This window comes from Pseudophaeobacter sp., assembly GCF_048267565.1.
GTDB lineage: Bacteria > Pseudomonadota > Alphaproteobacteria > Rhodobacterales > Rhodobacteraceae > Pseudophaeobacter > Pseudophaeobacter profundi.
The window spans coordinates 1-53,831 of the sequence record NZ_JBLWXG010000013.1; the positions used below are offsets into that span (position 1 = coordinate 1).

General features: G+C 57.4%; 65 protein-coding genes and 1 pseudogene (1 of these 66 running past the window's edge). 53 read left to right on the forward strand and 13 right to left on the reverse strand.

All coding sequences use genetic code 11. The features are described from left to right. The 6 genes and pseudogenes from ACN0VH_RS18730 to ACN0VH_RS18755 form a co-directional block, all read right to left on the reverse strand. Positions 1-192 (reverse strand): annotated as a pseudogene (locus ACN0VH_RS18730) (hypothetical protein); the annotation flags it as partial. A 55-nt stretch (positions 193-247) separates the two neighbouring features. Then, a complete protein-coding gene (locus ACN0VH_RS18735) occupies positions 248-1,021 on the reverse strand; it encodes a hypothetical protein (protein ID WP_417701891.1) in 774 nt (257 codons plus the stop codon). A 10-nt stretch (positions 1,022-1,031) separates the two neighbouring features. Beyond that, positions 1,032-1,172 carry a hypothetical protein gene (locus ACN0VH_RS18740; protein ID WP_417701893.1) on the reverse strand — a complete coding sequence of 47 codons (141 nt, stop codon included), beginning with the start codon at positions 1,170-1,172 and terminating at the stop codon, positions 1,032-1,034. Between the two features lie 294 nt (positions 1,173-1,466). After that, on the reverse strand, positions 1,467-1,805 hold the full coding sequence (locus tag ACN0VH_RS18745) for a hypothetical protein (RefSeq protein WP_417701895.1): 339 nt from the start codon (positions 1,803-1,805) through the stop codon (positions 1,467-1,469). Next, complete coding sequence (locus tag ACN0VH_RS18750; protein ID WP_417701896.1) at positions 1,802-2,368, reverse strand: hypothetical protein; 567 nt, start codon at positions 2,366-2,368, stop codon at positions 1,802-1,804. The genes ACN0VH_RS18745 and ACN0VH_RS18750 overlap by 4 nt, the downstream gene beginning before the upstream one ends. A gap of 601 nt (positions 2,369-2,969) precedes the next feature. Then, positions 2,970-3,239, reverse strand: a complete 270-nt coding sequence (locus ACN0VH_RS18755) for a helix-turn-helix domain-containing protein (protein WP_417701898.1) — start codon at positions 3,237-3,239, stop codon at positions 2,970-2,972. 393 nt (positions 3,240-3,632) lie between these two features. Here ACN0VH_RS18755 and ACN0VH_RS18760 point away from each other — a divergent pair, with 393 nt between their 5' ends. Beyond that, positions 3,633-4,070 (forward strand): hypothetical protein, encoded by a 438-nt coding sequence (locus ACN0VH_RS18760; protein ID WP_417701900.1) that lies wholly within the window; start codon positions 3,633-3,635, stop codon positions 4,068-4,070. 42 nt (positions 4,071-4,112) lie between these two features. Here the strand turns inward: ACN0VH_RS18760 and ACN0VH_RS18765 are convergent, their stop codons facing one another. Beyond that, positions 4,113-4,268, reverse strand: coding sequence for a hypothetical protein (locus ACN0VH_RS18765; protein WP_417701902.1), 156 nt, complete (start codon positions 4,266-4,268; stop codon positions 4,113-4,115). Positions 4,269-4,346: 78 nt separating this feature from the next. On the opposite strand from ACN0VH_RS18765, the gene ACN0VH_RS18770 reads away from it, so the two are divergent. The 39 genes from ACN0VH_RS18770 to ACN0VH_RS18960 all read left to right on the forward strand — a co-directional run bounded on the left by ACN0VH_RS18770 (position 4,347) and on the right by ACN0VH_RS18960 (position 31,492). Continuing rightward, positions 4,347-5,255: a helix-turn-helix domain-containing protein gene (locus ACN0VH_RS18770; RefSeq protein ID WP_417701904.1), complete on the forward strand. Its 909-nt coding sequence runs from the start codon at positions 4,347-4,349 to the stop codon at positions 5,253-5,255. After that, the gene (locus tag ACN0VH_RS18775) at positions 5,252-5,548 is read left to right on the forward strand and encodes a hypothetical protein (RefSeq protein ID WP_417701906.1); all 297 of its coding nucleotides are present in this window, start codon (positions 5,252-5,254) and stop codon (positions 5,546-5,548) included. The genes ACN0VH_RS18770 and ACN0VH_RS18775 overlap by 4 nt, the downstream gene beginning before the upstream one ends. Next, positions 5,545-6,027 (forward strand): single-stranded DNA-binding protein, encoded by a 483-nt coding sequence (ssb, locus tag ACN0VH_RS18780; RefSeq protein ID WP_417701908.1) that lies wholly within the window; start codon positions 5,545-5,547, stop codon positions 6,025-6,027. The genes ACN0VH_RS18775 and ssb overlap by 4 nt, the downstream gene beginning before the upstream one ends. Before the next feature lie 11 nt (positions 6,028-6,038). Beyond that, positions 6,039-6,239 (forward strand): helix-turn-helix domain-containing protein, encoded by a 201-nt coding sequence (locus ACN0VH_RS18785; protein WP_417701910.1) that lies wholly within the window; start codon positions 6,039-6,041, stop codon positions 6,237-6,239. Next, positions 6,229-6,813 carry a MazG-like family protein gene (locus tag ACN0VH_RS18790; protein WP_417701912.1) on the forward strand — a complete coding sequence of 195 codons (585 nt, stop codon included), beginning with the start codon at positions 6,229-6,231 and terminating at the stop codon, positions 6,811-6,813. Before ACN0VH_RS18785 ends, ACN0VH_RS18790 begins: the two co-directional genes overlap by 11 nt. Before the next feature lie 267 nt (positions 6,814-7,080). After that, a complete protein-coding gene (locus tag ACN0VH_RS18795) occupies positions 7,081-7,347 on the forward strand; it encodes a DUF2312 domain-containing protein (RefSeq protein WP_417701913.1) in 267 nt (88 codons plus the stop codon). Continuing rightward, complete coding sequence (locus ACN0VH_RS18800; protein WP_417701915.1) at positions 7,347-7,769, forward strand: DUF1064 domain-containing protein; 423 nt, start codon at positions 7,347-7,349, stop codon at positions 7,767-7,769. The genes ACN0VH_RS18795 and ACN0VH_RS18800 overlap by 1 nt, the downstream gene beginning before the upstream one ends. A gap of 10 nt (positions 7,770-7,779) precedes the next feature. Next, on the forward strand, positions 7,780-8,148 hold the full coding sequence (locus ACN0VH_RS18805; RefSeq protein WP_417701917.1) for a hypothetical protein: 369 nt from the start codon (positions 7,780-7,782) through the stop codon (positions 8,146-8,148). Then, complete coding sequence (locus tag ACN0VH_RS18810; protein ID WP_417701919.1) at positions 8,145-9,833, forward strand: SNF2-related protein; 1,689 nt, start codon at positions 8,145-8,147, stop codon at positions 9,831-9,833. Before ACN0VH_RS18805 ends, ACN0VH_RS18810 begins: the two co-directional genes overlap by 4 nt. Next, on the forward strand, positions 9,826-10,419 hold the full coding sequence (locus ACN0VH_RS18815; RefSeq protein ID WP_417701921.1) for a class I SAM-dependent methyltransferase: 594 nt from the start codon (positions 9,826-9,828) through the stop codon (positions 10,417-10,419). The genes ACN0VH_RS18810 and ACN0VH_RS18815 overlap by 8 nt, the downstream gene beginning before the upstream one ends. Before the next feature lie 259 nt (positions 10,420-10,678). Then, positions 10,679-11,254, forward strand: coding sequence for a transcription termination/antitermination NusG family protein (locus ACN0VH_RS18820; RefSeq protein WP_417701923.1), 576 nt, complete (start codon positions 10,679-10,681; stop codon positions 11,252-11,254). Between the two features lie 621 nt (positions 11,255-11,875). Continuing rightward, entirely contained in the window at positions 11,876-12,151 is a 276-nt protein-coding gene (locus ACN0VH_RS18825; RefSeq protein WP_417701925.1) for an HNH endonuclease, read from the forward strand. A gap of 143 nt (positions 12,152-12,294) precedes the next feature. Continuing rightward, positions 12,295-12,693 carry a hypothetical protein gene (locus ACN0VH_RS18830; RefSeq protein WP_417701927.1) on the forward strand — a complete coding sequence of 133 codons (399 nt, stop codon included), beginning with the start codon at positions 12,295-12,297 and terminating at the stop codon, positions 12,691-12,693. A 49-nt stretch (positions 12,694-12,742) separates the two neighbouring features. Continuing rightward, positions 12,743-14,452, forward strand: coding sequence for a terminase large subunit (locus ACN0VH_RS18835; RefSeq protein ID WP_417701929.1), 1,710 nt, complete (start codon positions 12,743-12,745; stop codon positions 14,450-14,452). 11 nt (positions 14,453-14,463) lie between these two features. Continuing rightward, entirely contained in the window at positions 14,464-15,720 is a 1,257-nt protein-coding gene (locus ACN0VH_RS18840) for a phage portal protein (protein WP_417701931.1), read from the forward strand. Then, positions 15,707-16,543: a head maturation protease, ClpP-related gene (locus ACN0VH_RS18845; protein ID WP_417701933.1), complete on the forward strand. Its 837-nt coding sequence runs from the start codon at positions 15,707-15,709 to the stop codon at positions 16,541-16,543. Before ACN0VH_RS18840 ends, ACN0VH_RS18845 begins: the two co-directional genes overlap by 14 nt. A 17-nt stretch (positions 16,544-16,560) precedes the next feature. Next, on the forward strand, positions 16,561-17,790 hold the full coding sequence (locus ACN0VH_RS18850) for a phage major capsid protein (RefSeq protein ID WP_417701935.1): 1,230 nt from the start codon (positions 16,561-16,563) through the stop codon (positions 17,788-17,790). Positions 17,791-17,859: 69 nt separating this feature from the next. Then, entirely contained in the window at positions 17,860-17,997 is a 138-nt protein-coding gene (locus ACN0VH_RS18855; RefSeq protein ID WP_417701937.1) for a hypothetical protein, read from the forward strand. Positions 17,998-18,002: 5 nt separating this feature from the next. Then, complete coding sequence (locus ACN0VH_RS18860) at positions 18,003-18,560, forward strand: head-tail connector protein (protein ID WP_417701939.1); 558 nt, start codon at positions 18,003-18,005, stop codon at positions 18,558-18,560. Then, positions 18,557-18,925, forward strand: a complete 369-nt coding sequence (locus ACN0VH_RS18865) for a phage head completion protein (RefSeq protein WP_417701941.1) — start codon at positions 18,557-18,559, stop codon at positions 18,923-18,925. Before ACN0VH_RS18860 ends, ACN0VH_RS18865 begins: the two co-directional genes overlap by 4 nt. Beyond that, positions 18,925-19,332: a DUF3168 domain-containing protein gene (locus ACN0VH_RS18870; RefSeq protein WP_417701943.1), complete on the forward strand. Its 408-nt coding sequence runs from the start codon at positions 18,925-18,927 to the stop codon at positions 19,330-19,332. The genes ACN0VH_RS18865 and ACN0VH_RS18870 overlap by 1 nt, the downstream gene beginning before the upstream one ends. Further along, positions 19,332-19,736 carry an HK97-gp10 family putative phage morphogenesis protein gene (locus tag ACN0VH_RS18875; protein WP_417701945.1) on the forward strand — a complete coding sequence of 135 codons (405 nt, stop codon included), beginning with the start codon at positions 19,332-19,334 and terminating at the stop codon, positions 19,734-19,736. The genes ACN0VH_RS18870 and ACN0VH_RS18875 overlap by 1 nt, the downstream gene beginning before the upstream one ends. 145 nt (positions 19,737-19,881) lie before the next feature. After that, positions 19,882-20,046 carry a hypothetical protein gene (locus ACN0VH_RS18880; protein WP_417701946.1) on the forward strand — a complete coding sequence of 55 codons (165 nt, stop codon included), beginning with the start codon at positions 19,882-19,884 and terminating at the stop codon, positions 20,044-20,046. Position 20,047: 1 nt separating this feature from the next. After that, on the forward strand, positions 20,048-20,494 hold the full coding sequence (locus tag ACN0VH_RS18885; protein ID WP_417701948.1) for a phage tail tube protein: 447 nt from the start codon (positions 20,048-20,050) through the stop codon (positions 20,492-20,494). Next, the gene (locus tag ACN0VH_RS18890) at positions 20,494-21,033 is read left to right on the forward strand and encodes a gene transfer agent family protein (RefSeq protein ID WP_417701950.1); all 540 of its coding nucleotides are present in this window, start codon (positions 20,494-20,496) and stop codon (positions 21,031-21,033) included. The genes ACN0VH_RS18885 and ACN0VH_RS18890 overlap by 1 nt, the downstream gene beginning before the upstream one ends. After that, positions 21,033-23,099: a phage tail tape measure protein gene (locus ACN0VH_RS18895; protein ID WP_417701952.1), complete on the forward strand. Its 2,067-nt coding sequence runs from the start codon at positions 21,033-21,035 to the stop codon at positions 23,097-23,099. The genes ACN0VH_RS18890 and ACN0VH_RS18895 overlap by 1 nt, the downstream gene beginning before the upstream one ends. Beyond that, a complete protein-coding gene (locus tag ACN0VH_RS18900) occupies positions 23,099-23,758 on the forward strand; it encodes a hypothetical protein (RefSeq protein ID WP_417701954.1) in 660 nt (219 codons plus the stop codon). The genes ACN0VH_RS18895 and ACN0VH_RS18900 overlap by 1 nt, the downstream gene beginning before the upstream one ends. Beyond that, positions 23,755-24,342: a hypothetical protein gene (locus ACN0VH_RS18905; protein ID WP_417701955.1), complete on the forward strand. Its 588-nt coding sequence runs from the start codon at positions 23,755-23,757 to the stop codon at positions 24,340-24,342. Before ACN0VH_RS18900 ends, ACN0VH_RS18905 begins: the two co-directional genes overlap by 4 nt. After that, positions 24,339-24,782: a DUF6950 family protein gene (locus ACN0VH_RS18910; RefSeq protein WP_417701957.1), complete on the forward strand. Its 444-nt coding sequence runs from the start codon at positions 24,339-24,341 to the stop codon at positions 24,780-24,782. The genes ACN0VH_RS18905 and ACN0VH_RS18910 overlap by 4 nt, the downstream gene beginning before the upstream one ends. Then, positions 24,772-26,586: a fibronectin type III domain-containing protein gene (locus ACN0VH_RS18915; RefSeq protein ID WP_417701959.1), complete on the forward strand. Its 1,815-nt coding sequence runs from the start codon at positions 24,772-24,774 to the stop codon at positions 26,584-26,586. The genes ACN0VH_RS18910 and ACN0VH_RS18915 overlap by 11 nt, the downstream gene beginning before the upstream one ends. A 14-nt stretch (positions 26,587-26,600) precedes the next feature. Further along, positions 26,601-28,010 (forward strand): hypothetical protein, encoded by a 1,410-nt coding sequence (locus tag ACN0VH_RS18920; protein WP_417701961.1) that lies wholly within the window; start codon positions 26,601-26,603, stop codon positions 28,008-28,010. Then, complete coding sequence (locus ACN0VH_RS18925) at positions 28,007-28,480, forward strand: hypothetical protein (RefSeq protein ID WP_417701963.1); 474 nt, start codon at positions 28,007-28,009, stop codon at positions 28,478-28,480. Before ACN0VH_RS18920 ends, ACN0VH_RS18925 begins: the two co-directional genes overlap by 4 nt. Before the next feature lie 2 nt (positions 28,481-28,482). Continuing rightward, the gene (locus tag ACN0VH_RS18930; RefSeq protein WP_417701965.1) at positions 28,483-28,701 is read left to right on the forward strand and encodes a phage holin family protein; all 219 of its coding nucleotides are present in this window, start codon (positions 28,483-28,485) and stop codon (positions 28,699-28,701) included. A gap of 66 nt (positions 28,702-28,767) precedes the next feature. After that, a complete protein-coding gene (locus ACN0VH_RS18935; RefSeq protein ID WP_417701967.1) occupies positions 28,768-29,493 on the forward strand; it encodes a lysozyme in 726 nt (241 codons plus the stop codon). Next, entirely contained in the window at positions 29,490-29,825 is a 336-nt protein-coding gene (locus ACN0VH_RS18940) for a hypothetical protein (RefSeq protein ID WP_417701969.1), read from the forward strand. Before ACN0VH_RS18935 ends, ACN0VH_RS18940 begins: the two co-directional genes overlap by 4 nt. Before the next feature lie 4 nt (positions 29,826-29,829). Continuing rightward, positions 29,830-30,009 (forward strand): hypothetical protein, encoded by a 180-nt coding sequence (locus ACN0VH_RS18945; protein WP_417701971.1) that lies wholly within the window; start codon positions 29,830-29,832, stop codon positions 30,007-30,009. Positions 30,010-30,048: 39 nt separating this feature from the next. Next, positions 30,049-30,312, forward strand: coding sequence for a spike base protein, RCAP_Rcc01079 family (locus ACN0VH_RS18950; protein ID WP_417701973.1), 264 nt, complete (start codon positions 30,049-30,051; stop codon positions 30,310-30,312). Next, a complete protein-coding gene (locus tag ACN0VH_RS18955; RefSeq protein ID WP_417701975.1) occupies positions 30,312-31,106 on the forward strand; it encodes a hypothetical protein in 795 nt (264 codons plus the stop codon). The genes ACN0VH_RS18950 and ACN0VH_RS18955 overlap by 1 nt, the downstream gene beginning before the upstream one ends. Beyond that, the gene (locus ACN0VH_RS18960) at positions 31,103-31,492 is read left to right on the forward strand and encodes a hypothetical protein (RefSeq protein WP_417701977.1); all 390 of its coding nucleotides are present in this window, start codon (positions 31,103-31,105) and stop codon (positions 31,490-31,492) included. The genes ACN0VH_RS18955 and ACN0VH_RS18960 overlap by 4 nt, the downstream gene beginning before the upstream one ends. 102 nt (positions 31,493-31,594) lie before the next feature. On the opposite strand, the gene ACN0VH_RS18965 is transcribed toward ACN0VH_RS18960, so the two are convergent. Both ACN0VH_RS18965 and ACN0VH_RS18970 read right to left on the reverse strand, forming a co-directional pair. Beyond that, positions 31,595-32,005 carry a type II toxin-antitoxin system HicB family antitoxin gene (locus tag ACN0VH_RS18965; protein ID WP_417701979.1) on the reverse strand — a complete coding sequence of 137 codons (411 nt, stop codon included), beginning with the start codon at positions 32,003-32,005 and terminating at the stop codon, positions 31,595-31,597. A gap of 29 nt (positions 32,006-32,034) precedes the next feature. After that, complete coding sequence (locus tag ACN0VH_RS18970) at positions 32,035-32,223, reverse strand: type II toxin-antitoxin system HicA family toxin (RefSeq protein WP_417701981.1); 189 nt, start codon at positions 32,221-32,223, stop codon at positions 32,035-32,037. A 285-nt stretch (positions 32,224-32,508) separates the two neighbouring features. Here ACN0VH_RS18970 and ACN0VH_RS18975 point away from each other — a divergent pair, with 285 nt between their 5' ends. From ACN0VH_RS18975 to ACN0VH_RS18995, 5 genes are all read left to right on the forward strand, one after another. Next, the gene (locus ACN0VH_RS18975; protein ID WP_417701983.1) at positions 32,509-34,533 is read left to right on the forward strand and encodes a tetratricopeptide repeat protein; all 2,025 of its coding nucleotides are present in this window, start codon (positions 32,509-32,511) and stop codon (positions 34,531-34,533) included. A 905-nt stretch (positions 34,534-35,438) separates the two neighbouring features. Continuing rightward, on the forward strand, positions 35,439-36,431 hold the full coding sequence (locus ACN0VH_RS18980) for a UDP-glucuronic acid decarboxylase family protein (protein ID WP_417702017.1): 993 nt from the start codon (positions 35,439-35,441) through the stop codon (positions 36,429-36,431). After that, on the forward strand, positions 36,428-37,423 hold the full coding sequence (gene galE, locus ACN0VH_RS18985) for a UDP-glucose 4-epimerase GalE (protein WP_417701985.1): 996 nt from the start codon (positions 36,428-36,430) through the stop codon (positions 37,421-37,423). Before ACN0VH_RS18980 ends, galE begins: the two co-directional genes overlap by 4 nt. Further along, positions 37,410-39,230, forward strand: coding sequence for a glycosyltransferase family 2 protein (locus ACN0VH_RS18990; protein WP_417701987.1), 1,821 nt, complete (start codon positions 37,410-37,412; stop codon positions 39,228-39,230). Before galE ends, ACN0VH_RS18990 begins: the two co-directional genes overlap by 14 nt. A 22-nt stretch (positions 39,231-39,252) precedes the next feature. Next, on the forward strand, positions 39,253-40,158 hold the full coding sequence (locus ACN0VH_RS18995) for a glycoside hydrolase family 26 protein (RefSeq protein ID WP_278921277.1): 906 nt from the start codon (positions 39,253-39,255) through the stop codon (positions 40,156-40,158). Between the two features lie 685 nt (positions 40,159-40,843). On the opposite strand, the gene ACN0VH_RS19000 is transcribed toward ACN0VH_RS18995, so the two are convergent. Next, positions 40,844-42,289: a tetratricopeptide repeat protein gene (locus tag ACN0VH_RS19000; protein ID WP_417701989.1), complete on the reverse strand. Its 1,446-nt coding sequence runs from the start codon at positions 42,287-42,289 to the stop codon at positions 40,844-40,846. Positions 42,290-42,574: 285 nt separating this feature from the next. Next, positions 42,575-43,405, reverse strand: coding sequence for a glycosyl hydrolase (locus ACN0VH_RS19005; protein WP_417701991.1), 831 nt, complete (start codon positions 43,403-43,405; stop codon positions 42,575-42,577). A 203-nt stretch (positions 43,406-43,608) separates the two neighbouring features. Between ACN0VH_RS19005 and ACN0VH_RS19010 the strand changes: the two genes are divergently transcribed. From ACN0VH_RS19010 to ACN0VH_RS19020, 3 genes are all read left to right on the forward strand, one after another. Next, positions 43,609-44,292, forward strand: coding sequence for a hypothetical protein (locus ACN0VH_RS19010; protein WP_417701993.1), 684 nt, complete (start codon positions 43,609-43,611; stop codon positions 44,290-44,292). 242 nt (positions 44,293-44,534) lie between these two features. Continuing rightward, positions 44,535-45,326 carry an HAD-IIB family hydrolase gene (locus tag ACN0VH_RS19015; RefSeq protein WP_417701995.1) on the forward strand — a complete coding sequence of 264 codons (792 nt, stop codon included), beginning with the start codon at positions 44,535-44,537 and terminating at the stop codon, positions 45,324-45,326. Between the two features lie 5 nt (positions 45,327-45,331). Then, positions 45,332-46,552: a glycosyltransferase family protein gene (locus ACN0VH_RS19020; protein WP_278921272.1), complete on the forward strand. Its 1,221-nt coding sequence runs from the start codon at positions 45,332-45,334 to the stop codon at positions 46,550-46,552. Between the two features lie 98 nt (positions 46,553-46,650). On the opposite strand, the gene ACN0VH_RS19025 is transcribed toward ACN0VH_RS19020, so the two are convergent. Both ACN0VH_RS19025 and ACN0VH_RS19030 read right to left on the reverse strand, forming a co-directional pair. Beyond that, positions 46,651-48,399, reverse strand: coding sequence for a sugar phosphorylase (locus tag ACN0VH_RS19025; RefSeq protein WP_417701997.1), 1,749 nt, complete (start codon positions 48,397-48,399; stop codon positions 46,651-46,653). A gap of 159 nt (positions 48,400-48,558) precedes the next feature. Further along, a complete protein-coding gene (locus ACN0VH_RS19030; RefSeq protein ID WP_278921270.1) occupies positions 48,559-49,422 on the reverse strand; it encodes a MurR/RpiR family transcriptional regulator in 864 nt (287 codons plus the stop codon). 250 nt (positions 49,423-49,672) lie between these two features. On the opposite strand from ACN0VH_RS19030, the gene dctP reads away from it, so the two are divergent. The 5 genes from dctP to ACN0VH_RS19055 all read left to right on the forward strand — a co-directional run. Next, positions 49,673-50,680 carry a TRAP transporter substrate-binding protein DctP gene (gene dctP / locus ACN0VH_RS19035; RefSeq protein WP_278921269.1) on the forward strand — a complete coding sequence of 336 codons (1,008 nt, stop codon included), beginning with the start codon at positions 49,673-49,675 and terminating at the stop codon, positions 50,678-50,680. Further along, complete coding sequence (locus ACN0VH_RS19040; RefSeq protein ID WP_278921268.1) at positions 50,680-51,165, forward strand: TRAP transporter small permease; 486 nt, start codon at positions 50,680-50,682, stop codon at positions 51,163-51,165. Before dctP ends, ACN0VH_RS19040 begins: the two co-directional genes overlap by 1 nt. Next, the gene (locus ACN0VH_RS19045) at positions 51,162-52,439 is read left to right on the forward strand and encodes a TRAP transporter large permease (protein WP_417702000.1); all 1,278 of its coding nucleotides are present in this window, start codon (positions 51,162-51,164) and stop codon (positions 52,437-52,439) included. Before ACN0VH_RS19040 ends, ACN0VH_RS19045 begins: the two co-directional genes overlap by 4 nt. Further along, positions 52,440-53,129, forward strand: a complete 690-nt coding sequence (locus tag ACN0VH_RS19050) for a M15 family metallopeptidase (protein ID WP_417702002.1) — start codon at positions 52,440-52,442, stop codon at positions 53,127-53,129. 267 nt (positions 53,130-53,396) lie between these two features. Continuing rightward, positions 53,397-53,831, forward strand: partial view of an ATP-binding protein gene (locus ACN0VH_RS19055; RefSeq protein WP_417702004.1) — the beginning only. Its footprint extends 1,497 nt past the window's final position; 435 of the gene's 1,932 nt are visible here — the first part of the coding sequence; its start codon is at positions 53,397-53,399; the stop codon falls past the right edge of the window.

Genomic DNA, 53,831 nt, shown 5'->3' on the forward strand with positions numbered 1-53,831 from the left:
GGTGCAAGGCGGGTGCATAACGGCCATTAGATCCCAATCCCCCTGCATCACGTCGAGAATGTCGCCCTGAATGTGGCGGTTGGTGGGCGTGTCAGATGGGAGCAGGTCGCAAGACCAGGCATCGTGCCCAAGGGCGAGAAATGCCTCTCTCACGACGCCGCTGGTCTCGCATCCGATTAGAACTTTGGCCATTTTGCTCTCCTGATCTCCATCACTGCCCCCGGAGTTCCAGGGGCAGGCAAAGAGATCAGTAGTCACCAACTGAGGTGCAGATTTCGTCCTCATCCACCTCAATCACGGTCTCAGATGCGTACATGGCCAGGAGGCGCTGGGCGAGGCCATAGGGGCGCTTCATGGTAAAGCCCGCCTTGCCACCCTTGCTGGTGACAACGCCGCTCCATTCTTGGATTTGGGAAATCGTGCCCGTGTTGATTTCGTGGTTTGCCTGGTTGCGATCATCCTTGACGCCGTGGTGGATCTCCAAGGCCACATTGCAGTTGTCCTTATCTTTCCATTCATAGTGGTCGGAGTCGTCGAGATAGACCTTCCACCGTGGCCCCCAGAAATTGCTATCTTCGTGGTCGATCCCCTCGATGATACAGGTCACAACTTCGCCATAGCCCCCATTTTCCTCATGGGGTTTGCGCATTTCCTCGACAATCTGGGAGAGCTTGATTGTCTTAGGGGCGACTTTCAGCATTTCGGCCACGTCGCTTTTCAGGCGACCTGCAATCAGTTCGGATGTAACGGCCTCTACTTGTTTTTGCACCATGGCGCAGACAATGGTGTTGTAGCTTGGCAGATCCAAATTGTTGATCGACAGAGCGTCTTCGATCTTCTTTTCGAGATCCTTCGCGAAGCGCGAATAGCTGCGCGTTGCATCGCGAATGGCGCTGGAAACCGTTTCTGAGACCTGCTTTTCAACAATCTCTTTGACACGCTCTGGTGCGGTTGCTGCCTGCAGCGCCTGGCTGGCCAAGAGGGCAATGTCGGTGGTCGGGGTTTCGGAGGAGTCTTTCATGGGTAAATCCTTAGGCAAGGGTGATCAGCAGGGTGACGCTGACAATCATCGAAGCGATGGCAACTAGTGAGCGGCAATGGGCAGGGCGCGTTGGGCGCATCAGGTCGCCATTGCGCAGGCCAGCAAAGCGGGGCAGGTCGGATCTACGCATGGCAGGCTCTTTCCGTTTCTGGTGAAACGATTGCGCGCGCCAATGGAGATAGCCGAGGTAATAAGGCCTGCGCGTCGGTGCGCTCCTGTGACTCTGCAATTTCGCTCTGCAGAACGACCCGGCAGGCGCGCGCAATCTGGCGGTCATCGCAATTTGATACCTGCGCAAGAACAGCGCGCGCCGCGGCTAAACCCCCTTCACCTTGGCCGTGAGTGGTGGAAAAATTCCCGGCAGCGCCTTGGCCGCCGGGGAAGGTGCCCGCATCGGTGCGGGTGGGGGGAGTTCCTGTAGTGTTCATGAGAAGGCCTGCCCAAGGCCAAGCTTCTCAGCATAGCCACGCAGAGCGGTGGTGAATTTGTCATTCAACTCCGCCAGAAGATCGCTATCGTCGGCGGCGTTGATCTGGAATTGCAGCTTGCCCAGCTTGCGTACAAGGGTAATTGGGAATTTGGCCTTCTCGGCATCCGCTACAATCGCATTCTGCTCGGAGGTTGGAACCGATATGGCGACGGGGTCAGCTGCCTCGGCATACTGGGTGACGAAGTTCAGCAGTTCGCGCTTGTTCCATACCCAGGCTTTGCGTTTGACCTCCAGATCTTCTGGAGTCTCGACAAGATTACTCGACACGCTCATGCTGCAAACTCCTGACGGATTGCCTGATGGCGCGTTGGGAGATCGGCCATGGCTGCCATGTGCCAGCTGTCGGTGGCCGCTGTCGGGCTTTCGCCGCGTCCCAAGATGCCGAACATCTCAATTTCAAAGAAATGAGAGGTCACGCGCTGGGCGGTGTAGGTTGGGTCCACCCATGAGCCCGCGCCAGCCTTGGCTGTGGCCAGGGTGATGGCGTGAAATCGGTCACGCGCGCCGCCATGGAAGGCCTGCAGGAAGGTGATCAGCGGATCTGTGCCGCCCAAGCTGTCCAGATTGCGAAGAACCTGGTTGCACCAGAGGCGCAGGGCCGCGCCAAGATCATCGCCGATTGCAGATACGCCACAGAGGTGGATGTGCGCCACACCACCGCCTTCGCTGATCGTCGCATCAAAGCTAGAGACTGCCAGATCGGCGGCTTGGTTGGGTGTGGTGAGTTCCAGCCATTCGAGAATGCCAGCGGCGGCACGGGCGGCCAGGGTGGCATCTGTTCCCCGTGTGGATAGGTCTGCAGCCGCGACCGGCATTGGCTTGGTAAAGGCATTCATGGCGGATCTCCCTCATTTTCCCCGCGATTGGCGACCATTTAGCGCGTCGGCTTTATGGTTCCTTGCCTCTTCGGCGGGGCGCCCGGTGTGGGCTGATGTGAATGAAAGTATGACAAGAAAATTGTCAAATCAAGCGATAAGTGACAAAAAAATTGTCATTTCCTTATCTGCGAAAACCGGAAGCACTAATTTTGGACCTGTCAGCGCGCCCCCGCGCGCAAAGAAAAACCCCGCCGAAGCGGGGTTGGGCGGGTGAAAGCTCGTTGGGCTACAGATCGGGCGATTCTTGGCCGATTTCACAACATGTAGCACCCGTGATGCGATGGCAGAGCGCTTTGCTCTCCAGGATCGCACTACATCTTGCGGCTTGATTTGTTCTCTTTTTGTTCCTATCAATAGACTGCAACGTGTAGATGAGCCTCGGCCCCCAGCCTTGTAGAGCTCCGCACACCCCATGCCGCCATAGGCGGATAGCCTGGCCACAGCGGATTGGTGGCGCTGCCAAATTTAAAACCATGGGGGAAAACTTGACTGATTTGGAACGTATTGAAATTTTAAGGGCGACAGCAAATGAGACTGGGATGACCATCGACTTTTTGGATCAGTTGTCTATCGGGTTATCCAGTAGCTCTTTCCGTAAAGTCATGTCCAATGCCTGTTCATCGCCTTCGTATATGAAATCCAACGAAAGCCCATACGTCTTTCGTAGCGCCCGAGCGCCAGCCAGGCCAACCTGATAATCGCCACTCTCCCAGTTGTTCAGCTGGGCTCGCTTGAGACCCGCCTTTTCGGCGTATTGGCTTTGAGTGAGCCCCATGCGTTCGCGGTGCCAGCGGAGGCGGGAGGCTATGTCGGCGTAAGGTTTTTCCATTGCTCTATATGGCACTGACAAGAAATTTGTCTCAACAAGATTGGTTTGTCTTGCGTCATGACAAATAATTTGTCATTTTGCGCGCATGCAAACAGTTAACGACATCATTTCTGAAACCGGCGCAGCCTACATCAAGAGATCTTGCCAGGTGTCTGAATACTCCATTCGGGCCGCTCGGCGAGACGGCGTGTTCCCCTCAAGTTGGTACGAGGCAATCAAGGGGGAATGCGACCGGCTGGGCGTCGATTGCCCTACCGATCTGTTTTCCTTCAAGCGCTCCTCAACTCTCACGGGGCCTGCTGACGCAGTTTAGCCCCCTTCCTATGCAAATTTCCTTCTCCATGCGGTCAACATGGGGGAGGGCCAGAAAAACACCAAGGAAATGGCCTTTCCATGCATGAGAGCTACGAAACACCCGCCTTGCGCCAAACCTTTGCCAGCCTCGTAAAGAAAGCAGGCGGCGGTGCCGCTGTGGTGATGGTCATCAAAGAGATGACTGGCCGCAATATGTCAGAAGGCACCCTGACCAAAATCAAGAGCGGCGATATGCGCTTTGATTGGGAGCTTAGCTTTATCCTTGAGGATGTGGTGGGGGAATATCCGATCCGCGCCCACCTGGACGCCCGGCGCCAGGATGCCTGCGCCAAGAATGATTTGCAGATAGTTGCAGAGGCGGCGCTGCGCGAGATCGGCGAAGTGCCGGCTGCGGTCCTTCACGGAGTCGCAACTGGCGATTTTGAACAGCTTCTCAAAGAAGGCCCAGAAGGTATGGCAGCGCTGCAAGATCTGCTGAGCCGTGTGAAGCTGGTGCAGGGCTCAGCAGATGCATGAGGCAGCCCCCAGAGTGCGGCCAGCCTTCATGCGCGGACAGTCTTACGTTTGGCTTTCGTCCTTCATTACCAGAACGGCGATAAGGCCAAAAATTCCAGTAATGGCGCCAATAATGAGCCAGCCAACAAAGCTGCGCCCCCGCGAACTTGCGGCAATTGCCGTCACAACGGCGAAGCCGATCCAAATCACCCAGAACATGAATGTAATCCTTTATGATTGTATTTTTCAATTCGCCTATCGAACTGGAGTTTTGCGCTTTGGTCAGGGGGGCCGAGTATGAGCCATAAAGCTGTTAGCTGGGCTTTGGACCAGCGCCACCTCAAGCCCGCGCCATGGATCGTGCTTATCCAACTGGCAGATAGGCTCAACAAAGACACCCTTCGCTGTGACCCAGATCAGGCTAAGCTGGCAGGGGATTGCAACATGTCCCGTGCCACTGTGAACCGGCACCTTGAGGCCCTGGAAGATCTTGAATTGATCCGCCGCATTCCAAGGGTGAATCCTAAGACAGGCAAGCCATTATCCACTTTCTACATTTTGGGGCTGAACTTCGACAATCCCCCATATGTCGAAAATGCCGTGTCGCAAAACGAGACACGGGGCAAGCGGGGGAGAAGGGAGAACAAAGATGGCGTCCATGTCTCAAATTGCGACTCGGCTCCGTGTCTCAATAATGGCCAAGCCCGTGTCTCAAAAAACGCCGAAACCGTGTGTCAAAATGAGACACTAACCTTTGTAAGAGAACCAGTAAGAGAACCTTGCGCTGCTTCCGCCGCGCATCAAGATTTCGATTTTGGGTCTTTTTTTGATCGCGTGTGGCGGGCCTCACCACGCCCCGACAGCTGGTCAGAGACCGAAGCGGCCGTGGAGGCCCTGATCGAGGCGGGCGAGCGCCCAGGGGATATCCTTGCCGCCACCGAGTCCTATCGCGCCCGGGTCGCTGGCCATGATGCTTCCCGGATCAAGTACAGCCAGAATTTCTATGCTGATGGCAGCTGGAAGCGGCATGTGCCCACCGCTGCGCCAAAGGCGACGCAGGAGCAAATCCTAGCGGCCAGAGCGCAGAACATCCTTGAGGCCAAGCCGTTCGTCTGTCGCCACATCTCGGCCCATGCGGCGCGCGAGTGCGTTACTGCAGGGCTGGTGACCTCTGACCAATGCCATGCAGCGGGGATCAGCGTATGAGCTCACTACACGAAAACCCCGATCTGCACGGTACTCGCTTCGGCCAAGTGGTGGTCACCGTTGACCTCGCGCTGGGCGACTGCGTGGTTATCGCACCGCAAAGGGCAGGGGTCACCACAGTGCCGCGAAAGATGCGCCTTAACTCTCTGGATGAGATCCGTGGTGCCTATGGGGTCCAGATCGGTCTGGCCAAGAGGGTCGCTGCCAAACATCCACACGCCGCCGACATCGCCCGTGCGCTGAAATTTGCCGGGGAACAGATCAAAGCACAGCAGGGGAAGGGCCGCAAATGAACGCCAGCGTCAATAAAGTAATCATGATCGGAAACCTGGGCAGAGATCCGGAAACCCGCACATTCCAGAATGGCAGCAAGGTTTGCAATCTGCGCATTGCCACCTCGGAAAGCTGGAAAGACCGCGACACTGGCGAGCGCCGCGAGCGCACCGAGTGGCATTCGGTGGCAATCTTCAATGATGGACTGATCCGGGTGGCTGAGCAGTACCTTCGCAAAGGCGCCAAGGTCTACATCGAGGGCAAGCTGCAAACCCGCAAGTGGCAGGATCAGGGTGGCAATGACCGCTACTCCACTGAGGTGGTGCTGCAGGGCTTTGGCAGCACACTCACCATGCTGGATGGCCGCAACAGTCGCGACGGCGCCGGGCAGGGTGGTGGCTCCGACCATAACCAGTCCTCGGGTGGCGGCTATGACAGGAGCCCCCAAGGGGGGAGCGGCTCCGGCCACAATATTGACGATGACGAAATCCCATTTTGAGAGAGGGCAACATGCAGGAACTGACCGAACACCAGCGCGATGAGCGCGACCTGATGGTCCTAGATCTGCTGGCCAATGGTCAGCCCCAGGCAGAGGTCGCGCGATACATGGGATGCACTCGCGGCTCCTTCCAGCGGCTGATCAAGGAAAACCGCGATGGCGCGGCCATTGAAAAACGAGAAGAGGCAAGGGGATTAGAGCATGCAGATTGATTTCAAACAGCTGCGCATTGCCAATATCGCCCGTCAGGCAGAGTGGCCAGGCAATGAGCATGCGGACCTTGCCTTTCGCGCCTTAGAGGTTGCTGACGAGGCTGGTGAGCTGATGGGCGCCATCAAAAAGGTTGCCCGGGCTCAGCGCGGCATCGCAGGTTCTACGCTGTCTCTGCAGGATGTGGCCGATGAAATGGGTGATACCGTGATTTCATTGGACCTGCTGGCGATCAAAGTGGGGGTCGATTTGGGGCAGGGTTCCCGAAACTTTACCTCGCGTTCGCCGCTGTTGGAGCAGGCATTGAATCTGGACGCAGTGGTGGGCGACCTATCCGACTCCGTGGTCATGTTCCTCATGGCTCAGAGCGGCGAAGGCGACAGCCTGGAGGAGGCTCATACGATCTTCGAGAACCTGCAGCGTTCGATCTTTTGGGTGACCTGCATCGCCCTGGCGCTGGGCGTGGATCTGGGGCAGGCCGTCGCTGCCAAGTTCAATGCCACCTCCGTGAAATATGGTCTCACCACGCGGTTCGAAACCGCCGGTGCGGCCTCTTTGCGGAGTGCTGCGGTATGAGCAAAGTGGCCAAAGAGATCCGCGCCAGGGCGCACAGCGTCACCAGGCAGGACGAGCTGGACGCTGAGTTCATTCTGGAGAACGTCCTGTATCGCAAGCACTATACCGGCGCTACTCGCACTCGGCTTGCTGCCGCCCTAGCCATGGTACGTGCCGATCACCCCCTAAAGAGAGGGCGTGGTGGCGTTCAAAAATAGCCAATCTGACCTCTCTTTCTGCCCCGTCATCCGAGGGGGTAGCGATGGAAACCAGCAAAGGATCTACCCCATGGACATGCAAGAAGACGAAAAGAGCGAGAACTACCGTGTGACAGCCGGTGAGTTGCGCCAGTTCATTGAACGCTTCGAGCGCCTGGACGCTGAGAAGAAGGATATCGCGGAACAGCAGAAAGAAGTCATGGCCGAGGCCAAAGCCCGCGGCTACGACACAAAGGTGATCCGCAAGGTGATCGCCCTGCGCAAGCGCGACCAAGACGATATCTCCGAGGAAGAGGCGGTGCTCGAGATGTACAAAGAAGCGCTGGGCATGGGCTGATGACAGAGCGCCTGACAGCCGAAGAGTACAAGGATGCCCATGCTCCCAAAGGGAAGGGCAAAGAGGATCGCCGCAGGGTGCGTGGTGCCCAGCGCACTATCACCGCTGACGGCATCACCCATGACAGCAAGACCGAGGCTCAGCGCTGGGAAGAGCTCAAGTTGCTCCAGAGGGCAGGGGAAATCTGTGGCCTGCGCCGTCAGGTGGATATCGGGCTGATCGGGCGTGATGGTCCAATCATGACGGATGGCGGCGAACAACAGCGGGTCTACAAGGCGGATTTCGTCTACGTCGATAACGCGCTGGGCATCACTGTGATTGAGGATCGAAAGGGCCATGAAACGGATGTGTTCAAGATCAAGAAAGCGATCTTGGCAGCTCAGGGGGTAGAGATCCTGATCACCAAGGCAAAGGGGCATTGAGGTGAGAACCGTGTCTCCAGCCGATCAGGCGACCCGTGTGGCCTCGTTGATCCACGGCACCCGGATCAACGTCACCAATGAGGCGATGGCACAAGATGACATCCACCTCGCCCTGAGCAAGGCTCTGCCTGAAGTCCTGCGAGAGGTTCGCCTATGCGCGCGAGACCGGGTGGATCTGATGGCAGGCAGTGTGGCTGTAGAGGTCAAAGTGAAGTCTCGCCAAAACCGTCGTGAGATCCTGAAGCAGCTGGAGCGCTATGCCGAGCATGATGAGGTCAAGGCCATCGTATTGGCCACCGCTGCTGCTTGGCCGGGTGATATCAGCGAACTGCACGGCAAGCCGCTGGTCGTGGCGTCCCTTACAAGGGGCTGGCTATGACCTATGGCGCTGTAGACTATAGCGGCGACACCTGGACCGTTTCAAATCTCAAGCCCCATGTGTCGATCCGCTTCAAGGGGGTGTTCAAGGGTATCCAGTTTGGAGCCACCCCGCCCTTCAGTCTGCGCGACCGGCCAGACCTGGCAGTGGATCTGGATTGGTTTATGCAGCGATATCCGCTGGAGCTGACAGAGCGCGCCCAGGCCCGCCTTGGTGAACAGCTCCACATCCATGCCGCCAATCACGCCCGAGTAGAAGAGCTGAAGCGTCCAGAATACACCCCCAGCGTCAATCCGGGATTTAAGGAGCCAGAAGAGGCAGAGTCCTACCAGTTGCGCGCTGCTGAGATGCTGCGCAGTACCGGGCGCCTGTTGTTGCTGGATGACGTGGGTCTTGGCAAGACGGTCTCGTTTCTTGCCTCTGTCGCCGACGGCTGGGGATTGCCGGCTGCCGTGGTGGTCCAGCCGCATCTGTCGAGCCAATGGGTGGTCGAGTATATCCAGCGCTTCACCCATCTGACCGCCCATGAGGTGAAAGACCGCAAGGTGCGTGATCTGCCCAGCGCTGACATCTACGTTTTTCGCTATTCCAATATCGCCGCTTGGTCGGACTATGCCAAAACCCTCGGGATCAAGACCGTCTGTTTTGATGAGATCCAAGAGCTACGTCACGGGACAGGCAGAGAGTATGGAACAGGGACGGCCAAGGGCCTAGGCGCTCAAGCCTTCTGTGACGCTGCCCTGTACCGGATCGGCCTGACAGCAACGCCCATCTACAACTATGGCTCCGAGATTTGGAACGTGGTCGAATTCATTGCACCTGGTGCGCTGGGCACATGGATGGAGTTTCAGATCAATTGGTGTACCCAACACGGCAATCACTGGGTGGTGAAAGACCCTGCAGCGCTGGGCGCCTTCCTGATCGATGAGGGGTTGGCCCTGCGCCGGACCAATGAGGATCCAGAGGTCGCAAAGACACTGCCGCCCCTTGAGAAGGTGGTCATGCAGGTTGGATGGAACGAAGGGGACGTTGAGACAGATAGAGAGCTGCAAAAGCGCCTTGCCCAGCGCGTCCTGTCCGGTGGGTTCTTCGAGAGGGGCGCGGCTGCCCGGGAGCTGGACGTGATGATGCGCCAGGAGACTGGCATAGCCAAGGCCCGCGCCGTGGCCGCCTACGTCCGTACTTTGGTTGAGGCGGGCGAGCCTGTGCTACTGGCCGGCTGGCATCGCATGGTCTATGAGATTTGGCTGGACGCGCTGGGCGACCTGAATCCCGTGATGTACACTGGCTCCGAAAGCCAAGCACAGAAGCGCAAGGCCAAAGAGGCCTTCATGGCTGGCCAGTCCTTGCTAATGATCATGTCCCTGCGCTCTGGGGCCGGGCTGGACGGGTTGCAGCATGTGGCGGCTCATGCGGTCTATGGTGAACTGGATTGGTCACCGCAGGTCCACACGCAATTTACCGGGCGCCTGCGCCGCCGTGGACAGCTGCGGCCCGTGACAGCGCATTTCCTGCATGTCGATGGCGGCTCTGATCCGGTGATCATGTCCACCCTTGGCCTGAAGGCCTCCCAGTCGCATGGGATCCTCAATCCCTTTGCTGAGCTGGAGAGCGCCACGCCACTGGATGATACCCGCATGCGCAAACTGGCCAAGGCCGTTCTGGAGGCGTCTGAGCATGGGTAGACGATCAAATTTCAAACGCATCGGCAAGGATGCCTATGACACCATCGACCAGCGCGCGTTTCCGCCCCTCCTGCGGCAGTTGAAGCGGCCCGTGCGGTATTGGGAACCCTGCGCTGGCGAGGGCCGTCTGGTGCGGGCGCTGGGGGCTGAGGGGCACAGCTGTGTTGCGGCAACCGATATCAAACCCCGGGCGGAGTGGATCTATCGCATGGATGCCTTGCTGGCCTCTGCCGATGATGTGGACGCCACCGGTGCGGAGATGATCATCACCAATCCGGTTTGGTCGCGCCCATTGATGCATGCCATGATCGACCACTTTTCCAAGATCCGGCCAACCTGGCTGCTCTTTGATGCGGCGTGGATGCACACCGAGCAGGAGATGGTTGCCCGCAAGCATGGCGTGAAGACCGCACCTCAGCTGCTGGAGCACTGCCACAAGATTGTCAGCGTTGGCCGGCTGATCTGGATACCCGGCACCAAGATGGCGGGCAAGGATGACGTGTGCTGGTATTTATTCGATCAGAACATGCCCAGAGCAACAACTTCTCCCATCTTTGAACCGGCAGTGAGTGAGGCTCTGGCATGAGGTGCAGTTATTGCGGCTCTGGCCTTCATACCATCGAAACCTGCCCGAAAACATGGGGAGGTTCTGCTGCTCGTCATCTGTTGCGGTGCACATACTGCGGCAAACACGATCACGATATTCAAGCTTGCCCCAAACGGCACACAGGCCCGGCAGAGCGGGCAAAAGGCATCCAGATCAAGGACACATGGAAAAGATGAACGAGGCAGCAATGGCATACAAAATCGGGCAGAGAGTGACACCACAAGGTCACCGGGCTCTCATGGGCGACACCCTTACAGACGAGGCGGGCGAGGTGCGCCCGCGCTGGTATGTGCTGAAGGTGGCCGTGCTGCAGGAGTTCGTTGTGCAAGAGTGGCTGAAGGGCGAGCCCGGCGTGCTTGATGCATGGTTGCCGACAGAAAAGGCTTGGCGCAACCAGTCGCGCGGCCATCGGCGTAAGGTCCCCTACAAGAAGAAGATCGCCCCCGGCTATGTCTTTGTCTGCGTAGATCACCAGATCGCTTGGGACGTGCTGCGCCAACAGTCCAATGGCAAGGTTCTGGGCGTGGTAGGCCATGAGGGCAGGCCGCTACCCGTGCCAGAGGGCCAAATGCGCGCTATGAAGCAGCTGCCTAAGACCATCCAGAAGATCTATGCAGAGCGCGCCGCCGCATCCGCCATCGTGCCCGGTATCAAGGCCCGCATCAAGGATGATAGCGGCGTCATGGCTGGCTGGGTCGTGGATGTGTCAGAGGTCAATGGCGGCATCGCCAAGGTCCTGGTGCCGTTGTTCGGTGAACGTGAGGCTGAAGTATCTACGAACAACCTTGCCCGCCTACAGGATATTGCGTCCTGACACTTCATCTGGTATGAGTTGCGGTGTGGTGAGTAGCGCCTTGTTGCGTAGATAAGCCCAACCGCAGCCCGGCCCGAGCCTGACCAAAGGTGCAGCCAGTGCAACTGCGTAAGCAATTCCAGCCTCCCAGCACTCGCCTACTCTAACCCAACACGGGTCTTACCCACCGTTCCATCGTTTAGGCGGAAAGAAACATCAGTCCAATAGTACGGCTTCGAGCGGGTCGCGACCCCGGAGCCATGCCTTCCATCGTTGCATGACACTAGAAACGCATCGTTGCCCATGTTGTTGTGGATCCGCCATCGCATTGTGCAAGTCACCGAGGAATTTGATAGAGTTACGACAGAGAACGCGCCACCATCAGTCGCTTCACCACTATATGTCGCAGTGGCAGGTTTTCCCCCAAGGGACGAAACTTCGTCATCGACCACAAATTCTGTGCATCCATGCAGCGCTAATGCCAATAGTATAAATCGTTTCATTCAATGATCTCCATTTTCTATGGTGATCATCAATAGGTTGTATAGGCTAGGTTAGGCAAGCATGGCCTCAGTCCACGAAACCACAGAGTGGCGCAAGCTGCGCCCAGTAATTCTCCAGCGAGACTTGTGGACCTGCCAGATGTGCGGCGCCCTGCTGCGCCCAGGTAGGCGCCACAAGGCCGCAGCTGTGATCGACCACAAGAGGCCATATGACCTGCGCCCGGATCTCGCCTATGATCCAGAGAACCTATGGGCGCTGTGCCGTGACTGCCACGACCGAGAATGCCGACGCATTGAGGACAAGGCGCGCGGCATGCGTCAATGGACTTACCGTGGTGCGGACTGGATTGCCTCGGAGAAGGCCAGGTGCCGCTTTGTCGGGCTGGATGGCGCAACCATCATTCCAATCGCCTAGAACCGCCTCAGCTTGGCCGACGCGCTCAAGGGGAGGGGGTGGCAAAAGTGCCACATCCGCCGGGCCTGTTCACCCGCTGCTGAGGATCATTCTCACAGAGACCAAATTTCAAAGGGGGGTGGGGGTCAGCCACTTTTAGGAAGATGAAAAAGCCCGTCTACAAGAATATTTACAGTGACTTAGAGGATGGTGGTGAGCGCTCAAAGGTCGCTGAAAGGGAGTGGAAAGCGCTCTGTTTTGACCTGGAAAAGCGTGATTTGATGACAGATCAGCGCAAACGGATCGTGGATCGACTGGTGCGCGAGCGGGTTGAATACGAGTTTCTGTTCCCCATCGCCATCAAGGCAGGGCATGTGAACAAAGGCCCGAAGGGTGGGGAATTTGTCAATTTGCATTGGTCTGCCCTACAGAGAACCAAGGACCAGATTCTGAAGTTGGAAGAGGCCCTGAGATTGACCGTTGATCGGGTGGCCGCTCCGATCGGAAAGACCGAGAAGAAAACAAAAGCGAGCAAGTATCTTGGCAGGCTTGGACCCAACTAGCGAGTATGCGCGCCGGGTCCTAGATGGGGAGATCATTGCGGGAAAGTACGTGCGCCTGGCATGTGAACGCCATTTTGCAGATCTGGATTCCGGTGCCGCGCGCGGTATCTATTTCGATGCAGAGGCAGCCCAGGAGGCGATAGAGTTCTTTCCAGCCATGTTCACCATCACGGATGGGCCGAAGGCGGGTGAGCCCTTTGATTTGTTGGATTGGCATACCTTCGTGGTTGGGTCGCTGTTTGGCTGGCACAAGGCTGGGCGCCTTCGGTTCCGCAATCTCTGGCTGGAGACAGGCAAGGGGCAAGCCAAATCACCGCTTATGGGCGGCATTTCCATCTATGTTTGTGGATTTCTGGGGATCCAGCGGGCGCAGTGTTACGCCATCGCTTCAAAGCTGGATCAGGCAAAGATCCCGTTCAAAGATGGCGCGGCGCTCTGCAGGGCGGACATTCCCGATCTGGGCGAAAGCCTAGAAGAAAGGGGGGATGTTTTCATTTCCGGGAAAGGCGAAAATGCTTGGCGGATCGAGTTCACGGAAAGCTCTTCGTTCTTTGAGGCAAAGGCCACCACGGACAGCCTGTCGGGGCCGAGGCCCGACTGCGTGATTGCCGATGAGGTTCATGAGTTCATGACGGACAAGCCGATTGAACTCTGGGCCGCGGGCGTCGCCAAGAAATCCGGATCAGCTTTCATGATCCTGGGTACCAATACTCCGGCGATTGACCAGATCGTCGGCACCGAGCAATCGGAATACTACCAGCGTCTTCTGGAGGGCATCTTTGAGGATGACGAGGCCTTTGCCTATATCGCGAGGGTGGATGATGACGACGATCCATTTGCAGATGAAAGCTGCTGGATCAAAGCGATGCCCGCCCTGGGCGTTACTTTCGACTATGAAAACGTTCGTGGCGTCGTCAATCGCGGCAAGAACGATGAGGGCAAACGCCTCACAGTCTCGCGCCTGTATTTTGGCATCCCTGTCGGTTCCAGTGGGTTCTGGGTCGATGAGGCCGCCTGGCGAGATTGCATCAAGGATATCAAAGAAGAGGATCTTGAGGGCAAGAAGTGCTTCCTCTCCCTTGATCTGTCGGAGAAAAACGACCTCACGGCGCTTGGTGCTGTTTGGAAAGGTCAAGATGACCGGCTGCTTGCCAGGATCAATTACTGGACCACTCCGGCCGGGCTGGAGCGGCGATCCGCTTTGGACCGCATTCCCTACAAAGTCTATGTGGCGAAAGGGGAGCTGAAGGTCACGCAGTCGGCGGTGGTGGATTATGAGTTCGTGGCGCTGCGCATCGCTGAGATGGTTGCGCAATATGACGTTGACAGCCTGACCGTGGACCCATCGTTCTGGGAGAAATTCCGGGATGCCTGCGAAAAGGTCGGCTTGGCAGTATGGGTCTATGAAGGGCCGGAAGAGCCTGAGGGCGATGGTCTGAAAGTTGTCAGGCATTCGCAGGGCACAAAGGTAGCATTCGGGGAGCGCAACCTCTGCATGCCGCATTCGATCACCCGGCTCACCGATAAGGTTTTGACCAAGGAAATCGTCATTCAGACCAACCGGCTAACGCAATACTGTGCGGCCAATACGGTTATCAAGACGGATGCAATCGGCAATCAGATGTTCGACAAATCCCGCCAGCGAGGCCGGATGGACGGCATGATTGCTCTGGCGATGGCCACCGGCGCCTCTGAGGGCGTTAAGGTCAAAGAAGACGGGCCGAGTGTCTATGAAGAGCGCGGCGTTCTAACAATTTGAGGAAGGTGTGAATGAGCATCTTTGACATCTTCCGCCGTGGGGAACCGCAGGCGACATCTAAACCTACGGTACAGGCGATGGCGGGTGAAGCTGCAGCATTTTCTGGTTTGGATGACCCGGCTCTTTATGAATTCATCCGCAATGGCGGCGGCAGTCAGACGGAAAGCGGAGCAACCGTCACGGTCAAATCTGCGATGAAGAACACAACGGTGATCCGTTGCGTCTCGCTGATCTCCTTCTCCATTGGCATGTTGCCGCTTCATCTGAAGCGCAAAGACGGCAAAGGGAATGCGAGGGGTCATCCGCTGTTTCGTCTGCTGCACCGGCGTCCAAACCCGTGGCAGACAGCGTTTGAGTTCCGGTCTTTAATGGAGCAACGCGCCTTGACTCATGGTGGCTCATTTGCGCGCAAGATTATGAGTGGGCGAAAGATCCTGCACCTTATCCCGATGGATCCGGCCAAGGTTACCATCGTGCAACGTCCGGACTGGAGCCTGGAGTATCGGTATGATCGTGGAACGAAAGGCCCTTTGATCCTCCCGCAGAATGAGGTGTTCCACCTTCGTTACGGACTCTCTGATGATGGGATCCATGGGCTGTCGCTGGTGAAACAGGCGGCCGAGGCTATTGGCCTGGCTCAGCAGACCGAAAAGGCCGCGGCGCGCCTGTTTCGAAATGGAATGATCGTTGGTGGCGCGCTGAAGCACCCAGGCAAGCTGTCAGCTGAAGCCTATGAACGCCTGAAGGCGAGCATGAATGAAGATGTCGGGGCCGAGAATGCACATCGCTGGAAGGTTCTGGAAGAGGGCATGGAGCTGCAGACCTCCTCCCAGACGAGCAAAGACAGCCAGGCCATTGAGAACCGCAAGCACCAGATCGAAGAGGTGGCCCGCCCGTTTGGGGTGCCACGCCCACTATTGGCCGTAGATGATACCTCTTGGGGCTCGGGCATTGATGTCCTGGGTCAGCTGTTTGTGCGTTACGGGCTGAACCCCTGGTTTGAAGCTTGGCAGCAGGCCATCGAGCGAGATCTGCTGACAGAGGCAGAAACCGAGATCTATGAGGCCAAATTCAATCCCGGCGGCTTGCTGCGGGGATCAATGAAGGATCAGGCCGAGTTCTTTGCCAAGGCATTGGGGGCCGGTGGACATCAGCCATGGATGCTCTGGAGCGAAGTGCGGGATTCATTCGACCTGGAAACATTGCAGGAGGCGCCCCCGCCGCCACCTGGTTTGCTCGGAAAAGGAGCGCAAAATGAGCCTTCGTAACTTGCCGGAAATTCAGGCCGGGCGGCTGCCTTCAGTCTGTGCCTTTGAGGCTGATGCCGAGGCTCTGGAGCGTTGGAACGCTGGAGTTTCGGCGAAGGACAGCGGCGAAAACACCATCTCCATTCTGGATGTCATCGGCGAAGACTATTGGACAGGCGGCGGTGTAACGTCAAAGCGCATTGGCGCGGCTCTACGTTCTATCGGCTCCCAGGAAGTGGTTGTTGAGATCAACAGCCCGGGAGGCGACTTCTTTGAGGGGGTGGCGATCTACAATATGCTTCGCGCGCATCCTCACAAGGTAACGGTTCGGGTCTTGGGGCTGGCCGCTTCTGCCGCCTCTGTGATCGCAATGGCTGGCGATGAGATCCAGATCGGCAAGGCCGGGTTCCTGATGGTTCACAATGCCTGGGTTGTCGCGCTTGGCAACCGGCATGATCTGCGTGACGCAGCTGAAACCATGGAACCCTTTGATGCTGCCATGGCTGGCCTCTATGCAGACCGTTCCGGGGTGATGAAGGCCAAAGCTGCTGAATGGATGGACAGCGAAACCTGGTTCAACGGCGAACTGGCCGTTGAGGTTGGTTTGGCTGACGGGTTTCTGCCTGCTGATGCAGTGACTGAAGACAAAACCAAAGCTGAGGCAGCCAAAGGGGTGAATGCTACCCGTCGCCTGGATGCCCAGCTTGCCAAAACAGGAATGCCGAGGTCAGAACGCCGTGCGCTTCTGGCCGATGCAAAAGGGGGCATGCAGGACGCTGCCCCAGCCGTCACGCTCGACGCTGGCGAAATTGCAGCCCTCACAAAGGGCCTTTTCCAACTCTAGATTCAGGAGAATGCATCATGGGAATGCATAAACTACCCGCTAAAGCGCGCGGGGTCATTGCCGTGCGCGCAGACGCGTCCGGTGACGTAAACCAGATCTTGGCCGCGCTGCAGAAGGACTGGAAGTCCTTCAAAGATACGCAGGCGGAGAAAGACAAAGAAGTCAGTGCCAAGTTTGACGATGTGATCACCACTGAAAAGATGGAGCGCATCAACAGCAGCGTTTCTGATCTGCAGGCCGCGGTTGACCAGGCCAATGCCAAAATGGCGGCTCTGGAAATGGCCGGCGGTCCGGAGGCCGAGAAGGATCCGGAATACAGCGCCTCCTTCAAAGCACATATGCGCAAAGGGGATGTGCAGGCTTCGCTGAACAAGGGCACGGACAGCGAAGGCGGTTACCTGGCTCCGGTGGAATGGGATCGAACCATTGTTGACCGCCTGGTGGAGATCTCCCCGATGCGGCAGATCGCAGAAGTCCGGAAAGTCGGAAAGTCGGGCTTCACGAAGCTGATCAACCAGGGTGGAACTGGTTCAGGCTGGGTGGGTGAAACTGATACGCGCCCTGAAACTGCAACCCCCAATTTGGTGGCCTTCACTCTGGGCAACGGAGAAATCTACGCCAACCCCGGCGCCACTCAGCAGATGCTGGACGACTCTGAGATTGACTTGGAGGCCTGGCTGGCTGGCGAAGTTGATACTGAGTTCGCCGAGCAGGAGGGCGCTGCTTTTGTTGCAGGGAATGGCAGCAACAAGCCGTCTGGCTTCCTGAGCTTTGCCACTGGTGGTGTCAATGCGGGCAAGAACCCGCTTGGGGCTGTGGAAGTGCTGCCAGCAGCTGGCATGTCAGCTGTCACCGAGGATGAATTGCTGGATATGATCTATGATATCCCCTCATCCTATTCGGCAGGGGCGCGTTTCGTCATGAACCGCAAAAGCATCGGCAAAATCCGCAAGCTGCGCGATGCTGATGGTCGCCAGCTTTGGCAGCCCTCCACGCAGGCTGGTGAGCCGTCCATGCTGCTGGCTTATCCGCTGACTGAACTGCCTGATATGCCCGACATGGCTACAGGCGCACTGTCCATCGGCTTTGGCAACTTCAAGCGCGGCTATCTGATCATGGATCGTAAAGGCGTCCGTGTTTTGCGCGACCCTTTCACCGCCAAGCCCAAGGTGTTGTTCTACACAACCAAGCGCGTGGGCGGCGCCGTTGATGATCCCCGCGGCCTGCGTGTTCTGCGCCACGCATAAATTCAACCCAAACTGAAGCCTGACCTGACCCTGTTTCATCAGGGTTGGGCGATACTGGAGACTATGGACATGGCAAATCAGAAAGAAAAACAAGGTGAGCAGACCGAAAAACTGGCATCCCAGAATGGGCGCCGGAGCATGACGCCTGAAGAGGCTGAAAAGCGCGGTCTCGATCCTTCTGCTTACGGCAAAGCTGTCGAGGAATAGGCAGTATGTTCCGCCCCATCCTCATAGTGCCTCCGGCTGAACTGCCGGTTGTCACAGAGCTGTGCAAAAAGCATACCGTTGTTGACTATGACGATGATGACCTGCTGATTGACGGTTATATCCACGCGGCTTGTGGCCTTCTGGATGGTTTTCGGGGGCACTTGGGGCGGTGCATTGTCAATCAGACCTGGCAGGTAGAGAAACGCCGCTTTGAACGCGAGTGGCTTCTGCCGGTGCCTGATGTTTCCGCTGTTGCTATCGAATACTCCAACGCGGCCGGGGAAGCCTTGTCTGTTGCCGACACGGACTACATCTTCAGTCCGGTATCTTTAGGTACTCGGATCCGTTTCAAAAGTGCCTTCGAAGCGCCAGGGATCGGGGAAGATAGCTCAATAAAGCTGGCTTTCACCGCTGGCTATGGCGCCTCGGCTGATGTGCCCTGGGGGCTGAAGGTCGCAATTATGCAGTTGGTGACCCATTTGCATGATGACCGAAGCGGTGCCGGAGGGCTGCCGCAGTCAGTGCTGGATTTGACGGCTCCTTTTCGGTGGACGCGAGTTTGAGCCGTCGAAAGGATATCCGACTTCGGGAGAAGGTGGCCTTCGACCAAAGGAATGGCGTTCCCGATGGCTCTGGTGGTGAAGTGATGGCCTGGGTTCTCGGGTACTCCTGCCATGCTGAATTCATCTATTCACGCGGATCTGAAGCCGTGGATGCGGCTCGGTTGGAGGGGCGTTCAGTCTTCAAGATCCGTATTCGCCAGAGTGCTGGCGCGCGTTTGATTGAAACCGATTGGCGGATGAGAGACCTGCGCAGAGGGCCTCAAACCGGGCCACTCTCAGGTGAAGAGTACAATATCCGCGAAGTTGATGCGATCACCGACAGGAAGTGGGTTTTTCTGGTGGTGGAAAGTGGAGTGGCAGTCTGATGACCTCAATTTCAGTTGAATTGCAGACAGCAATATTCGAAGCGCTTGCTGCTGATGTCGACCTCTCAGCGGTTGTCGAGGGGCGTGTTTGTGATGGCGTCCCTGCCGATCCAGTGTTTCCTTTCATTTCTTTTGGGCCGTCTGATGGTGATGCAGAGGACTTGGTGGGCGTTTCTGCCAGACGGGAAGCCTTGCAGCTGGACATCTGGTCTCGCGATGGTGGGCGCTTGAGCCCCTGCAAGGAAATCTGTGACCTGGTAAAGAATGCGCTGCACCTCACAGATCTTTCGCTCGAAACCCATGCTCTGATCTCTATTCGAACCGATGGGATACGGGTTTTCCGGGATCCGGACGGTCTTACGGCCCATGGTGTTGTCGTGATCGAGGCTGAACTGGAAGAAGCCTGATGGTTCAGGGGCTGGATAAATTCAACAGGCGTTGGCGCGCGATCCCGGTCAATGCTCGCAAAAATGTGCGTGCGGCCATGGAGGATGTGGCCACAGACATTGTTGAGGAGATGTGGTCACGGGCTCCCTATGAGGACGGCGTTTTGGCCGGGTCGATAGGCTGGACATGGGGCGAAGCACCGGCTGGATCATTGACCATCGGCAAGGTTGGAAAATCCGAATACGGTGCGATGCGTATCACCATCTATGCGGGCGGTGGAGATGCATTCTATGCCAGGTTTCATGAGTTTGGCACTCTCAAGATGGCATCACGCCCATTCTTCTATCCGGTTTGGCGGGCGCGCAAGAGGCGGGTGAAGAGCAGAATTTCCCGCGCGATCAGCAAATCAATTCGAGAGAGCTAATGCTCTCAGCGTTCATGAGTCTCCGCATAGGGCTCGGAGCTGGAACTTACAGATTCACTGTGAAGCGCTTGCAGTCCTCGGTCCATTTTAGTGGGCGGGCTCAAGATCTTTGCGCAATAGAAACCTCCAACGACATAAGGGTCTCATGAAAATCAAAATTCTGAACGATGCGCATCACCGCATCAACTCCGGTTCCTCGCAGAGCTTTCGCGCTGGATCCGAAGTGGACGTGCCGAAGGCTACGGCTGACGCGCTCATCGAGGCTGGCAAAGCGGAAGCAGTAACCGCCTCCCCAAAGAAAGGATCCTGATATGGCTGCGGGAAAAGAAACAACTCGGCTGGTTATCCAGCTGGGTGACGGAGCAACCCCAACTGAGACCTTTGCGCACACCTGTGGCGCAAACAGTTTTGGTGTCACCCTAACCAACAATCTTGGTGAGAACACGGTTCTCGACTGCACCAATCCTTTGGATGTGCCGGCCGCGATCTCGCGCCACCTGGAAAGTCAGGACACCAGTGTCACGATTTCCGGAATGGTCACATCCGAGGCATGGCCTACTTGGCGAGGCTGGTCGGATGATGGCTCTGAAAAGAACATCAAGCTTTTGCTGGATGAGAGCGCTGCCAACAATGGCGGCTTCTGGACGTTGCCTGCCTATCTTCAGCAGCTGGAGCTGAATAAGGAGGGGTCTGGCAAGGTCACCTTTACAGCAACGATTAGCGGTGCCGGGTCTCGCACCTGGGTGGATGCTACCTGATGGCCGCGCTTCTTGAGGAATGGGCAGGCAAAGAGCGTTGCTTTGAGCTCAAATTCGGAGATGTCTTGGATCTTCAGGAGGCCACGGGCTGCGCTATTGGCCAGATGTTCATTCGTCTGGTCAGTGGTGCCTTCAGAATTGAGGATACCTACCATACCATTCGCCTTGCCCTTGTGGGTGGCGGCATGTCGGCACTTGACGCCAAGCGGTTGATGCAGCGCCATTTCGACACGCGGCCGCAGATGGAAAACGCCGCTTTGGCGGGTCAGATCTTCAATGCCCTGATGGTTGGTATTGAGGAAGCCGGGGGCGAAACAGAAGGTGCCGAGGCAGATGTGGAGCCTTACAAGTTTTCTGAGGTTTCCCAGCTTTGTCGCGTCTTCAATCTGTCTCCCATCGAGATGCGACAGATGCGTTACTCCGATTTTGTGAACATGGTCAAAGGCTTCAACGCTGCTTCTGAGACGAAAGCTCCACACATTTCAGAGCAGGAATTCCTCGACATCCTCGAAAAGCATGAACCAGAGGCAGTCACCTGATGGCCCAAGCCGTTGAAGATGCCCTGATCGTTCGGATGGAAGCCAGTCTGCGGAAATTTGAACGCCAAATGGAAGGCGGCCGCAAGGCAGCGGTTACAGCAGCAACCAGATCTGAGCGCGCCTGGAAGACTGCGGGCAACCAGATTTCAGCAAACGCCAATCGCGCAACCACTGGCATTCAGCGGATGACGCAGATGGGCGGGCAGGGACGGTTTGTGCTTCAAAATACCGCCAACCAGATCGGTGACATTGCGGTGCAGATGAATGGAGGTGTGAGTGCCGCCAAGACCTTTGGCCAGCAGCTGCCCCAGCTATTTGGTGGTCTCGCGGTATTGGGCGGGCCACTTGGATTGATTGGTCCATTGCTTGGTACAGTTGCTGCGCTGGGGCTGCCCGTGGCGGCGGCTTTGATGGATATCGAAGGTTCAGCGGAGAGTCTGACCGACCGGATGAAGGCGCTCGAAGAGAGTATTTCTGCGGTTAAATCAGCCCAGGAGCTCTCGGCAACTTCTGCGGTGGATTTGATGAATGAATATGGCGGACTAGCTGACGAGGCCAAAGCCATCTTTGAGATCAATCGACAGATCGCATCGGTTCGGGCCCAAGGGGCGCTGGATAAGGCTGCGCGCGGAGTCGCAGGCGAGCTGGGAGTTGAGGGTGTTTTTGGCTTTGGGCCTGACCAAATTCGAAATTTGGAAGCTACCATTGCATCGCTTCGGGGTGAATTGATTGCCCTGAATGAAACCACCCCTGAAATTGATGGCTTGGAGCGCTGGAAAGAGGCGTCAGCTCGAATCGACGAGCTTCGTGATGGGATTAAGGGCCTTAAAACTGTCGAGGGAAACATCGACGATTTGGCCGATGCGTTAGGCTTGCCAGAATCTGCGGCCCGTGAGGTGGTTGCTCAGTTTGCAGCCATTGGTGAGGCCAAGGGGCCTCAGGCCCAAGCGCAGGCAATGAGCGACTTGGCGGATTATATCAATGGGGCCTCTGACAACCTAGCAAAGGCAAGTGAAGAAGGTGAACTGCTCTATGACCAGCTTCTGGCTGCTGTCACCAAGGCGCTGGAGTTGGCAAAGATTGACATCGCCAGTGGCATCGATGCTGGAGCTGATGCTGCTGAACGGCTCAAAGAAGAACTGGCTGCTGCACTCGCCTTACAGAACCGGGTTAATACGCAAGAAAGCAAGCAATACAGCGGTCGCGGGGGAGATCCGCGGACTGTTGGAAACGATGATTATACCAGCAATCAGAGCTACCAGACGATTGATGAGACGATTGAAAAATATCGTAGGTCCTCAAAGCGCCGTGGCGGATCTGCAGGACGCGCAGGCACGGGCCTGAAGGAAGCACAACGCCTATACGATGCAACCCGCTCGAAAGCCGAACAGTACGCCGCAGAGCTGGCTAGAATTGAAGACCTGCATCGCAGGTTCCCTCAAGTTGTGACAGCGGAAGTGCGGGACAGGGCGGTTGATGCACTCAATGAAAGCGCTAAGGCAGCGGAAGGTATGGCAAAGCGCTTGGAGAGCGGTTTCGAAGCGGCTTTTACAGCCCTAATCACTGGCGCAGGTAGCGCCAAGGACGTTGTGAAGTCTCTCGCAGCTGATCTCGCTCAGATGGCAGCGCAGCAAGCCTTCAAGTCCCTTGTTGGCGGGTTGTTCGATAGCTCGAGCGGTGTCGGTGGGTTCGTTGGAGGGCTGGTTGCCAGTGCCAACGGCAATGTCATTGAAGGCGGTCGTGTCAGGCCCTTTGCCAATGGCGGCGTGGTGTCATCTCCCACGTATTTTCCGATGTCTGGACGGCAAACAGGCCTCATGGGCGAAGCCGGACCCGAAGGAATTTTACCCTTAGCCAGAGTGAACGGGAAACTAGGGGTCAGAGCGCAGGGCGGTGCCGGCGGTATCGTTGATGTTCGAGTGTTCATGGATGACAACGGCAACTGGCAGGCTGAGACAGCACGTATCTCGGGCAATGTCTCGGCGCAGCATGTGGCGGCGGGCATGGCGATGCAGGACCGTAAAACCTCCAGCAATCTGGCAACTCATCTGATGAGGAAGGGCTGATGCAGCGCCCTATTGTCACCCTGCCTGCGGGCTTTCTCAAATTCTTGCAGGTCGATTGGGATATCGATTGGCGCGGCCAGGGGCTGGGGGAGACCACCGGCGGCGGGTCGACGGTGGTTTTCAATCGGTTCCCGCGCTGGGTTGGTGCGCCATCCGTGTTTCTGGAAGGGGCGGCGCTGGCGCAATGGCGGGCGATCCGGGCCGCAGCGCAGGGGCGGGTGGGGATCTATCGCCTGCCCATGGTTGATCCAATTGGCAGCTATGGCGTGAGCGGTTCTGATCTTCCCTTTTCGGATGGGGCGAGCTTTGCATCTGGGCATGGCTTTGCGTCTGAAGCCCTGGGTTTTGCAGCGCTGGCGGCGGATCCGGGGGCTGAGCAGATCCGGGTCAAGGATGCGGCTGTTGCGCCACGCGCCGGTCAGATCATGAGCCATGGGCTTTGGCCCTTTGTTGTCACCTGGGTTCAGGAGGTCTCGGCGGGGGTCTTTGATCTTGGCATCCAGATGCCCCTGCGCGGGGCGGTGGCTGCCGGTGATCCCGTCCGGCTAGAGGGCATGGGCCTGTTTGAAGCGATTGAGGATGGCATGGGGCGCGTGAGCTATGATGCCAGCCGCGCTTCCCAGATCAAGCTGAATTTCCGTGAGGTTTTGAACCGATGAGCTTTTTCCCTGCTGGGTATGACCCTCAAGGCGAGATCCTTGGGGCGCTGGACCTGTGCGAGATCGATACGCCGGACGGGCCCATGCGCTTCATGATTGGTGCCGATGGCGTGTTTACAGATGTCTATGGCCACAAGTGGTATGGCACCCAGCTCGCCAGTGTCGGCTCATTGGAGAGCGCACTTGAGGGGCGCGCCCCTGAAGGGTCGATCACGCTCTCCTACTTTCAGGATCCTGATGCGGATGACCTGATCGCGCAGGTGAAGGCGCTGGGGGTGGAGTATATCCAAGGTCGTGCCATCCGGTTCTATTTCCAGCCCATCGGTAGCATGGCGGAACTATACAAGCCCAAGCATCCGCCCCTGCAGTGGATGCAGCGCACCATGCGCAGCCTGCGGTTCTCGGCCAGTGGGGCGCAGGATCGATCGATCTCGCTGGGCTTTGAGGCCTGGACCGAAAAACGCCGGGCGGCGCGGCGGATCGTGATGAACACCGAAGGCCACGCCAAGCTGATTGGCGAGGCAAACCCCTCGCTGAAATTCATGCCTACGAGCGCTTTTGAAGAAGAGAAACTGTTCGGATGACACCACTATATCGGGAACTGCACCGCTGGAATGTGACGCCCTTTATCTGGGGAGAGATGGACTGCGTTCTGTCGATCGCGGATTGGGTCGAGCAGGTCACCGGCAAAGATCCGGCAGCGTGCCTACGCGGTGTCTATGACAGTCGCGGATCCTGCCAGCGCGAAACCGGGTTTCTGCGCAATCCTGTGGAAACGGTAGAGGCCTGCCTGGCCACCATCGGGGGGCTGCCCCGTGTCGAGGAACCGGCCCCCGGTGATGTTGGCATCGTCATGGCCCATGATGCCAAGGGGCGTCTGTCGCCCTGTGGCGGTCTCTGGCTGGGCGAGGCCTGGGGGTTCAAGACGCGGCGCGAAGATCACGGGGGCAGGGGCGCGATCACCATCAAGCCGATCCTGATCCCATCGGTACTGGCAATCTGGGGGGTAGGTTATGAAGCGTAGTCTGCTGTTCGCCGCGCTGATGGGCTGCACCATGTTGACGCCCCGGCCTGCCGAGGCGGGGCCGGTTGTTGCCTTCGTTGCCGGGGCAGTTGGGGTTGCTGGTGGGACCGCATTGGCCACCACGGCGGCCTATTTGGCTGGTGCGGGATTTGCCGCCACGGCTGTGGGGGGCTTTATCGTCAAGACGGTTGTGGCGATTGGCCTATCAGCCCTGGCGGCGCAGCTTGCGCCCAAGCCAATATCGCCGCCCCCCAGTATCCAAATGGCGAATTTTGCCCAGCCGGTCAGCTATGCGGAATGGGTCTATGGCCGCACCCGCAAGGGGGGCTTTCTGGGCTTCACCGGCTTTGCCTCTGGTACCCGGTACTATGTGCCAATTCTCGCGGCGCATCCGATCGAGGGCGTGGTGCAGCACTGGCTGGATGAAAGGGTGGTGACGCTGACCGCGCAGGCGGATCGTCTGTATAGTAATATCGCAGAGGCACCAATCGCAGGCTATGGGCGCATCAATGTCTTTGATGGCGCACCCGGTCAGCAGGTGCATCTGTCGTTCAATAATCTGTTTGCAGAGGTCACCGATGAGTTTGACTTCAAGGGGCTGTCGGGCGCGGTGATCTGGGCCACGCGCCCGCCGCAATCGTCTTTTACGCAGATCTATCCTGAAAGCCGTCAATGGGCCTATACGCCAGTGCTGGATGGCAAGAATGATCTGTTCGACCCGCGCGACAACAGCCGCAAGTTCAGCGCCAATGCGGCGCTGGTGCTGGCGGATTGGATTGTCGAGATCCTGGGCCGTGATGTTGACTGGGATGAAGTCGCGGATGAGGCGAATGCCTGTGATGTGCAGGTCATGAACGCTGATGATTACCTGCAAAGCCTCTGGGAGCTGAATGGCACCCTGTCGGATGAGCAGGATTTTGAGGGTCAGCGGGTGGCGCTGGCGGCGGCTTGCGATGCGTTTTTGTATGAGCGCACCGATGGCAAGGTCGGCTTTACGGTCGGGCGCTGGATAGAGCCGGATCTCGTGCTGGGCCCGGATGACTTTTTATCTCTGGAACTGGCCAGCGGCGAGTTTGGCGCTGATGCCCCGGATGAGGTTGCCGGCGTCTACATCGAGCCGGAAAACGGCTGGCGGGAAACCCCATCCGGGGCTTGGGTTGAAAAGGATGTGGCCAAACCAGTTCGCGATGAGCCGCAGCTATTCATGGTGAACAGCCACAACCAGATCGCCCGGCTGAACAAGCGGCTTGCCCGCACCAAGCGGGCGCGGTTCCAGCTCACCGCCACCATCGGTTTTCGCGGTTATGAAATTCTTGGTGGCCGCATGGGTGGCCGGGCGCATCGGTTTGTGCGTGTCGTCCATCCAGAGCATCAGATCGATGAAGTCTTTGAGGTGGGCGAGCTGGCGCGCGAGGCCTCTGGGGTGTTCTCGCTGACCGCCAATTCGGTCAGTCCAGAGGATTTTGCATTCGATGCCGCGACTGAAGAGCCTACGCGCCCGGTTTATGACAGAGTTCAGGGTGATAGCGGCATCCCTATACCAACTGGCCTGGCCGTAACGGCTTCAGGAGGGGGTGTTGTCACGGTGCAATGGGATGCCCAGAGCGAGGCTTACCAGCAGGATCTACGCTACCAGCCTAGTGATGGGTCATCATCCTGGATCGTTCGGGGGGTGTTGTTTGCGAGTGTGTCCACACCGCTCGCCGGTTTCACCGTCGGGGAGGAATACGCGGTGCAGATCCGCAACCGCAGCGCAGGCCTCGGGCTATCCGACTGGTCTGCATCTGAAATATTCACAGCTTAAAACAGGAGGCGCCTATGGTCGCCCTTTTGCCTCAAACCATCATGATGGGGAACCCGCCAGCCGAGGGCCATCAGCCTTCCAAGGCAGATCTTGCAGATTGGATGCAAGAGACTGAAAGCCTTGCTGCCGGTGGCGGGCTTTCTTACGTCAACAGCAGCCTGGCGGATCTGGCTCTGCGATCCGGCGTGGCCGATGGGGAATTTGCCCTTTTGTTGAACACCGAGGCAGAGGCCGGGGTATATGAGCGCGACGGCGGGGCCTGGCTGAAGGTGGCTGACATTCCGGCGATCTTTCTGGAAAGTATGGCCGCTGTGCAGGCTCAGGGGTTTGCCCAGGCGGCGCAGGCTTCTAAAGACGCGGCGCAGGGATATGCAGGCGGGGCCAATGCATCTGCGCTGCTGGCAGCCGCTGCGGCAGAGGCATCGGGTAATGTCGTTTTTGTCAATACCTATGCCCAGGCGAGTGCGATCTGGGCATCTCTGCCGGTGGATACATTGATCGAGGTGATGATCGATGAGAGCCGTGGCGATGTGCGCGCCCGCTACCGGGTGGAACCTGGTGCTTTGGCGTTCATTATGACGCTTGGCAGTTTGCACCCAGATCAAAATCTGGCGGACCTGCAGGATATAGAAGCCGCCCGCAACAATCTGGAGCTGGGGAAATATCAGACAGTCATATTTGGCGGCATTCAGTCTGATGGTGTTGGCGAGTTTGCAAAAGGTGTGACGGGTGGCGGGTACGGTTTGAGCATCTCCCGGTCGGGGGATCGTATCGATATTTCCCCAACGGATCTGGCTGGGGGGTACGATATCAGCAAGAAGATGTCATATAACCCGGCAGTTGGCGTCTGGCAGATCAGCGGCGGGGTTTCTGTCGGCGGGGTGATGTCATGCTTTGGCCCGGATTTTGAAAAGATCTCGATGATCCGATCAAATAATAAGTTTATCGCTGGCCTGGAAGCGGCGGGCCTTGTTTTCCGGGTAAATGAAGATGTGACCCCTGAGACGGACAGCGCCAGAGTTGAACCGGCTGGGATCGCCGCGCCTTCACCGATCAGCTTGATGACGCGCGAAATGGGGGATGCGCGATACGGCCAGCGTTTTACCAGTGGCGCGCAGGCGCTGGTTAGCGGTGGGTTGATCACTCTCGCGCATGGCCTCGGCAAGGCACCTGGTCTTGTGATGTACCGCCTGAAATGCCTGACGGCTGAGCATGGCTATTTGGTTGATGATGAAATCATTTTGGGCGGCAACACAGGTGGTGGCGGCACCAATCGGATCGCCACGGCGCGCGTTGACGCCAGTTCTATCTATGTACGGTTGTCCTCTGCCGCTGTTGTTTTTGCGGCTGGGCACAGGGACACCGGCGTTTTGGTCGGTCTGACCAACGGAAACTGGGAACTCTATGTGGAGGCAGTGGCATGATTGAAGCGCCAGCTCTGGAAACCAAACACTACTGCGATGCGCAGGGCGTCTACCTCGGGGCCTTTTCTGGCGGCGCTGAACCGCCAGAGGGGGCAATTGAACGGCCAGCGCCCCAGAGCGCTGCGGCCCTGTGGCTGAATGGCGAATGGGTTGAGCCTGACCCTCTTGCTGCATTGCGCGCCGGGGCCTTCCTGTCGCGCCAGGCCTTCTGTCTGGCCTTGTATCGCGAGGGAATTTTGACTGAGGTCGATTCCATTGCGGCTGCCCGTGGGGATTGGCCGGCGACTCTGGATGCGCTTCTGGCTTCCAAGCCTGATGTGGATCAAGCAGAGGCCAGGATCGTCTGGGCCACCTCGACAGAGGTGCGCCGCCTGCATCCGCTGTTGGCGATGATCGCAGCCCATATGGGGATCGATGATCTGGGCCTTGATGCGATCTTTGGTTTGGTTGCGCCGGGCGCAGGGGAGTGACGATGATTGATCAGAAGATCCAGGGGGTAGCCAATATCTCCACGCTTAGCGGGGCCGCGATTGCGGGATTTGGAGCATTTACGCTGACACAGTGGCTTGCCATAGGCGGATTTATTTTGGCGCTAGCCGGGTTCGGCGTGAACCTCTGGCACAAGGTCGCGACCTACCGGCTGCAGCGCCGCGAATTGCAGCTCAAGCTGGCTGGAAAGCTGCCCAGCTAATCCAAAGAAAACTCGAACCTGAAACCAACCCTGCCTCTGGCGGGGTCTTTTGCATTGGAGAAACACATGAAACTGATTGCAGACTGGAAGGCCACGCTTGGTAAGTCCTGGTCTCTTTGGCTGATCGCGGCAAGCTTGGTTCTGTTGGGTGGATATTTTCTAGCCCTGGTCAAGCCCGGCATGCTGGGCTGGGATCCGATGTATTTTGCCATCGCCTCGGCCACATGTCAGGTGCTGGCCATTCCTGCGCGGCTGGTGCTGCAGAACGGGTTGTCCGGGCTTGCCGCGTTCCGGCGCGATCAGTCTGGCGCGGTGCGTCGGCGCACGGTTGGCCTGATCGCGGGCAGTGGCATCGCGCTAACCTCGGCCATTACCTTCATTGGCCAGTGGGAAGGTCTGCGCGTGGATGCCTACCGCGATGTCGTGGGCGTCTGGACCGTCTGCTATGGCGAAACCAAGGGGGTGCAGCGCGGCGATCGCTACAGCAAGGCAGACTGCGATGCCATGCTGGCGCGCGAGATCCTGGCCTATGAGGCGGCGCTGGATCGATGCCTGAAACATCCGGTGCCGGTGGGCATGAAGATCGCCCTGGTCAGCTGGACCTACAACGTCGGGGCAGGGGCCGCCTGCACATCGACCCTGGTGCGAAAGGCCAATACTGGGGATCTGGCCGGGGCCTGCAATGAGCTGCCGCGCTGGAACAAGGCGGGCGGGCGCGTCTGGGCCGGGCTGGTCAATCGGCGCGGCGCTGAACGGGCCATGTGCCATCAGGCCCTGAAAGAGGCGGCATGATCCCGGCTGTGCTCTCACGCAATCTGCCCGGTATTGCCCTGGTTGCTGTGCTGGCCGGGGTGGTCTGGACAGTGGCGGATGCCTTCCAGGACCGCGCCCGGCTGCGCGCCGATCTGGCCGCTACCCGGTCGGATCTGGCAACGGCGCAAGCCAGCCTGCAGCAGGCCGCCGAGACCGCCCGCATTCACCGCGCCCACCTCGATCGCGCCGCCGATGAGGCGCGCCAATGGTCGGCGCTTTCAAATGACCTGCAACAGATGGGAGGCCGCGATGCGCCTTTATCCCCTTTGCTTGGTGCTACTGCTCAGCGCTTGTTCCGATCGGGCCAGTGAGCCGGTGATACCGCCGCCGCGAGTGCCGGCGGATTTGCTGCAGCCCTGCGCCGGATACACCGGCCCGCTGCCGCAGACCGAAGGCCAGATCTCGGATGCCCTCATTGCCGAGGCGCGCGGGAGGCGCTGTGCCAATGGCAAGCTGGCAACTGTTGCCGAGGTTCTGACCCAATCGGCCCTTTAAGGGCTGGATCATTCACCCCCAATTACATGAGGCCAAACCATGCCACAGACCGATCCCTTTGCGACCCAAGCCCGAGGGCTGACCAGCCCGGCGACTCGCCATTTTGCCATTGTGCCAGCCGATGGCGCTGACCTGCCAACGCGCCCTCGCGTGTTGCGCGCGCTGACTTCGGGCGATGTTGCCCTGCGTGACGCAGCCGGGGTGGTGATTATCTATCCCGTGGCTGCCGGGGAAACCCTGCAGTTTTCTGCGGTCGGGGTTGAAGCAACCGGCACCACCGCGACCGTTGTGGGGTGGGTGTAATGCTGGGACTTGGCCTGAGCTTCTGGGCCGGGTCCGCGCTGACGGCACTGCCGAATGAAGGCGGCGGCGGATTTAGTCCGGCGTCTCTTTTTGCAAGTGGGGAATCTGGCGTCTGGTATGACCCATCTGACCTTTCAACTCTCTGGGCCGATACATTCGGCACGACACAGGCGGTCCTTGGCGGTGCCGTCGCGCGCATGGATGACAAATCTGGCAACGGAAACCATGTCACCCAAGACACATTTGCCGCGCGTGCCATCCTGCGTCAATCGGTGGCTGGGGAGTATTACCTAGAGTTCGACGGGGTAGATGATTACCTACTCACTGCGGCCGGAATTCTCGGGGGCGCCGCTACCGTCTTCACGCTTGCGGCGGGTGTCTCAACCGAGGGGGGAGCCGGGACATCAGGCAATGACCGGCCACTGTCTCTTGGCAACGCTACTCTGGGCACCGCCGGCGGCTCCGCAAGAGAAACCTTCGGGCAAGCTCAGGACGGGTCACTCCGATACGATGGGGCTTTTACTGCTGGTGCCCTTTCCTTGCCAAGTGAGTTTGTTCGCTTGTCCAGCCGTAACGGGGGATCAGTTTTGGATATGATTAATGCGGCGGAGAGTATAGGCGCGACTGCTACTCTGGTATCTACCATAGACGAAGTGGCAATTTGCGCGCCTGCAGGGGCAGCGTATGCGCAGGCAAACATCCACGGCGTGATCGTCATTAATCGGGTTTTGACGGCTCAAGAGATTTCGGACACCGAGACATACCTTGCAGAAAAAGCCGGGGTGACGCTATGAGGATTACAGCCGCGGCGCCAGCCGCCATACTGGATGATTGCAATGATTTCGCAATGGTCTTGGCCTTTGGTCCTGCCGACAACCTGACGTACCGTGACCCGAGTTGGCAGGACGCCGAGGGAAACCTCTACGCCGTTGCCTCCTTTCTCGTGCGCCCAGAGTGGATATCGGCGGCCCAGGCCGGGCTTGTGCGCCCGGAGTGGGACACGCAGCCTTACGTCATAAATATGGCAGGGGCAAACCGAGCGCAGGCTGCGTTGGTATTCTGGCATACCGGTATGGAAGTTGCTGCGCCACAGGCCGCGACATTAGCCTTGACGGCTATCGGCGGTGCTGACGGCCGGGCGGCTCTGGCCATGATGGGGTTGTTCAGATCGGGCAACTGAAGTGCTGGGCAAGGGCATCCCGGTCTGCGGCGCGCAGGTCGGCGGCGAATGGATCCCAGACTTTGAGGGGGCGACTGTTTGAAGATGTTGAGGTCTTTGACTTCAAGCGGCTTCAGCAGTGACTTCCAGGTGCATCCCAAGCGCTCTAAAGGCCTCTTCGATCTGAGCCAGCTTTGTTTCGTGATTCGGATCAAACAGGCGGTCGATTTTGGTGCGCGACCAGCCTGTTGCCCTTTGGAGGTCGGCGCGGGTCATGCTTGCCGCCATTAGCGCCCAATAGAGTTGCAGCTTGATGCCTAGGGCCAGCGGAATGGATGCTCCGTGATTTTCTGAGGGGTGAGGGATTTCTTGGAATGCATCCATCCGAGCAGCGATGGCTTCTATGACCGCATTACGGCCCGATGCCCTGGCCTCCTCTTCGCTTTCTCCGAAGGATGTGACTTCGGGAAGGTCGGGGCAGGTCACCAGAAAGGTGTTGTTGTCGTCAGGGGTCAGGTCGATTGGGTAAAACATGGCTGGTTCCTTTGCGGGTGACCCCGGCCTTATTTAAGGCCGAGGTCTTTGAGTATCTTGTTTACGAGGCCGGTCCCGAGTTCTTTTCTTGAACCGTGCATGGGCAACTGTGAGGTCTTGTCGCCTAGCCGAACCGTCTTGTGTCCACTTCCGCCCTTGTGTGTTTCGAAGGTGCATCCGTGGCGCTTGAGTAGCTTCTCCAATTCTTTGCTGTTCATGGGTATATATTACACACAACTGTATAATCAAGTCAACAGAAGTGTGTAATTATTGCGGGGAATCCGCTTAGGATTTTGCCATCACAACGCGGGGCGGATAGATGGTGTTCGCTGTGACGTGTTCCGCATAAATTACGAACCGATTACGCACGCGAGTATGCGAATGTGTGGCGAAATAAAACGGGTATCGATGCTGTCCCGGGTTAGCAGTTAGACCCCGTTCCGCGTGGTTTAGGTTGACTCGGCTTTGGCTGTTTCGTTTTCTCCCGAGTATAGGAGTACCAAATGTCGAACCAACAAGTGCTAGCTGAACATGGCGTCGGGCTCTGTATCCTCGGCCTCGGGTTCTCCACCGCTGCAGCGCCGCTGTCTTCTGTCGCTCTTATCGGTGTCGCACTCTTTGACATTTGGCGCAATTTTCGGCACACAAAACGCCAAGCCGCGCGAGACGCCGGAATGGCCAGGCTAGCCTCTCTCGGTATCACCGACCGGCAGGCAGAGGTGGCACTGAATTATCTAAAGGACTTCAAAACCCAGTTCGAAGTGGATCCGGCCTCACTAAAGGATGCCCGCACAAGGGGCGCTTTCCCGCAAACCCTGTATGATACACTCTTTGACCCCAAAACGATCCCTGCAGATGACCGCGTCCCCGAGGCGCTTTTTGCTATTGTTGAAGGGGCTTGGGATGTTCTGCGACTGGAAGATGACGTCCACAAACTCTTCACCCAAGAAAGCCTATCGCACTTGGAGATGCAGCTCGGCACAAGGTTTGATGTGCTGGAAAAGCGTCTTGCCGCCGACATTGCCGATCTCAGGGAGATGGTCGAAGTTCTCACCCGTCAACTGGAGGGCAAACGACTTCAAATGTCCACCACTGCGCAGACGCTGCTGGACAATGAGAATTTTATCGTCGCTCTCGCTTTCCGCTATGCCGAAGGCAGCCCTCAGGATCTTGCCGCCGCGCTCGGCGGCCTTGAACACGCTCTCGAGGTCGCAGCAGAAGAACGGGAGCGGGGCAAGCTCCTTGGCAACACTGATGATGCTGTGAACGCTGTCATCGCTCAGGCCGATGCCTTGAACGCGGCCGGTCAGATCGATACCGCCGCGGCTTTGCTAGCGGAGGAGGAGGCGCGCGTGCAAGCTGGTCTGATCCGGCTGTGTGACAAAGGCATCTCCCAAGCAGTTTTGACCCGCGATGTTGAAGCTGCCGTTGTCTATGAGTTGAAGAAGCTACCGTTGGAGGCACCGGAGCTAGATGACCATTTCAGCTATCTCAACGGTGTCTTTGTCGAATGGTGCACGCGCGGCGATCTGCAGGGCCTGAATTTCGATGCCGAAGTGGCCATTGCGCTTATGAGACATATGGTGGGCCACTTTGGCCGTGAGCCGGACAAGAAAGATGCGTGCCTTATCAACCTCGGGGTTGCGCTCCAGAAGCTAGGGGCGCGGGAGAGCGGTACCGCGCGGCTGGAGGAGGCCGTTAGCGTATACCGCGCGGCACTCGAGGAACTGTCCCGCGACCGGGTGTCGCTCGGCTGGGCAACGGCCCAGATGAATCTCGGTGCTACGCTCGCCACCCTCGGGGAGCGAGAGCGCAGCACCGCGCGGTTGGAGGAGTCCGTCATCGCCTCCCGTGCGGCACTCGAGGAACTGCCCCGCGATCGGGTGCCCATCGAATGGGCAACGGCCCAGATGAACCTCGGGAATGCACTCCGTTCCCTTGGAGAGCAGGAGCGCGGCACCGCGCGGCTGGATGAGGCCGTTAGCGCATACCGCGCAGCACTCGAGGAACTGACCCGCGATCGGGTGCCCCTACTATGGGCGAAGAACCAGATGAACCTGGGGAATGCGCTCACCAACCTCGGGGAGCGGGAGCGCGGCACCACGCGGTTGGAGGAAGCCGTTAGCGCATACCGCGCAGCACTCGAGGAACGGCCCCGCGACCGTGTGCCCCTTGATTGGGCAATGACCCAAATGAATCTCGGGAATACACTCCGTTACCTTGGGGAGCGGGAGAGCGGCACCGCGCGTCTGGAGGAGGCGGTTATCGCCTTCCATGCGGCACTCCAGCAATGGACCCGCGATCGGACACCTCTCGAATGGGCAAACTCCGTCGGCAGCCAAGGGGTTGTCCTTCTCGTGTGGGCGGACCGGGCGAGCGATGTGTCTCTCGCAGTTCGTGCCCGTGATCAACTGATTGAGTCTGAAAAGACGCTGCGCGAAGGCGGGCACGCGATATGGGCACAGATCTTCGCCAGCCAGATTCTCCGGGCAGAGGCACTTATAATTCGCCTCACCGCGCCTGACTGAGCCAAAGCGATTGCCTTTCATAGAACTGTTAAATCCGACATGTGTGCGAGGCGTTGCATGAGCAATGCGGGTTCCAGACCTGCGCTTGAAAGAAACGCGCCCCAACATCCGCTTGGGCTGAGGGCAGTCATCCACGGTCTCAGATGAAGTACGCTTTTTTTACGCTAAAACTGTGTAATATTTTGTTTTTGAACAAATTTCACATGCCTCTCGACCGCACCATTATCAAGACCCAAGATAATGATAATGTCTGGTGAAATCGAGAACGCGATATCTTGCGTTCTGCAAGCCCCCCATTCTACCACGCATGTCTGCACAGCGCTCAATCCAGATGTGGCCCCTGTGGCATTCAGTTCCGATTGGCTTGCTGTCTAGTCGATCTTGATCTCCCCTTCTTTTTCGCCCTATTGGCCGTGTATCGATAAATGCCGAAGCCTTTCCGCATCTCTATTAGCGGTAGCTGGGGGTGCCATTTGCTGCTTTCTTTTCGAAGATGTGAACCAGGCAACCCAGCGGAAATCAATTCATCCTGCCGCCAAGGCTTCGAATCGCTGGCGCAGGCTATTTCTGGACCGTCATGTATTTTTCAAACTTCCCGCCAAGTTTAACAAAAACATACCACCTGAAGCTGAAACGAAAACTACCCTCGCGAGAATTATTTGGCTTAAATCGAAAGCCTATACCATATTCAGTATGGTGTAGGGGGTGATAGCACTAGTCTATACATTTTATTGAAAATTTTATTAGACTGTGGCAGATTGATATTCCGGAAGTCGTGGAGACATCGGAACTGACGAGTTCGGATCTGTCGGAAATATCACGTATTCCCAAATCGCATATATGCCAATAGCTGCCTTATTTTCTCGGAAGTATCCTGGGGAGGAATGCATTTGCGTACCAATATTATGCCACGCGTCGTTGCGCGAAATCACAAAGTAATCCTAATTGCCGGTGGTGCCGGTTTCATTGGATCAAACCTCTGCCATCGTTTTTTGGATGATGGGCACGAAGTTATCTGTGTCGATAATTTTCAAACCGGCAGCAGGCGTAACGTTGCAGAGTTTTTAAAGCGACGTTATTTCAGATTGATCCAGCATGATATCTGTGACCCGATTGATATATCTGGGCCTGTTCATGAGATATATAACATGGCCTGTGCTGCCTCACCGGATCGGTATCAGGAAGGTCCGATCCACACCTCCAAGACCTGTTTTCTCGGCGCGCTCAATCTGCTTGAGCTGGCCCGCAGAAAGAAAGCCCGGATTTTGCAATCCTCCACCTCGGAGGTTTATGGCGATCCCGAAATTTCTCTGCAGGATGAAAGCTACCGCGGCTGCGTCAACACCTGCGGCCCCCGCGCTTGCTATGATGAAGGGAAGCGCATGGCGGAAACATTGTTCTGGGAATATGGCGCCCACAAGGGGCTTGAAACGCGGATTGCCCGGATATTCAACACCTACGGCCCCAACATGGATCCCGAAGACGGGCGCGTTGTGTCAAACTTCATTGTGCAGGCTCTGAAAGGCGAGGATCTGACCATCTACGGCACCGGCACGCAGACCCGCTCTTTTTGCTATGTGAGTGATCTTGTTGATGGGTTGATCCAGCTAATGGCATCGGATGAGAAGATGCCGGTCAACCTGGGTAACCCCTGCGAATTTACCATGCTGGAACTTGCTGAAAAGGTCGTCAAAATGGTGCGGTCGCGGGCAGGCATCACGTTTCGACCGCTGCCGCAGGACGATCCCAGACAACGCAGACCCAATATTGAACGCGCCAAGACGATCTTGGGATGGGTGCCGAAAGTGAGCCTGAACGAGGGATTGAGCACCACAATTGAGTGGTACCGTGAACGATTGGCGGTGGATAAGGAAGCGGAGGCACCGGTAGGACAATGAACCATGCGTCCTCAATCCTTGTTACGGGCGGCGCTGGGTTTATCGGCTCGCATAGCTGCAAGGCCTTGAAAATGGCCGGGTATCTTCCCGTTGTTTTTGATAATTTGTCTACCGGACATGCAGAGGCCGTCCGTTTTGGCCCCTTTGTGCAGGGCGACATACGCGACTGCGATGCGGTTGTAGCCGCGATCTCAAAGCATAAGATCACTGCCATTTTGCATTTTGCAGCCTCCGCCTATGTCGGAGAGAGCGTGCAGCAGCCAAATGCCTATTACGACAATAACGTCGGCGGCATGATTTCATTGCTAAAAGCCGCAAGCGCAACCGATATCAAGCGGATAGTCTTTTCATCAAGCTGTGCCACCTATGGTGTGCCCGAAACCTTGCCAATTGTTGAGACAACGCCACAGGTGCCGATCAATCCCTATGGCCGGACCAAGCTGATTGGCGAGCAGATGCTGGAAGATCTCGCCCGTGTGAGCGATCTGACATTTGCCTGTCTGCGGTACTTTAATGCCGCAGGGGCGGATCCCGAAGGCCAGCTGGGCGAGCAACATGATCCCGAAACCCACCTTGTTCCGCTTGCCCTGATGGCCGCGTCGGGGCAGCGGGAGGTCTTGTCTATTTTTGGTGATGATTACCCGACGCCGGATGGAACCTGCATTCGCGATTATATTCACGTGGCCGATCTGGCGAGGGCGCATGTTCTGGCGCTGCAGCATCTGATGCAGGGGAAGCCGTCGATCAAGCTGAACCTGGGCAGTGGGAGGGGGCATTCGATCCTTGAAATCGTGCGCGCCATCGAGGCAAAGACCGGCCGGAAATTACCCATCAGGATTGAACCCCGTCGCGCCGGTGATCCGCCATCGCTGACAGCAGACCCTTCGCGCGCTGCCGAGGTGCTGGGGTTTCGTGCCGAGCTGTCCTCGCTTGAGCGGATTATTGAAGACGCAGCCCCTTGGTTTGGGTTGAAATGCAATGTCGCGGCCTGACCCCGGATATCGCAACCTGTCCCGTATAATTGTGGGACGTAAACGGGTTCTGTTCTTGGCCCTGCTGGGGATATGGGGGGCGGCGACGCTCTGGTTCTGGACCTGGTGGTTCGCACCTGAACATATCGCGTCGCCCTGGCGGTTTGCATTGGTGACCGGGCTATTGGGGTGGCTGAGTTTCCTGCAATGCTACTTCATCTATTTTGCGATGCGCGCTGTTCGCTCCTGCGCGCCCGATCCAGTACCGGGGCAGTTCCGCGTGGCGATGATCGTGACCAAGACACCTTCAGAACCGTTTGAGGTCGTTCAGACCACCCTTGAGGCGATGCTGGCACAGGACTATCCCCATGATACCTGGCTGGCAGATGAAGATCCCAGCCCGGACACCATAGATTGGTGCAACCGCCACGGTGTGAGGATTTCCAGTCGCAAGGGGGTTGAAGACTATCATCAGGCGGTCTGGCCTAGGCGAACGCGCTGCAAGGAAGGCAATCTTGCCTATTTCTACGATCACTGGGGCTATGCGGAATACGATATCGTCAGCCAGCTAGATTCCGATCACGTGCCGCAGCCGGGATACCTGCGCGAGATGTTGCGCCCCTTTGCGGATGCGGATGTGGGCTATGTAAGTGCGCCATCAATCTGCGCCTCGAACGCCTCCCGGAACTGGGCGGCGCGTACGCGATTGCACACCGAGGGGGCATTTCACGGGGTTCTGCAGGCGGGTTATACTGCGGGGTTTGCGCCGATGTGCATCGGATCCCACTACGCCGTGCGGACCTGCGCCTTGCAGGAGGCGGGCGGGTTGGGCCCTGAACTGGCCGAGGATCACTCCACGACAATGCTGATCAATGCGGCAGGCTGGCGGGGGGTGCATGCGCTGGATGCGATTGCCATTGGCGACGGTCCGACAACGGTGGCCGATCTTGCGATCCAGGAATTTCAGTGGTCCCGCAGCCTGGTGACGCTGTTGTTGGTACATACGCCGCGCTATTTGCGACAAATGCCAATGCGGCTGAAATGGCAGTTCCTGTTTTGTCAGCTGCTCTATCCGATATTCGGCGTGACTTTCTTGCTGATGTACCTGTTGCCCATCCTGGCGGTTGTGTTTGATTTTCGCTATGCAGAAATTACCTTTCCACAGTACCTGTCGCACGCGATGCCACAGATCGCGGCCTTGCTGCTGCTGGCAACTGCGTTGCGGCGGCAAAAGGTCTTTCGGCCGGTGGATGCCCCCCTTATCAGCTGGGAACGAACCTTGTTCCTGATGCTGCAATGGCCCTGGGTCCTATGGGGCTGCATTTCGGCCGTGCGGGACAGCTTGACAGGGCGCTTTGTCGATTTCAGGATCACCCCCAAGGGCGACACCGGGCCAACCCGTTTGCCGATGAAGGTCTGGGCTGTCTATGCAATTCTGGCTTTGGGGTGTATCCTGCCTGTGTTGCTGGCCGGAAATCTGGAGCAGGCGCAGGGGTTTTACCTGCTGACGTTGTTTTCCGGGAGCCTCTATACCGCGACGCTCTCCGTGACAGTGCTGAGACATTTTCACGAGAACGGATGGCCCGTAAAACTGCAGTGGCGGGATGTTGTGGTTCAGACAGGTGTTGTGGCCACCATCGCGACTTTGCTGTTTAGCGCCTTTGCAATTCGCGCAGCAGAAAGCGTCTATGCGCTGTCGATCGGCCTTGAACCGGTGAAGATCGTTGAGGTGCAGGTCAACGTCGCGGGGGCAGGCAGCGCAAATCGAGAACCGTTTGGCTATAGGTTTAATTTTGAATGGGGTGATGAAACCGCCCCAGTGTGGTGACCAAAACAGGAGGACCAGGTCTATGGAACGTTTCAAACCAGTCTCTCGCGCCAGGCGCATACTTGCGGTGGGTGCAATCGCGGGGTCTCCACTCATTCTGGCCGCTGCTGCTCTTCCGCCAGGCAACATACCCTATGGCGCATTTGATCCTGTAGGGGATTACAGCGAGGAAACCGATGTGATGATCGAGCATGTCTTCCTGCCGTGGGAGGATGTGTCGCTGATTTCCCTGCTGGATGCCGATGAATATGCACTGGAACGCGGGCGCGCCCTGATGGTCACTGTCGAACCCTGGACCTGGACGGTGGATGAACGCAACACACCTGAATTTCTGCGCAATGGCATCCTGAACGGCTATTATGATTCAAATATGCGCGGCATCTGCCAGGTGCTCAAGGATCTGCAAAGCCCAATCTCTGTGCGGTGGGGGCAGGAAATGGAGCGCGACGAAGGCCAGTTCATCTGGTCAGGCTGGGAGCCGGAGGACTATATCACCTCGTTCAAGCGGATGATTGATATCTGCCGGGACCAGGCCCCTGATATCAGCGTTGTCTGGTCGCCTGCCGGGGATGACGGGCTGGAGAAATATTATCCCGGTGACGACTACGTCGACCTTGTCGGCCTGTCGATTTTTGGGCTTGAACAATGGGAGACCGAAATTCTAGGCGGGTCGCGTCCATATCAGCAATGGCTGGACGAAACCTATGCCCGCGTAGCCGTCTTTGGAAAACCGGTCATCGTTGCCGAACTTGGCTTTGCCGGCAGCGCCAGCTACGTCGCGCAATGGGAAGGAGAGGTCCGGAAGCCCCAGCCCGAAAAACCGCTGTTGTCCGGTGTGGTCTACTTTAACCAAAAAGAGGTCTACCCTTGGCCCGATGGCTATGGCTTGCCGGATTGGCGCCTGGAAAACCGGGTGAACAGCAATTAGCGAGAATTCGCCACTCATACAGCCGACACAAATCAACCGTTGCTTAAACATATGAATGCCCTATTCAGGCGCAATCAAGGTGGGGTAACCACCGACGCTAGTTAGAGGCAGTGAGCATGTTTATCAAAACGGCGACCAATTGGGTGTCAGCGACACTCAGTGTTGGACTTATCGTGGCACTCTCTACCATCCCAGTGGCTGCAGTGGCCGAGCAGCAGAGCAACAATCGAACTCAGAATGTTTATGCTTTCAATTGGATGGCCAATGTCAAGACTGTTAGCAAACGCGAAGAAGCACGTGCACGCAAGGCTGCTAGACGCGCCTCTTTGAGGAGCACGCGCGGCGGTGCCACGTGGATTTGTTCTCCGGCGGGGTTTGGTCAGCCGTCACGTTGCCATCCCAGCTAGAGCCGTGATCTCTGCGATACGGGACCCAATCTGAACAACGACGTCAAGCAAAGCTGCCCCATCCGTTTGTGCGGTGCAAGGCGGCTGCCAATAGGGTTGGCTTGCGGTAAGGTGTGTCGCGAAACTTGGGGAGGGCTGTATGGGAACGACGTTCAGCCGAAAGACCGCCATAGCGCTCGACAACTACAGCTAGGCCTTCTGGCAATTTGGAGCGGCAATGCTGCTGGATGCAGCGCTGCCCGGCAGCGATCTAGCAATCCGGTGGCAGGGCAGGGGTATTATCGTTGCGCCAGCAGTTCTCCGATAACTTTGGGTTGCATGACGGCATCAAGACAGGGGGAGGTATCGGGCAGTGTCCGACAGGCTCTCGATAGGGCTTTCAGGGTCCGTCTGCCTGCAAATCCGTCCGGGAGGCCAATAGCCTTGCCCTGTTGTTTGAATCTTGATTGCAGCACGAAAATTGCAAAATTCGGGTTACTTGCAAAGATATCCATGCCAAAGGCGGTGGTTTTCAGATCTGGTCGGCTTTCGAATTCCGTGGCGAATTGGTCAAACTGGTCAAAGCGGCGTGTGCTTGCCAGTTTCAGGGTGAAGCTCAGCCGCTCCCGATCCGCCGGGTCAAGAAGTTGGGAATATTTCTCCAGATAAATGGCGGCCTGTTCCGGTGCCTTTCTGACATTGAGCCGGTTGCCATCGCGTACCAGCTGGATCAGGAATTTGGCGGCGTCGGGGTTGCCATCTTCTGATGCCTGCTCCAGCAAGTGGATCGCATCCGGGCCGCTTGCGCGCATATTAATTCCGTATAGCTGGCGCAGGGCCTCCAGCTTGGCGACACGGGTTTCACCCGCCGCACGCGCCTTTTCGGCAAAGGCTTCAAATTGTCCACGCCGGTCCGCCCCAAGGTATCCGAACATCGCACCTTCAGCCAGGGTTGCCCAGGCGGCGCCAGTGCCCAGTTCTCCGCTTTGGATCAGCAGGGCCTTTGCGGCCTTGGGGTCAACCCGACGCCACATCATATCCGCACCGAGGTGCAGGATACCCTCGCCATTGCCCGCCTTTGCCGCTGCTTTGAAAAGCGCAGTGGCGCGGGGCCGATCTTTGGGAAGGCTTCCGCCGTAAAACAACAATTTGCCAAGCGCGACTTCGGCCTTTGCATCGCCCGTGTCCGCGGCGCGTTCCAGCAGCAGGACACCGGCAGCAATGTCTTGGTCCATGATCCGGCCATCGATAAGTTGTTCACCCAGGGTGCGCATGGCATTTGGGCTTCCCTTCATCGCTGCCGAATTTAGATAGCTGTGCGCTTTTATGGGGTCAGCCGGTGTTCCTTCCCCCCACAGGAATGCCCGCCCCAGCGTCTCCTCTGCTAGTTGATTGCCTTTGTCGGCGGACTTTTGCAGCAGACGCAGCCCCGTTTCGGGGTCAGCCTCAACATAAAATCCGTCCAGCAGGGTTTTTCCCAGCACCGCTTGCGCTGCGGTGTGTTCCGCAGCTGCCGCCTGTGAAATTAGCGCCAGCCCCCGGTCCTTGTCCTGGGGCAGGTCTCTGTTGCCGTAAAGAAGGATCTCGCCAAGCTGAAGTTGCGCGTCAACTGCCGCCGGATCTGCGGCAGCGTCCTGCAAGGCTTCAATGTCAAGCGTTTGGGCGTGGATGGCTGGTCCGGTTGCACTGAAAAAAACAACAAGACTGATGCCAACCAGTTTCAATAGAGGAGGACGTACGGACATTCCCTTTCCCTCATTATTTATCCCTATATTAAATGTACCTGTGGCTGTCTTTGTCAAATGAATACGGCGGGCATGGATTTCTGGTTATTAAATACCAGAAGGGGGCTGCCGTATTTTGGGGGTATTTGAATTTTCCGGTATTACCATAGCGTGCAAGTGCGCGGCCGGTTTCTAATTTTGGTCTTCACCGGACGTCTGGCCCAAAGCCACACTGAAGAGAAGGGCGAAATTGCGCTGGAATATAATAATGGGAAACGGCGGTGAGCAAATGCCAATCACAACCAGTTAGTTTTCTCTGCTGGAAACGCGGCGGGTGTCCAGTCTGCTTAGGACGCTGTCAAACGCCTGGCCCGTTGGAGTCAGGATCAGATCATCATTGACCAGATTCAGCTGCGGAGTATGGCCGCGCCAAGTATAGGGATTGGCCGCAAACCAGGCATGCCTTTCCACGAAGGGCAGTCCCTCCATCATGCGGATCGCCCCTTCAATGAATTTGGCGTTCTTCAGATAGGTTGTGGATCCGGGGCGGCGCCAGTCGATATGGGCAAATTCGGTAACCCAGATCGGGCGATTGTATTCCTTGTGTACGGCTTTCAGCCAGTTGCGAAACTCTGCCACATTTCCGTTTTTGGAATAATAATGTACTGCCATGAAATCGACCCGCAGCCCGCGCGCTTCGACTTCGTTCATAAAGCGGCGCTGCCAGGAATTCGCGCCCAGGGTTCCGCCTTGTTTGGTGGCAGGGCTGCCAAGGCGCAGGCCGCGCCGTTCCAGCTTGGGCCACAGTTTGATCGCACGCGCAACAGATAGCCTGCGTTCGCCGTCCGGTTCGTTGAAGCCCAGCAGATGCCGCAGGGGCAGGTCGGATTGTATCGGCTTGTTCACATCCGACGCATTGTGAATCATGGGGACGAATTCCACACTGCGCCGGTGGCGGGATTTGGAATACATCTGATCGGGACGCCAGTTGTAATACCAGCCAAGTGCGGGCGTATCTTCCAGCCACTTCAACATGGTGTAGCTGGAATTTTCCCAGGCACCGACACCGGCCTTCTGGGCCTCTGCTGATCCAACCATCATCATGGCCAATAGTGTAGCAAACAAATAGCGCAGCATGGGCCTGTCTTTCCAAATTGTTGCCTCCGCAAGCCGCCTGCCACGGCTTGCAGTCAGGACGGACTAACGCGTTAAAGCGGCCATTCTTAGGCGAGAAATGGGTGGAAATGGTTAATTCTGTCGCTCACGTTTTTGCCGCAGGGCCTAATTTCTGCTAAATTATTGGGACAACTCTTGAAGAGTTGGTTTCTGGGGAGGAAATCATGACCATTTTTAAGAAAATTCTTGGAGCTGTTTTGGCCTGCCTTATCGGTCCCACTGTTGCTGCCGCGCAAAGCCAACCCTCTGAGATGCCGCTGGCCTCATTTTGCGATCCTTTGATGTCGTCCGGGGACAGGGACGTTGAAAAGAGCGATCGTGACGAAGATGTGCTGAGCGAGAGGCGTCGTTACGACCTAGAACAATCAGAGCCACTGACCACGCCAGAAAACATCATGGATGTGATGTTTGAGGAGAAATGGAACCTTGAAACAGGCGAGCCGATCGCCCGTTACGAATTGTGCAGCGCCGAGCCAAGCTACGTCGTGCTATGGACGCGGCTGATGCGCGAGGTTGATGCTGGTGAATTGGACACCGATGCCGAAGGGTACATGGCGATCCAGAAAGACGGGGCATTTAAGCTGGTCTTTGCCAAACGCCCTTACACCGGATCATGGGAGTTGGACGGCACTGAAATGGTGCTGTCAGCAGATTGGCTGAACAAGGGGCAGCCGTACCGAACACCGGTTGAAATTGTTGAAACGCCCGTGGAAACCACAGATCCCGAGGGTAAGCAAAACACCTATACTGAAACGATGTACCAGCTTGGGGCGTTCCGCTTTTTCAGACTGCCGACAACGGTGAAGGGCGCAGAAAGGGATTGCAGCTGCGCGAATGCCAATAAGTGACCCCATCTCGCGGCGCCCGGTTTTGAATAGGCCAGCAGCGGCAGGCAGGGCGGCAAAAGGGCAGGCGATCTCCAGCGCGGATTTTGTGTCCTGTGTTTTCGCGTTTGCGCGTTTTAAATATGCCTAAGTCGCAATCATATGGGGGGGGCGCTGCTGGTGATTTAGGCGAATGCGCGGGAGCACTTGCGCTCTCGCAGGGGGGGATCTTGTGATCCTGCGGGGCGCAAAGACAGACTTGTGGCATGACAACTCCACTGCGTCTTATGGTGTTTACCGATCTTGACGGCACATTGCTTGATCACGACACCTATTCTTGGGCGGCGGCGCAGCCAGCGCTTGCTGCTCTGAAAAACCTGTCTGCAGCGGTTGTCCTGGCCAGCAGCAAAACCGCCGCCGAGGTGGGCAGGTTGCGCGCGGCTTTGGGGGTGCAGAACTGGCCCGCCATCGTCGAGAACGGGGCAGGGCATCTGCCGCCTGGTGTCAGCTCTGTGCAGGGGGGCTCTCGCTATGCGGATTTGCGCCAGGTTCTTGCCGGACTGCCCCCGGATCTGAGCCAGAATTTTCGCGGCTTTGGGGATGTCACGCTGGCACAACTGGGCGAGATGACCGGGCTGCCGCCCGCTGCGGCACAGATGGCGCAGCAGCGTGATTTTTCCGAACCGGGGCAATGGCTGGGGACGGCGCAACAGCAGGCGGACTTTCTTGCCCTTCTGCAGGCGCAGGGCGTGCGCGCGCAACAGGGTGGGCGTTTTCTGACGCTCTCTTTTGGCGGCAACAAGGTCGACCAGCTGCGCAGGATTGTTCAGCGTTATGCCCCCCAGCATACAATCGCGCTGGGGGATGCGCCGAACGATGTTCAGATGCTGGAGGCAACTGATTTTGGGGTGGTCGTGGCCAACCCGCATCGTGCCCCCCTTGCGCCGCTTCGGGGCGAGGCAGAGGGCCGGATCATCCGCAGCACAGCCCCAGGTCCGCAGGGCTGGAATGCGGCGATCATTCATCTCCTAGATCGATTGCAATTGAACAAGGGCTAAGGCGTATGGCTGATTTTCATCAGAACGGAAACATCACGACACTGCACAATCTGCGCACCCGGTCGGCCGATCAGTTGGAGCATGAGCTTGCCGTTTTTGCCCAGTCCCGCAAAATCTCGCTGATCCTGCCCTGTCTGTATTCCGAATTGGAAGGGGAGGCCATGCCGCATATCCTGACAGAGCTGGCAAGTGTCAGCTATCTGCACAGGATCATCATTGGTCTGGATGCCGCCGATGAAACCCAGTACCGCCGGGCCAAGGAATTCTTCAAGGGGTTGCGGCAAAACCATATCGTCATCTGGAATGACAGTCCCAGAATGCTGGCGCTGGGGGCACGGCTAGAGGCCTTGGGCCTGGCCCCAACCGAGAAGGGCAAGGGCAAGAATGTCTGGGCCAGCCTCGGCTATCTGATTGGCTGCGCCGATAGCGCTGTCATGGCGATCCATGATTGTGATATTCTGACTTACAACAAAGAGATGCTGGCCCGCTTGGTCTATCCGATGGCCAACCCCAGCTTTCCCTATCAGGTGGCCAAGGGGTATTACCCGCGTATCGGCGGCGACAAGATCAATGGCCGGGTCACGCGCCTGTTGGTCAGTCCCTTGCTAATTGCGCTCAATCGGGTGATCGGCAGCCGAGATTACATCGATTATCTACGCAGTTTTCGCTATCCCCTGTCGGGAGAGTTTGCAATGCGCACGGCTATCCTGCCGGATCTGCGCATCCCATCGGATTGGGGGTTGGAAATCGGCGTCTTGTCAGAGGCCTGGCGCAATCTTGCGCCCAAGGCGGTCTGCCAGGTTGATATCTCGGATGCCTATGATCACAAGCACCAGGGGCTCAGCCCAGGGGAAGCAAACGCGGGGCTGAACCGGATGTCGACTGATATCTGCAAGGCGATTTTCCGCAAGCTGGCGGCGGATGGCACCATCTTTACCCCCAATGTCTTTCGCACCTTGAAGGCCACCTATTATCGCTGCGCGCTTGACCTGCTAGAGGCCTACTACAACGATGCCAAGATGAACGGCCTGTCGATAGATCGCCATACCGAAGAGACCTCGATCGAGCTGTTTGCGGAAAACATCATGCGCGCGGGGCAGATGTTTCTGGAAAACCCGCATGAGACGCCGTTTATTCCAACCTGGAACCGGGTTCATGCCGCCGACCCCACCTTTCTGTCGGATATGACCGCCGCCGCCAAGGCGGATGAAATGGACTATACCTAGGCCTGTTGCGCAATATGCGCACCGGGTTTGGATGTGCGGAACATGCACACGAAAAACGACCGCGCGTGTGGTGTCAATGCAGGTGACGGCGCGTCGCGCTAGCCCCGGTTGGTGATCCAGCGACATTGATAGGGCGAAAGAACCAGCGCGTCCTGCTTCATATCGACTTCCTCTCCGGTCAGCAGATCAACCCAGGTTTCATCCTCGATCAGGTTCATCGACATATGCGGCAGGGTTGTGGGCTGGTCGCTGACATTGTGCAGCGCAAAGATCGACTGATGCCGATCCAGGCTTTGCCGCCAGACGCCAAAGATCTTGTTGTCCAGCGGCATGGTGAACTGGGTCGCATTGGGGTGAAAGGCGGGTTGCCTGGCCCTGATCTTCAACCGGTCTGACAGCGCCGCCAGAACCCGTGCCTGCAAGGAACTGGGGTCATCCAGCAGGGCGTTCAGCGTTGGGTAATCCCAACGGTGCCGGTTGATCGCACGGTTCATCCCGCGCCGCGCGACCTGGTCGTGATCATTGGGCGTGGCCAGCATCGCGTGAATGTAGAATGCCGGGATCCCTTCTAGCGACATCACGATCGTTTGCGAACATAAGAACCGATCAAAGTGGTGGTCGTCTTCGCCCGAAAATGTCTGCCGGGTTGCCTCAAAGAAGGTGGTGTTGATTTCATAAGGTGCCTCGCCTCCATCCGGCAAGGCCCGCATCGAGACCAGCCCGCCGGTCTGCTTGATCGTATCAAGCATCTTTTCCTGCTCCCGGTCTGGCAGGATGCCTTCGACTGGGCGCATACCAATCCCATCGTGGCTGGCAGTGAAATTCAGATAGGCGCATCCCAGCTGGGCTGGGGGCATGCCGCTCTGCCAGCGGCGCAAATACTGAGCAGACCCGGACAGGACCGCATGTAGAATCAAGGGCGGCAGCGGGAAGTTATAGATCGCGTGGGCTTCATTGCGGTTGCCAAAATAGCTGAGATTTTCAGCCTTTGGCACATTGGTTTCCGTCAGCAGGATAATGGTTTCGGTGGCGTAGTCGCACAAGAGCCGCATCAGTTGCACAATCGCATGGGTCTGGGGCAAATGGATCGAGGCGGTGCCAACCTCTTTCCATAAAAATGCAATTGCATCCAGGCGGATGGTTCGCACGCCGTTGTCCACATGCAGGCGGATAATTCGCAGGAATTCTAGCAGGACCTCGGGGTTACCAAAGTCGAGATCAATCTGGTCATGGCTGAAGGTGCACCAAACATGGCGCGGGCCATTGGCTGTTTCGACCTCTTGCAGCAGCGGCGTTGTGCGGGGGCGAACCACCGCGCGCAGGTCATCCATCGGCGAGGCTTCGAAGAAAAAATCCGCATAGGGCGCCTGGCGCTGACGGTAGCTGTTGAACCAGCTTCCCTGACTGGAGACATGGTTCAGCACCAGATCGGACATCAGGTGAAAATCTTTGCCGATCCGGTTGATATCCGGCCAATCCCCCAGCTGAGGGTTCACGGTGCGAAAATCCGACACCGCAAAGCCATCATCAGAGGTGAAGGGAAAGAACGGCAGGATATGTACCCCGTTGACGACCCCGTTCATCCGGCGAAGCAGGAAATCATGCAGAAGGTCCAGTGGTTTATGGGCACCATCCAGGATGGAGTTGCCATAGGTGATCAGCAGCGCGTCGCGTTCCGTCCACAGATTGTTGCTTGGCCGCCGCCCACGTTTGCGACGATGTGTATTGTCGGGCCAGAAGGCGGCGATAATTTTGCTGGAAAGCGCTGCGGCATCCATATCAGGATAGATCTGCCGGATCAGCGCCGCCAACCGGTTTGAGAATGCATCTGTCTGGTCGTTAGGCATGTGAAAAGGAAATCTGAAAACCCGCGCAACACAAGGCTTTGGCGGTGTTTTGGGTCACAAAGCCCGGATCATCGGCAGCCCCGGTGGCCCGCCGTCAGATTTTGACCATTGCTGACTAAATATTAGGCATTTACTGGGGCGGTTCCGGTGCAGTCGGAGCTAGTCCAGGAACAGGCCAAAATAATCCTGTGCCTCGGACAGTTTTTTGACCCGGCGTCCGGCGGTATCCCCAAGGCTGGCGCTGACATCCTGCAGCAGCAGGTTCAGCCCGGTGGTAATGCCTTGCGGCATCGCCAGGAAAAAGTGGGTCTCTGCCGGGTAGCGCAGGACATAGGGCGTGATGCCGCCAGCCCAGTCGCAAAATTCGTCTGCTAAAACAATGACATCAATGCCACGCTCTTGTGCGAGTGCCGCCAGACGCGGGCCATGCGCCCCGTAGCGGTAGACATCCATCATGATCAGCGCAACCCGTTCGCCGGGCTCTGGCAGCAAGCCGGCATAGACGCCGTCGATCCCATCTTCGAGGTGAACCTTGTTGCGCAGATAGGACAGGCGGCGGAAAAAGCCGTCGGCAAGGAAATGCATGGTTTGAAAGCCGGTTACATGCACCGCATCCGAGTGCGCAACCAATTCGACGATCTGTTCCCAGAGGGCGCTGCCACGCAGTTCAAAGGCGGCCTCAACAGAGGCCCGGCTTAGCTGAAGATCCTTTATGGCCTTTTCAGAGCTGGGGCGCGAAAAACTATCTTCAAACCGTTTGTCGACGCGGTCATTCCCTGGCCTATAGGTGTTCTGGATGGACTGTGCGCGCGCATCAGCTGTGTCGGTGAAGCCGATTTTGCGGAAAAACCGGGTCAGCGTCATGGTGCTCAGGTCAAGTTTCTTGGCAATGTCAGCGTTCTTTTCGACAATCACCGCATCTGGGCGCGCCAGAAAATAGGCCGCGATCCGCTTCTCTTTTTGGGTGAGCTTTGATTCTGCCTTGGCGATGGCATTGGCCAATAGATCCTGCTCTTCCTGCACCTTTCGCCCCCTTCTTCCCCTGTGCTTACTGTTTCATCACATGTAATTTATTATTATATTCAACTGTATAACAGCAAATGTTTTCCAGCAAACTTTTTTTATAAAGATGTTTGCTTGATAACATTTTCAAACTTTTCTATTCCAAGGTATCGCCCGAAACGCGTGCCGCCACTAAGGCAACACAGTGAAGTGCCGAGGAGGTCACGCGTTGGCGGCAGATCATATATCGCTCAACAGGAAGGTTTCTGAAATGAAATTCAAGTCTCTTGCCCTTGCCGCTTTGCTGTCCAGCACTGCGGTTGCCGCCCAGGCTGACGCCATCAAACTTGGCTACAACGGTCCCCCAGACGCCGAAAAGAACGCGGTGCATTTCTTTGCTACCAAACTGGAAGAGATCGTCGAGGCCAAGACGGATATCGAACTGGAGCTGTTTGCCAACTCGCAGCTGGGCGAAGAGCAGGAGCGCATGGAAAACACGCTGGCCTCGCCGATGTTGAACATCGCCAGCTTTGCCGGTGTGTCACCGGTGGTGCCAGAGGTCTTCGTTTCCAACACGCCCTTCATGTTCACCAGCCCCGAAGAGGCCCGCAGCTTCTTTGATGACGGCAAATACTGGGGCATGGTCGAAGAGGCCTTTGCCGAGCGCACCGGCGGGTCGGAAATCCTGGCCGTGGTGGAAGAGGGCGGTTTCCTCGCGTTCACCAGCACAGACAAGCCGATCCATTCGCCCGCCGATTTTGACGGCATGAAGTTCCGCGCGATGGATCCGTCGCAGGTGGCGCTGTATGAAGCCATGGGCGCATCCGGCACGCCAATTCCATGGACCGAAGTTTATAACGCGCTGCAAACCGGGGTTGTCGACGGGCAGATGAACCCGCCGCTCTATATCATTATCGGATCCTTGAACGAGGTGCAGGGCTATATGACCCGCGCCAATATTCAATATTCCATGCAGTTCTTGACCGCCAATGGCACATGGCTGGCAGGTCTTTCCGACGAAGAGCGCACAATCCTGGAAGAGGCGGTGGTTGAGGCCAACGCGCTGACACGCGATGACGTGCAGGCCAATGTCGAAGGCCGGGTAGAATGGCTGTCGCAAAATGGCGTCGAGGTGATCACCCCCACCGCCGAGGCCATGGCAGAATTCCAGAAAATCGGTCAGCCCGGCTTTATCACATGGCTTGGCACCCAGGACATCGACAAGAGCTTCCTGGAAGCCGCCTTCGCGGATCTCGGCAAGTCTGACCTGATCAAGTAATGATCGTCGCTTTGCAAAAATTGCTGGCACGCCTTTCAATAGGCGTGTCAACGCTGCTCATCGCTTGGGTGACGGTGTTCATCCTTTATGGGGTGGGGGCGCGCTATTTCCTTGGCGCTTCGCCGATCTGGTTTGATGAACTGGCCCGCTATTGCATCATCGGGGCTGCGATGCTGGGGATGGGTGCGGTCTGGATTGAAGGCGCGCATATGCGTGTTGCGATCCTGGAAAACCGTGTTCCGGCGCCGATCAAACGAGTGATCGTTTGGTATCAATGGCTGTTGACCCTGGCGCTGACGGGGGCAATGACTTGGTTTTCCTATGAATATGTTGGCAGCGTCGGCTTCTTCAAAACGCCGGGTCTGCAGATTTCGCGCTCTATCCCGGTGGCGATCCTGCCGGTTGGCTTTGGGCTGCTTTTCCTTCTGGCGCTGCTGAATGGCCCCAAGCCAATGCGCGCCCAGACCGTCGAGGATGACGAATGATTGCCACCATGCTTGCTGTGATGCTGCTCAATGTGATCATTGGGATGCCGCTTTTCCTCAGCCTGATGACCACTGCGGTGATCGGATTCTCCTTTGTGGGCTTTGAACAGATGAGCCGCATCATGCCGCAGCAGGCCTTTGGCGGCATTGATGTGTTTTCCCTGATGGCCATTCCGCTGTTCATTCTGGCAGGGAACCTGATGAACAATGGCAATATGACGCCACGGCTATTGAACCTTGCAACGCGCCTTGTAGGGCATCTGCGCGGTGGTCTGGGCCATGTGAATGTCGTGGCCAGTGTTTTTTTTGCCGGCATCAACGGCTCTGCCGTGGCCGATACCTCGGCGCTGGGCACTCTGCTGGTGCCGGGAATGCGTAAGGCCGGGTTTCCCGGCACCTATGCGGCGGGGCTGACCGCTGCCAGTTCATTGATCGGGCCGATTATTCCGCCGTCGATCTTTATGATCCTCTATGCCAGCCAAACCGGAACCTCTGTTGGGGCGCTGTTTCTTGGTGGGGTATTGCCGGGGTTGGCGCTGGGTGGCGCATTCATGGCGATGAACGTTGTCTATGCGCGCATCTATAATGTTGAAAAACTGGACAAACCTGCGCGCTTTAGCGAAATTCTCTGTGCGGCCTATGCCGCGTTACCGGCCCTGATCGCGCCGCTGATCATTGTCGCGGGGATTGTATTTGGCGTGGTGACACCGACGGAATCCGGCGCCTTGACCGTGGCCTATGTGGCAATCTGGGGGGTGATGTCGGGCAATCTGAACCTGCGCAGTCTTTGGGTGTCTTTCAAAGACACGGCGATGCTGACCTCGGCGGTATTTGCCATCATCGCGATTTCCTCAATTATTTCGTGGCAGTTGGCCTTTGCCAATGCGCCCGAAGCCTTTGCCGATATCCTGGCGCCCTTTGCCGATAATCCGGCGCTAACCCTGATCGCGATTTCATTTGTGACTTTCATCACCGGCATGTTCATGGAGGAAGTCTCGGCGCTGATGCTGTTGACGCCGATCTTTTTGCCTGTGGCCCAGGTAACGGGGATTGATCCGGTGCATCTGGGCATTGTCATCACCCTGAACATCACCATCGCGCTGATTACGCCGCCGATGGGGGCCTGCATCTTTGTCGCCTCTGCGGTTGGCAAGGTCGATATCGCCCGTCTGTTCGTAGCGATCTGGCCCTTCATAGCGGTGGCGCTGAGCGTGCTGTTGATCATCATTCTTGTGCCCGGGCTTACCACCTGGCTGCCAACATTGTTGCACTAAATGTCTAAACCACAGCCAAATGTTCTGAACTGGGAGGCCGCGGCGCGGCTCAACATCGCTGAGAACGGCGAAGTGCTTGTCCCCACCTCCGGTTGTGCAGCCTGGCTGACGCACCCCGTTTACCATGCCGATGGCCTGCCAAATGCCCTGCCAGATGTCTGGGTGCGTGCCGGGGTCTATGATCGTTTGCGCATGGCGGCGCGGGCCTTGCCGCCGGGGTATCGGCTGGTCCTGCTGGATGGGTGGCGCTCCAAAGCCCTGCAGCAGGCCCTGTACCAAAAGATCCGAAGCGATGTTGCTGCGCGCCATCCAGAGGCCAGCGCCCCGGAGATTGACCAAATTACCATGCAGTTTGCGGCACCACCTTCGGATAGTCAGACAAGACACAGCCCGCATGTCACCGGCGGCGCTATCGACGTGACACTGGCGGATGAAACCGGCGCAATCCTGCCTATGGGCAGCGGCTTTGACGAACCCAGTGCGCGCAGTTGGACAGATGCCGCTGTAGGATCCCCCGAGGTCGAGCGCCGACATCTACTGTGCCAGGCGATGTTTCAGGCCGGGTTTACCAATTTGGCAAGCGAATGGTGGCATTTTGACTATGGCAACTGGGTCTGGGCTGTTGCCGCCGGGCAGCCAGCCGCCTTTTATGGCCCAACCAGCCTGCCGGAAGGATGCCTGAAAATATAGCGGGGCACTGGAATCCTGGCTCTGCCTGTTCATTGTGCATCCCGTGTCTGAACACTGGGTTTTTGCGGTGAAATGCCTTCAAACTTGCATAAATTGTCAAGATACGATCCTATTCTTTCGAACCACCGCCATCTTTTGGCCTTATGTTCAGGCGAAAGTACCGAACCGTCCATACGCGTGCTCAGGCGATGGCGGTGATTGGGTGTCTTTGGTGCCCGTTCAGCGAGAAAAAAGGACGACGTGAATGACGCTTCGGGGATGATGCGCATGTTTGATTTACCAGCCGATTTGAAGGCTTCGGTTGCGGCACAGAACCGGCTTGTACGTGGCGACCTGCCATCTCGGTTTGCCTCCATCACGCTCGTCTCGGTTTTGTCCCTGTATTACCTGCCTTTTGTGACGGTTTGTGCTATCTATGCCTGCCTTTGCGTGATCGAAGTGATCGGTATTTTTGCCTATCGCAAGCTGGAGCGTGAGGTCACGCCTGGCGGGGTTGTGCTGTTGCTTGGCTCTGCCTTTGTCGGGATCTGGGTCTTCAACGCGATTCCGGTGCTTTTGTTCTTGCAGCCAGAGCCCTTTCCCAAGCTGGCCGGCACGATGTTGCTGATCATTGCTCTCAATCATAGCGTTGTTGCGCGCTCCGAATGGATGCTGTTTGGCCTTTTGACTGCGGTGCCGATTATCTGCGCTGTGGGTTTCATG

Bases quoted from the DNA above. Each gene is read 5' to 3' on its own strand.
- ACN0VH_RS18735 (WP_417701891.1), bottom strand. From the start codon at position 1,021: ATGAAAGACTCCTCCGAAACCCCGACCACCGACATTGCCCTCTTGGCC.
- ACN0VH_RS18740 (WP_417701893.1), bottom strand. From the start codon at position 1,172: ATGCGTAGATCCGACCTGCCCCGCTTTGCTGGCCTGCGCAATGGCGAC.
- ACN0VH_RS18745 (WP_417701895.1), bottom strand. From the start codon at position 1,805: ATGAGCGTGTCGAGTAATCTTGTCGAGACTCCAGAAGATCTGGAGGTC.
- ACN0VH_RS18750 (WP_417701896.1), bottom strand. From the start codon at position 2,368: ATGAATGCCTTTACCAAGCCAATGCCGGTCGCGGCTGCAGACCTATCC.
- ACN0VH_RS18755 (WP_417701898.1), bottom strand. From the start codon at position 3,239: ATGGAAAAACCTTACGCCGACATAGCCTCCCGCCTCCGCTGGCACCGC.
- ACN0VH_RS18760 (WP_417701900.1), top strand. From the start codon at position 3,633: ATGCATGAGAGCTACGAAACACCCGCCTTGCGCCAAACCTTTGCCAGC.
- ACN0VH_RS18765 (WP_417701902.1), bottom strand. From the start codon at position 4,268: ATGTTCTGGGTGATTTGGATCGGCTTCGCCGTTGTGACGGCAATTGCC.
- ACN0VH_RS18770 (WP_417701904.1), top strand. From the start codon at position 4,347: ATGAGCCATAAAGCTGTTAGCTGGGCTTTGGACCAGCGCCACCTCAAG.
- ACN0VH_RS18775 (WP_417701906.1), top strand. From the start codon at position 5,252: ATGAGCTCACTACACGAAAACCCCGATCTGCACGGTACTCGCTTCGGC.
- ssb (WP_417701908.1), top strand. From the start codon at position 5,545: ATGAACGCCAGCGTCAATAAAGTAATCATGATCGGAAACCTGGGCAGA.
- ACN0VH_RS18785 (WP_417701910.1), top strand. From the start codon at position 6,039: ATGCAGGAACTGACCGAACACCAGCGCGATGAGCGCGACCTGATGGTC.
- ACN0VH_RS18790 (WP_417701912.1), top strand. From the start codon at position 6,229: ATGCAGATTGATTTCAAACAGCTGCGCATTGCCAATATCGCCCGTCAG.
- ACN0VH_RS18795 (WP_417701913.1), top strand. From the start codon at position 7,081: ATGGACATGCAAGAAGACGAAAAGAGCGAGAACTACCGTGTGACAGCC.
- ACN0VH_RS18800 (WP_417701915.1), top strand. From the start codon at position 7,347: ATGACAGAGCGCCTGACAGCCGAAGAGTACAAGGATGCCCATGCTCCC.
- ACN0VH_RS18810 (WP_417701919.1), top strand. From the start codon at position 8,145: ATGACCTATGGCGCTGTAGACTATAGCGGCGACACCTGGACCGTTTCA.
- ACN0VH_RS18815 (WP_417701921.1), top strand. From the start codon at position 9,826: ATGGGTAGACGATCAAATTTCAAACGCATCGGCAAGGATGCCTATGAC.
- ACN0VH_RS18820 (WP_417701923.1), top strand. From the start codon at position 10,679: ATGGGCGACACCCTTACAGACGAGGCGGGCGAGGTGCGCCCGCGCTGG.
- ACN0VH_RS18825 (WP_417701925.1), top strand. From the start codon at position 11,876: ATGTGCGGCGCCCTGCTGCGCCCAGGTAGGCGCCACAAGGCCGCAGCT.
- ACN0VH_RS18830 (WP_417701927.1), top strand. From the start codon at position 12,295: ATGAAAAAGCCCGTCTACAAGAATATTTACAGTGACTTAGAGGATGGT.
- ACN0VH_RS18840 (WP_417701931.1), top strand. From the start codon at position 14,464: ATGAGCATCTTTGACATCTTCCGCCGTGGGGAACCGCAGGCGACATCT.
- ACN0VH_RS18845 (WP_417701933.1), top strand. From the start codon at position 15,707: ATGAGCCTTCGTAACTTGCCGGAAATTCAGGCCGGGCGGCTGCCTTCA.
- ACN0VH_RS18850 (WP_417701935.1), top strand. From the start codon at position 16,561: ATGGGAATGCATAAACTACCCGCTAAAGCGCGCGGGGTCATTGCCGTG.
- ACN0VH_RS18855 (WP_417701937.1), top strand. From the start codon at position 17,860: ATGGCAAATCAGAAAGAAAAACAAGGTGAGCAGACCGAAAAACTGGCA.
- ACN0VH_RS18860 (WP_417701939.1), top strand. From the start codon at position 18,003: ATGTTCCGCCCCATCCTCATAGTGCCTCCGGCTGAACTGCCGGTTGTC.
- ACN0VH_RS18870 (WP_417701943.1), top strand. From the start codon at position 18,925: ATGACCTCAATTTCAGTTGAATTGCAGACAGCAATATTCGAAGCGCTT.
- ACN0VH_RS18875 (WP_417701945.1), top strand. From the start codon at position 19,332: ATGGTTCAGGGGCTGGATAAATTCAACAGGCGTTGGCGCGCGATCCCG.
- ACN0VH_RS18880 (WP_417701946.1), top strand. From the start codon at position 19,882: ATGAAAATCAAAATTCTGAACGATGCGCATCACCGCATCAACTCCGGT.
- ACN0VH_RS18885 (WP_417701948.1), top strand. From the start codon at position 20,048: ATGGCTGCGGGAAAAGAAACAACTCGGCTGGTTATCCAGCTGGGTGAC.
- ACN0VH_RS18890 (WP_417701950.1), top strand. From the start codon at position 20,494: ATGGCCGCGCTTCTTGAGGAATGGGCAGGCAAAGAGCGTTGCTTTGAG.
- ACN0VH_RS18895 (WP_417701952.1), top strand. From the start codon at position 21,033: ATGGCCCAAGCCGTTGAAGATGCCCTGATCGTTCGGATGGAAGCCAGT.
- ACN0VH_RS18900 (WP_417701954.1), top strand. From the start codon at position 23,099: ATGCAGCGCCCTATTGTCACCCTGCCTGCGGGCTTTCTCAAATTCTTG.
- ACN0VH_RS18905 (WP_417701955.1), top strand. From the start codon at position 23,755: ATGAGCTTTTTCCCTGCTGGGTATGACCCTCAAGGCGAGATCCTTGGG.
- ACN0VH_RS18910 (WP_417701957.1), top strand. From the start codon at position 24,339: ATGACACCACTATATCGGGAACTGCACCGCTGGAATGTGACGCCCTTT.
- ACN0VH_RS18915 (WP_417701959.1), top strand. From the start codon at position 24,772: ATGAAGCGTAGTCTGCTGTTCGCCGCGCTGATGGGCTGCACCATGTTG.
- ACN0VH_RS18920 (WP_417701961.1), top strand. From the start codon at position 26,601: ATGGTCGCCCTTTTGCCTCAAACCATCATGATGGGGAACCCGCCAGCC.
- ACN0VH_RS18925 (WP_417701963.1), top strand. From the start codon at position 28,007: ATGATTGAAGCGCCAGCTCTGGAAACCAAACACTACTGCGATGCGCAG.
- ACN0VH_RS18930 (WP_417701965.1), top strand. From the start codon at position 28,483: ATGATTGATCAGAAGATCCAGGGGGTAGCCAATATCTCCACGCTTAGC.
- ACN0VH_RS18935 (WP_417701967.1), top strand. From the start codon at position 28,768: ATGAAACTGATTGCAGACTGGAAGGCCACGCTTGGTAAGTCCTGGTCT.
- ACN0VH_RS18940 (WP_417701969.1), top strand. From the start codon at position 29,490: ATGATCCCGGCTGTGCTCTCACGCAATCTGCCCGGTATTGCCCTGGTT.
- ACN0VH_RS18950 (WP_417701973.1), top strand. From the start codon at position 30,049: ATGCCACAGACCGATCCCTTTGCGACCCAAGCCCGAGGGCTGACCAGC.
- ACN0VH_RS18955 (WP_417701975.1), top strand. From the start codon at position 30,312: ATGCTGGGACTTGGCCTGAGCTTCTGGGCCGGGTCCGCGCTGACGGCA.
- ACN0VH_RS18960 (WP_417701977.1), top strand. From the start codon at position 31,103: ATGAGGATTACAGCCGCGGCGCCAGCCGCCATACTGGATGATTGCAAT.
- ACN0VH_RS18965 (WP_417701979.1), bottom strand. From the start codon at position 32,005: ATGTTTTACCCAATCGACCTGACCCCTGACGACAACAACACCTTTCTG.
- ACN0VH_RS18970 (WP_417701981.1), bottom strand. From the start codon at position 32,223: ATGAACAGCAAAGAATTGGAGAAGCTACTCAAGCGCCACGGATGCACC.
- ACN0VH_RS18975 (WP_417701983.1), top strand. From the start codon at position 32,509: ATGTCGAACCAACAAGTGCTAGCTGAACATGGCGTCGGGCTCTGTATC.
- ACN0VH_RS18980 (WP_417702017.1), top strand. From the start codon at position 35,439: ATGCCACGCGTCGTTGCGCGAAATCACAAAGTAATCCTAATTGCCGGT.
- galE (WP_417701985.1), top strand. From the start codon at position 36,428: ATGAACCATGCGTCCTCAATCCTTGTTACGGGCGGCGCTGGGTTTATC.
- ACN0VH_RS18990 (WP_417701987.1), top strand. From the start codon at position 37,410: ATGTCGCGGCCTGACCCCGGATATCGCAACCTGTCCCGTATAATTGTG.
- ACN0VH_RS18995 (WP_278921277.1), top strand. From the start codon at position 39,253: ATGGAACGTTTCAAACCAGTCTCTCGCGCCAGGCGCATACTTGCGGTG.
- ACN0VH_RS19000 (WP_417701989.1), bottom strand. From the start codon at position 42,289: ATGTCCGTACGTCCTCCTCTATTGAAACTGGTTGGCATCAGTCTTGTT.
- ACN0VH_RS19005 (WP_417701991.1), bottom strand. From the start codon at position 43,405: ATGCTGCGCTATTTGTTTGCTACACTATTGGCCATGATGATGGTTGGA.
- ACN0VH_RS19010 (WP_417701993.1), top strand. From the start codon at position 43,609: ATGACCATTTTTAAGAAAATTCTTGGAGCTGTTTTGGCCTGCCTTATC.
- ACN0VH_RS19015 (WP_417701995.1), top strand. From the start codon at position 44,535: ATGACAACTCCACTGCGTCTTATGGTGTTTACCGATCTTGACGGCACA.
- ACN0VH_RS19020 (WP_278921272.1), top strand. From the start codon at position 45,332: ATGGCTGATTTTCATCAGAACGGAAACATCACGACACTGCACAATCTG.
- ACN0VH_RS19025 (WP_417701997.1), bottom strand. From the start codon at position 48,399: ATGCCTAACGACCAGACAGATGCATTCTCAAACCGGTTGGCGGCGCTG.
- dctP (WP_278921269.1), top strand. From the start codon at position 49,673: ATGAAATTCAAGTCTCTTGCCCTTGCCGCTTTGCTGTCCAGCACTGCG.
- ACN0VH_RS19040 (WP_278921268.1), top strand. From the start codon at position 50,680: ATGATCGTCGCTTTGCAAAAATTGCTGGCACGCCTTTCAATAGGCGTG.
- ACN0VH_RS19045 (WP_417702000.1), top strand. From the start codon at position 51,162: ATGATTGCCACCATGCTTGCTGTGATGCTGCTCAATGTGATCATTGGG.
- ACN0VH_RS19050 (WP_417702002.1), top strand. From the start codon at position 52,440: ATGTCTAAACCACAGCCAAATGTTCTGAACTGGGAGGCCGCGGCGCGG.